Annotated in this window: 46 protein-coding genes and 1 tRNA gene (1 of these 47 running past the window's edge); 11 read left to right on the top strand and 36 right to left on the bottom strand. The window is 64.6% G+C overall.

Features of this window, described 5'->3' with window-relative positions; all coding sequences use genetic code 11:
* Positions 1-1,157, top strand: the 3' portion of a protein-coding gene (locus HB724_RS11545) for an MFS transporter (RefSeq protein WP_213981096.1). The gene continues 43 nt to the left of window position 1, outside the view; only the last 1,157 of its 1,200 coding nucleotides appear in the window; the start codon falls outside the window, past its left edge; the stop codon is at positions 1,155-1,157.
* Between the two features lie 6 nt (positions 1,158-1,163).
* Here HB724_RS11545 and HB724_RS11540 read toward each other — a convergent pair whose 3' ends face one another.
* The gene (locus tag HB724_RS11540; protein WP_213981089.1) at positions 1,164-2,735 is read right to left on the bottom strand and encodes a peptide chain release factor 3; all 1,572 of its coding nucleotides are present in this window, start codon (positions 2,733-2,735) and stop codon (positions 1,164-1,166) included.
* Between the two features lie 74 nt (positions 2,736-2,809).
* Positions 2,810-3,676, bottom strand: coding sequence for an aldose 1-epimerase family protein (locus tag HB724_RS11535; protein ID WP_213981088.1), 867 nt, complete (start codon positions 3,674-3,676; stop codon positions 2,810-2,812).
* Positions 3,677-3,792: 116 nt separating this feature from the next.
* On the opposite strand from HB724_RS11535, the gene HB724_RS11530 reads away from it, so the two are divergent.
* The gene (locus HB724_RS11530; RefSeq protein ID WP_213981087.1) at positions 3,793-5,085 is read left to right on the top strand and encodes an acetamidase/formamidase family protein; all 1,293 of its coding nucleotides are present in this window, start codon (positions 3,793-3,795) and stop codon (positions 5,083-5,085) included.
* A gap of 4 nt (positions 5,086-5,089) precedes the next feature.
* Here the strand turns inward: HB724_RS11530 and HB724_RS11525 are convergent, their stop codons facing one another.
* A complete protein-coding gene (locus HB724_RS11525; RefSeq protein ID WP_213981086.1) occupies positions 5,090-5,824 on the bottom strand; it encodes an SDR family NAD(P)-dependent oxidoreductase in 735 nt (244 codons plus the stop codon).
* A gap of 107 nt (positions 5,825-5,931) precedes the next feature.
* Between HB724_RS11525 and HB724_RS11520 the strand changes: the two genes are divergently transcribed.
* Entirely contained in the window at positions 5,932-6,429 is a 498-nt protein-coding gene (locus tag HB724_RS11520) for a hypothetical protein (RefSeq protein WP_213981085.1), read from the top strand.
* Here the strand turns inward: HB724_RS11520 and pheT are convergent.
* The 5 genes from pheT to rpmI all read right to left on the bottom strand — a co-directional run bounded on the left by pheT (position 6,413) and on the right by rpmI (position 11,216).
* Positions 6,413-8,791 (bottom strand): phenylalanine--tRNA ligase subunit beta, encoded by a 2,379-nt coding sequence (gene pheT, locus HB724_RS11515; protein ID WP_213981084.1) that lies wholly within the window; start codon positions 8,789-8,791, stop codon positions 6,413-6,415. The two genes, HB724_RS11520 and pheT, sit on opposite strands and share 17 nt — an antisense overlap.
* Complete coding sequence (gene pheS / locus HB724_RS11510) at positions 8,788-9,870, bottom strand: phenylalanine--tRNA ligase subunit alpha (protein WP_213981083.1); 1,083 nt, start codon at positions 9,868-9,870, stop codon at positions 8,788-8,790. The genes pheT and pheS overlap by 4 nt, the downstream gene beginning before the upstream one ends.
* A gap of 58 nt (positions 9,871-9,928) precedes the next feature.
* Complete coding sequence (locus tag HB724_RS11505; protein ID WP_213981082.1) at positions 9,929-10,549, bottom strand: LysE family translocator; 621 nt, start codon at positions 10,547-10,549, stop codon at positions 9,929-9,931.
* An 83-nt stretch (positions 10,550-10,632) separates the two neighbouring features.
* Positions 10,633-10,998, bottom strand: a complete 366-nt coding sequence (gene rplT, locus HB724_RS11500; RefSeq protein ID WP_213981080.1) for a 50S ribosomal protein L20 — start codon at positions 10,996-10,998, stop codon at positions 10,633-10,635.
* Between the two features lie 14 nt (positions 10,999-11,012).
* Positions 11,013-11,216 (bottom strand): 50S ribosomal protein L35, encoded by a 204-nt coding sequence (gene rpmI, locus HB724_RS11495; protein WP_097062249.1) that lies wholly within the window; start codon positions 11,214-11,216, stop codon positions 11,013-11,015.
* Between the two features lie 186 nt (positions 11,217-11,402).
* Between rpmI and HB724_RS11490 the strand changes: the two genes are divergently transcribed.
* A complete protein-coding gene (locus tag HB724_RS11490) occupies positions 11,403-12,533 on the top strand; it encodes an acetylxylan esterase (RefSeq protein ID WP_213981079.1) in 1,131 nt (376 codons plus the stop codon).
* Positions 12,534-12,549: 16 nt separating this feature from the next.
* Here HB724_RS11490 and HB724_RS11485 read toward each other — a convergent pair whose 3' ends face one another.
* The 3 genes from HB724_RS11485 to hisN all read right to left on the bottom strand — a co-directional run bounded on the left by HB724_RS11485 (position 12,550) and on the right by hisN (position 15,321).
* Entirely contained in the window at positions 12,550-13,023 is a 474-nt protein-coding gene (locus HB724_RS11485) for a DUF2269 domain-containing protein (RefSeq protein WP_213981077.1), read from the bottom strand.
* Positions 13,023-14,303, bottom strand: a complete 1,281-nt coding sequence (locus tag HB724_RS11480) for an SDR family oxidoreductase (protein WP_213981076.1) — start codon at positions 14,301-14,303, stop codon at positions 13,023-13,025. Before HB724_RS11480 ends, HB724_RS11485 begins: the two co-directional genes overlap by 1 nt.
* Positions 14,304-14,538: 235 nt before the next feature.
* Positions 14,539-15,321, bottom strand: coding sequence for a histidinol-phosphatase (hisN, locus tag HB724_RS11475; protein ID WP_213981075.1), 783 nt, complete (start codon positions 15,319-15,321; stop codon positions 14,539-14,541).
* Positions 15,322-15,387: 66 nt separating this feature from the next.
* On the opposite strand from hisN, the gene HB724_RS11470 reads away from it, so the two are divergent.
* The 4 genes from HB724_RS11470 (at position 15,388) to HB724_RS11455 (ending at position 19,681) form a co-directional block, all read left to right on the top strand.
* A complete protein-coding gene (locus HB724_RS11470) occupies positions 15,388-16,446 on the top strand; it encodes a phospholipase A (RefSeq protein WP_213981074.1) in 1,059 nt (352 codons plus the stop codon).
* A 55-nt stretch (positions 16,447-16,501) separates the two neighbouring features.
* Positions 16,502-17,050, top strand: coding sequence for a redoxin domain-containing protein (locus HB724_RS11465; protein ID WP_213981073.1), 549 nt, complete (start codon positions 16,502-16,504; stop codon positions 17,048-17,050).
* Positions 17,051-17,306: 256 nt separating this feature from the next.
* Positions 17,307-18,335, top strand: a complete 1,029-nt coding sequence (locus tag HB724_RS11460) for a GGDEF domain-containing protein (protein ID WP_346344718.1) — start codon at positions 17,307-17,309, stop codon at positions 18,333-18,335.
* Between the two features lie 494 nt (positions 18,336-18,829).
* The gene (locus tag HB724_RS11455) at positions 18,830-19,681 is read left to right on the top strand and encodes an SDR family oxidoreductase (protein ID WP_213981071.1); all 852 of its coding nucleotides are present in this window, start codon (positions 18,830-18,832) and stop codon (positions 19,679-19,681) included.
* 39 nt (positions 19,682-19,720) lie between these two features.
* Here HB724_RS11455 and HB724_RS11450 read toward each other — a convergent pair whose 3' ends face one another.
* The 8 genes from HB724_RS11450 to HB724_RS11415 form a co-directional block, all read right to left on the bottom strand.
* A complete protein-coding gene (locus HB724_RS11450) occupies positions 19,721-20,335 on the bottom strand; it encodes a YbhB/YbcL family Raf kinase inhibitor-like protein (RefSeq protein ID WP_213981069.1) in 615 nt (204 codons plus the stop codon).
* A 46-nt stretch (positions 20,336-20,381) separates the two neighbouring features.
* Complete coding sequence (locus tag HB724_RS11445; RefSeq protein ID WP_213981068.1) at positions 20,382-21,053, bottom strand: glutathione S-transferase family protein; 672 nt, start codon at positions 21,051-21,053, stop codon at positions 20,382-20,384.
* Positions 21,054-21,094: 41 nt separating this feature from the next.
* The gene (locus tag HB724_RS11440) at positions 21,095-21,526 is read right to left on the bottom strand and encodes a hypothetical protein (RefSeq protein WP_213981067.1); all 432 of its coding nucleotides are present in this window, start codon (positions 21,524-21,526) and stop codon (positions 21,095-21,097) included.
* Between the two features lie 68 nt (positions 21,527-21,594).
* Positions 21,595-26,112, bottom strand: a complete 4,518-nt coding sequence (gltB, locus tag HB724_RS11435; protein WP_213981066.1) for a glutamate synthase large subunit — start codon at positions 26,110-26,112, stop codon at positions 21,595-21,597.
* Between the two features lie 88 nt (positions 26,113-26,200).
* Positions 26,201-26,890, bottom strand: coding sequence for a DUF2059 domain-containing protein (locus HB724_RS11430; RefSeq protein ID WP_213981064.1), 690 nt, complete (start codon positions 26,888-26,890; stop codon positions 26,201-26,203).
* A 14-nt stretch (positions 26,891-26,904) separates the two neighbouring features.
* Positions 26,905-28,347: an NAD(P)-dependent oxidoreductase gene (locus HB724_RS11425; RefSeq protein WP_213981063.1), complete on the bottom strand. Its 1,443-nt coding sequence runs from the start codon at positions 28,345-28,347 to the stop codon at positions 26,905-26,907.
* Between the two features lie 122 nt (positions 28,348-28,469).
* On the bottom strand, positions 28,470-29,276 hold the full coding sequence (locus HB724_RS11420; RefSeq protein WP_213981062.1) for an undecaprenyl-diphosphate phosphatase: 807 nt from the start codon (positions 29,274-29,276) through the stop codon (positions 28,470-28,472).
* 64 nt (positions 29,277-29,340) lie between these two features.
* A complete protein-coding gene (locus HB724_RS11415) occupies positions 29,341-30,279 on the bottom strand; it encodes a complex I NDUFA9 subunit family protein (protein WP_213981061.1) in 939 nt (312 codons plus the stop codon).
* 145 nt (positions 30,280-30,424) lie between these two features.
* Here HB724_RS11415 and HB724_RS11410 point away from each other — a divergent pair.
* Positions 30,425-30,511, top strand: a tRNA-Leu gene (locus HB724_RS11410).
* Positions 30,512-30,953: 442 nt separating this feature from the next.
* Positions 30,954-32,162: a site-specific integrase gene (locus tag HB724_RS11405; protein ID WP_213981060.1), complete on the top strand. Its 1,209-nt coding sequence runs from the start codon at positions 30,954-30,956 to the stop codon at positions 32,160-32,162.
* A gap of 125 nt (positions 32,163-32,287) precedes the next feature.
* On the opposite strand, the gene HB724_RS11400 is transcribed toward HB724_RS11405, so the two are convergent.
* The 7 genes from HB724_RS11400 to HB724_RS11370 form a co-directional block, all read right to left on the bottom strand.
* A complete protein-coding gene (locus HB724_RS11400; protein ID WP_213981059.1) occupies positions 32,288-33,121 on the bottom strand; it encodes a hypothetical protein in 834 nt (277 codons plus the stop codon).
* Positions 33,118-33,678 (bottom strand): hypothetical protein, encoded by a 561-nt coding sequence (locus HB724_RS11395; RefSeq protein ID WP_213981058.1) that lies wholly within the window; start codon positions 33,676-33,678, stop codon positions 33,118-33,120. The genes HB724_RS11400 and HB724_RS11395 overlap by 4 nt, the downstream gene beginning before the upstream one ends.
* Positions 33,678-34,187: a hypothetical protein gene (locus HB724_RS11390; RefSeq protein WP_213981057.1), complete on the bottom strand. Its 510-nt coding sequence runs from the start codon at positions 34,185-34,187 to the stop codon at positions 33,678-33,680. Before HB724_RS11390 ends, HB724_RS11395 begins: the two co-directional genes overlap by 1 nt.
* A 27-nt stretch (positions 34,188-34,214) precedes the next feature.
* The gene (locus tag HB724_RS11385; protein WP_213981056.1) at positions 34,215-34,478 is read right to left on the bottom strand and encodes a hypothetical protein; all 264 of its coding nucleotides are present in this window, start codon (positions 34,476-34,478) and stop codon (positions 34,215-34,217) included.
* A gap of 822 nt (positions 34,479-35,300) precedes the next feature.
* Positions 35,301-35,969, bottom strand: a complete 669-nt coding sequence (locus tag HB724_RS11380) for a recombinase family protein (protein WP_213981055.1) — start codon at positions 35,967-35,969, stop codon at positions 35,301-35,303.
* Between the two features lie 278 nt (positions 35,970-36,247).
* On the bottom strand, positions 36,248-36,871 hold the full coding sequence (locus HB724_RS11375) for a hypothetical protein (protein WP_213981054.1): 624 nt from the start codon (positions 36,869-36,871) through the stop codon (positions 36,248-36,250).
* 59 nt (positions 36,872-36,930) lie between these two features.
* The gene (locus HB724_RS11370; RefSeq protein ID WP_213981053.1) at positions 36,931-37,692 is read right to left on the bottom strand and encodes a hypothetical protein; all 762 of its coding nucleotides are present in this window, start codon (positions 37,690-37,692) and stop codon (positions 36,931-36,933) included.
* 301 nt (positions 37,693-37,993) lie between these two features.
* On the opposite strand from HB724_RS11370, the gene HB724_RS11365 reads away from it, so the two are divergent.
* Positions 37,994-39,211 carry an integrase arm-type DNA-binding domain-containing protein gene (locus HB724_RS11365; protein ID WP_213981052.1) on the top strand — a complete coding sequence of 406 codons (1,218 nt, stop codon included), beginning with the start codon at positions 37,994-37,996 and terminating at the stop codon, positions 39,209-39,211.
* Between the two features lie 9 nt (positions 39,212-39,220).
* Here HB724_RS11365 and HB724_RS11360 read toward each other — a convergent pair whose 3' ends face one another.
* From HB724_RS11360 to HB724_RS11315, 10 genes are all read right to left on the bottom strand, one after another.
* A complete protein-coding gene (locus HB724_RS11360) occupies positions 39,221-39,427 on the bottom strand; it encodes an AlpA family phage regulatory protein (RefSeq protein WP_213981051.1) in 207 nt (68 codons plus the stop codon).
* Positions 39,428-40,024: 597 nt separating this feature from the next.
* Positions 40,025-41,437 carry a DNA phosphorothioation-associated putative methyltransferase gene (locus HB724_RS11355; protein WP_213981050.1) on the bottom strand — a complete coding sequence of 471 codons (1,413 nt, stop codon included), beginning with the start codon at positions 41,435-41,437 and terminating at the stop codon, positions 40,025-40,027.
* The gene (locus HB724_RS11350; protein ID WP_213981049.1) at positions 41,434-41,886 is read right to left on the bottom strand and encodes a hypothetical protein; all 453 of its coding nucleotides are present in this window, start codon (positions 41,884-41,886) and stop codon (positions 41,434-41,436) included. Before HB724_RS11350 ends, HB724_RS11355 begins: the two co-directional genes overlap by 4 nt.
* 5 nt (positions 41,887-41,891) lie before the next feature.
* On the bottom strand, positions 41,892-47,300 hold the full coding sequence (locus tag HB724_RS11345; protein WP_213981048.1) for an FtsK/SpoIIIE domain-containing protein: 5,409 nt from the start codon (positions 47,298-47,300) through the stop codon (positions 41,892-41,894).
* A gap of 9 nt (positions 47,301-47,309) precedes the next feature.
* The gene (locus tag HB724_RS11340; RefSeq protein ID WP_213981047.1) at positions 47,310-48,860 is read right to left on the bottom strand and encodes a hypothetical protein; all 1,551 of its coding nucleotides are present in this window, start codon (positions 48,858-48,860) and stop codon (positions 47,310-47,312) included.
* On the bottom strand, positions 48,857-50,659 hold the full coding sequence (locus tag HB724_RS11335; RefSeq protein ID WP_213981046.1) for a hypothetical protein: 1,803 nt from the start codon (positions 50,657-50,659) through the stop codon (positions 48,857-48,859). Before HB724_RS11335 ends, HB724_RS11340 begins: the two co-directional genes overlap by 4 nt.
* The gene (locus tag HB724_RS11330) at positions 50,659-51,483 is read right to left on the bottom strand and encodes a phosphoadenosine phosphosulfate reductase family protein (RefSeq protein ID WP_213981045.1); all 825 of its coding nucleotides are present in this window, start codon (positions 51,481-51,483) and stop codon (positions 50,659-50,661) included. Before HB724_RS11330 ends, HB724_RS11335 begins: the two co-directional genes overlap by 1 nt.
* Complete coding sequence (locus HB724_RS11325) at positions 51,480-54,650, bottom strand: hypothetical protein (RefSeq protein WP_213981044.1); 3,171 nt, start codon at positions 54,648-54,650, stop codon at positions 51,480-51,482. The genes HB724_RS11330 and HB724_RS11325 overlap by 4 nt, the downstream gene beginning before the upstream one ends.
* Entirely contained in the window at positions 54,647-55,555 is a 909-nt protein-coding gene (locus HB724_RS11320) for a DUF4007 family protein (RefSeq protein WP_213981043.1), read from the bottom strand. The genes HB724_RS11325 and HB724_RS11320 overlap by 4 nt, the downstream gene beginning before the upstream one ends.
* Entirely contained in the window at positions 55,552-56,751 is a 1,200-nt protein-coding gene (locus tag HB724_RS11315) for a cysteine desulfurase family protein (RefSeq protein WP_213981042.1), read from the bottom strand. The genes HB724_RS11320 and HB724_RS11315 overlap by 4 nt, the downstream gene beginning before the upstream one ends.
* Positions 56,752-57,671: the final 920 nt, after the last annotated feature.

Raw genomic sequence — 57,671 nt, 5'->3', positions numbered from 1 at the left:
TCCTGAGCATCCTCGCCCAGCCGGTAAAGGCGAGCCTCCACCTCACCGACACCCAGCTCGGCATGCTGGGCGGCCTTGCCTTCGCCGCGCTCTATTCGACGCTGGCGATCCCGCTCGCGCTGCTGGCCGACAAGACCAGCCGAAGCTGGGTCATCACGATCTCGCTCGGCGTGTGGAGCGCGTTCACCGCGCTATGCGGCGTCGCGCAGAACTTCACCCAGATGTTCCTGTTCCGCCTGGGCGTCGGCGTGGGCGAGGCGGGCGGCGTCGCACCCAGCTATGCCCTCATCAGCGATGCCTATCCGGCGGAGAAGCGCGCCCGCGCCCTCTCGATCTATTCGCTCGGCATCCCGGTGGGCGCCGCCGCGGGTGCGCTGCTCGGCGGCTATATCGCGCAGAATGTCGAGTGGCGGACGGCCTTCCTCATCGTCGGCCTGCTCGGCCTGGTCATCGCCCCCGCCTTCAAGCTGATCGTCCGCGATCCGCCGCGCCCGGCCGCCACCGCCGGCCAGATGCCGCTCGGCCGCGTCTTCGGCATCCTCGCCGCCAAGCCGAGCTTCTGGCTGCTCGCCTTCGGCGCGGCGGCGGGATCGATGTGCGGCTATGGCGTGGCCTTCTGGCTGCCCAGCCTCATCATGCGCAATTTCGGCCTCACCATCGGCCAGACCGGCCAGTTCTTCGGCGCCTTGCTGCTCACCGGCGGCGTCGCGGGCATATTGCTCGGCGGCTGGCTCGGCGACCGGCTGGGCGCGCGCGACCGCCGCTGGTACGCGCTCGCCCCGGCGATCTGCTATGTCGCGGGCACGCCCTTGTTCATCGTCGGCGTGCTCTCGGGATCGTGGCAGGCCGCCTTCGCGCTGTTCCTGCTGCCCCAGGCGCTGGTCTATGTCTGGCTCGGCCCGGTGCTCACCGCCGTCCAGCATCTCGTCCCCGCCCATATGCGCGCCACCGCCTCGGCGAGCTTCCTGCTCATCAACAATTTGATCGGCCTGGGGCTGGGCTCCTGGGTGATCGGCGCGCTCTCCGACCATCTCGCCCCCAGCTATGGCGACCAGGCGCTGCGCTACGCCATCGCGGCGGGACTGTGCCTCTATCTGGTCGCCGGTGCGCTGATGGCGCTGGCGAGCCGGCGGCTGGCGAAGGACTGGGTGGCCTAGCCGCCCTTACCGCTCCCGCGTCGCCGCGAACTTCACCTTGGCATAGCGATCGGCGATATAGCCGACTTCCCAGGCCGATTTCGCCATGAACACCGGGTTGCCGTCGCGGTCCTTGGCCATGGCGCCGCGGTTGAGCTCCATGAACGCCTTCAGCTCCGCCGGATCCTCGGCCGACACCCAGCGCGCCGTCTCGAACGGCGCGACCTCCAGCCCCGCCGCAACCTTGTACTCCGCATCCAGCCGTGAGAGCAGCACGTCGAGCTGGAGCTGCCCCACCACGCCGATGATCCAGTTCGATCCGATGTCGGGATAGAAGACCTGGGTCACCCCCTCCTCGGCCATGTCGTCCAGCGCCTTGCGGAGCTGCTTGGTCTTGGTCGGATCCTTCAGCACCACACGGCGCAGGATCTCGGGCGCGAAATTGGGCAGGCCCGTGAAGCGCACGTCCGCCCGCTCGGACAGCGTGTCCCCCACCCTGAGCGTGCCGTGATTGGGAATGCCGATGATGTCGCCGGGAAACGCCTCGTCCGCCAGCTCGCGTTCGCGCGCGAAGAACAGGATCGGCGAGTGGATCGCGATCGGCTTGCCATGACCCGTCGGCGTCAGCTTCATGCCGCGCTTGAAGGTACCCGAGCAGAGCCGCATGAACGCGATCCGGTCGCGGTGATTGGGATCCATGTTCGCCTGGACCTTGAAGATGAAGCCCGTCACCTCATCGCGGCTCGGCTCGACCGGCGCCGGCTCGGCCGGCTGCGCGCGCGGCGATGGGGCGAATTCGGCGATCGCGTTGATAAGCGAATCGACGCCGAACTCCTTGAGCGCCGATCCGAAATAGACCGGCGTCAGGTCGCCATGCCGATAGGCGACCGGATCGAACTCGGGATAGCCGGCCTGCGCCAGCTCGACATCCTCGCGCAGCTTGGCGAGATTCTCGGCCGAGACGATCGCATCGAGCTGCGGATCGTCGAGGCCGGAGGTCTGCACCACCTTGCCATGAAACTCGCGGCTGTCGCCCTCGGGCAGCAGCAGGCGTTTGTTGGCAAGGTCGTAGATCCCCTCGAATGTGCCCCCCATGCCCACCGGCCAGGTCATCGGCGTCACGTCGAGCGCAAGCAGGTCCGCCACTTCGTCCAAAGTCGCGAACACCTCGCGCCCCTCGCGATCGACCTTGTTGACGAAGGTGATAATCGGCACGTTCCGCAGCCGGCAGACTTCGAACAGCTTGCGCGTCTGGCTCTCGATGCCCTTGGCGACGTCGATCACCATCACCGCCGAGTCCACCGCGGTCAGCGTGCGATAGGTGTCCTCGCTGAAATCCTCATGGCCCGGCGTGTCGAGCAGGTTGAAGGTGATCCCCTCGCGCTCGAACGTCATCACCGAGCTGGTCACCGAGATCCCGCGCTGCTGCTCGATCTTCATCCAGTCCGAACGCGCGCGCCGGGCGGCACCGCGCGCCTTCACTTCGCCGGCAAGATGGATCGCGCCGCCGAACAGCAGCAGCTTTTCTGTCAGCGTGGTCTTGCCAGCATCGGGGTGCGAGATGATCGCGAAGGTACGGCGGTCGGAAACAATCGGCATCGCGGCCCTCTAGAGCATCGCAGCGAAAAGTGGGAACCGGTTTTCGCGCCCGCGATGCGACAGCAGGACGCGGGTCACGGCTCCAACGTCACCTGCATGCTGAAGGTCCGGCACTGGCCGGGTTCGAAGCGCAGCATCCCGGGCTTGTCCCAGATCTCGCCGGCGAAGCCCTGTCGGTCCGCGATGCCATGCCACGGCTCGATGCACACGAAGCGCGCGCCCGGCTTGGTCCAGATGCCGAGGCTCGGCGTATCGGGGAAATCGATCCGCAGCCCCGGCCCTTCGCCGCCGTCATAGCGCACCGAGCGGCTCTCCACCTGCGCCCAGACCAGCGCATCGCGCTCGAACAGCGCATCGGCCAGCTTCAGCGCGCGCCCGTCGAGCGGGCTCGGCCAGCCATGGTCGTCGATCCACCCGCCCGGCACGATCGCGGAGAGATCGGACGGCTCCTCCTGCTCGAACAGGATGCGATGCTCCCCGCGCGGCTGGCCATAGGGCAGCGGCCAGGCGAAGGCCGGATGGAAGCCGAAGCTCGCCGGCATGTCCCGGTCGCCGCTGTTGGTGACGGTCACGTCGATCGACAGCGTCGCCCCCGCCAGCGCGAACGCCGCGTCGAGCGTGAAGGCGAAGGGATAGACCGCCCGCGTCGTGTCATTGTCGGCCAGCCGGAACACGACGCGATCCGCCGCCTGCTCGATCACCTCGAACCCCTGCCGCCGTGCGAAGCCGTGCTGCGGCAACGGATATTCGCTGCCGTCCAGCCGATACCTGTCGTCCACCAGCCGCCCGACGATCGGAAAGAGCAACGGCGCCCGCCCGGCCCAGAAGGCGGGATCGGCATCGGTCATCAGCTCGCGCTCCTCGCCATCCCTGAGCGACGAAAGCTCCGCGCCAAGCGGATCGATCGCGGCCGACAGCTTGTCTGAGGCGATTTCGATCATCTGCCGCTCCCTGATTGCAAGCGCTGCTTAGGCGCAAACGCCGCTGCCCGACAATGCGCGGTTCACATCCGCCTATTATCGACTACAGATGTAATCGAATCTGCCGAGGAGCCCTTATGCGCCTGTCCGTCCTGCTGCCCCTGCTGTTCGCAACGCCCGCCCTCGCCCAGGCGGACCGCACCGAGCACTGGATCGTCGTCACCGACATGTGGGGCAACGCCGCCTATTCGACGCTCGACATGACGCGCGACGGCGAGCGCCTGAACGGCACGCTCGACGGCGACCCGATCGAAGGCACGGTGAAGGGCCGGGCGATCCGCTTCTCGGCGAAGGACCGCAAGGGCACGATCTATGCCTATGCCGGCACGCTGGGGCAGGCCGGCATGGCGGGCGACGCCGACATGCCCGATTCGAACCATCCGGGCGTGCGCATCCCGCATCGCTTCACCGCGCGCCGCCTGCCCGATCGCCCCGCCGGGCCGCCGCGCGTCCATGATTACAAGCCCGCCGACTATTCGAACCTCTTTACCGCCGATCGCCTTCCCGTGCTCACGCTCTGGCCCGGCGACGGGGTGCGCACGACCACGATCGATTCGGGCGGCGTGGACGAGAAGGGCGTCACCCGCGCGCTGTTCGGCAATCCGCAGACCGGCCCCTTCTTCATCGCCGGCGCCGAACCGGGCGACACGATCGCCGTGCATATCCGCAAGCTCACCCCGAACCGCGACTGGGCGGACAGCCTCGACACGATCGTCGGCCGCGCATTGGGCGCCAGCCTGATCGCCAAGGCGGGCGAGCTCGGCAAGCCGGTGCGCTGGCGGTTCGATCGCGCTGCCGGCCTTGCCCGTCCCGAAGGCGCGAGCGGCGCGCTCAAGGACTATGCCGTGCCGCTGCGTCCCATGCTCGGCGGCCTCGCCGTGGCGCCGGGCTTCGGATCGGCGCCGCTATCGACCGGAGACACCGCGCGCACCGGCGGCAACATGGACTTTCCCGAAGTCGCGGAAGGCGCGACCGTCTATCTTCCCGTCCAGCAGCCCGGCGCCTTGCTCTATCTGGGCGACGCGCATGCGCTCCAAGGCGACGGCGAGACGTCGCAATATGCGCTGGAAACTTCGATGGAGGTCGAGTTCAGCGTTGATCTCATCAAGCGCCGCACCGTTTCGATGCCGCGCGTCGAGAATGACCGCGAAATCATGGTGCTCGGCCAGGCCGGCTCGCTCGACGAGGCATTGAAGGCCGCGAGCACCGGCATGATCCAGTGGCTCCAGCAGGATTACGGCCTCACTCTGTCCGAAGCGGCGCAGGTGCTCGGCACCGCGATGCGCTACGGCGTGCCCAATCTGGCCGGGCGCGGCGTCGGCGTGGCGGCGCGGCTGGACAAGAAGCTGCTGCCGCCGCGCCGTCCCTGAACGCTCAGTCCTCGCGGTGGACCGCGAAACCCTGCCACGACTGGTTGACCGGCATCAGTTCGAGCGCATTGATGTTGAGATGCGGCGGCAGCGTCGCGACCCATAGCAACGTCTCGGCGATGTCCTCGCCGGTCATCGGGTTCGCGCCGCCATAGAGCTTGTCCGAGGTTTCCTGGCTTCCGGTGCGGACCAGCGTGAACTCGGTCTCGACCATGCCCGGCTCGATCGAGGTGACGCGAACGCCGGTGCCGTGCAGGTCGGCGCGCAGGTCGAGGCTGAACTGGCGCACGAACGCCTTGGTGCCTGCATACACATTGCCGCCCGGATAGGGATAGCTGGCCGCCACCGACGACAAGTTGATGATCGCGCCCTTGCGCTCGACCAGGCCCGGCAGCAGCTTGTGCGTGATCGAGACCAGCGCGGTGACGTTGGTGTCGATCATCGTCTTCCAGTTGGAAAGCGACGCCTTCTGCGCAGGTTCCAGCCCGAGCGCGAGCCCGGCATTGTTGATGAGCAGGTCGATCCCGGAAAAGGGCGCCGGCAGGCTGTCGAGCGCCGCGTCGCGCGCTGCTTCGTCGCGGATATCGAAGGCGAGGGTATGGACGCGCTCGCCCGCCAGCTTCTCCAGCCGATCGGCGCGACGGCCGGTGGCGACGACATGCCAACCGGCATCTGCAAAACTGCGAACCGCAGCTTCGCCGATCCCTGCGGTGGCTCCGGTGATGAGGGCGGTGGGCATCGCATACTCCCTTTCTGGCTGCGAGATGGCCTATGGCGCTTCGTCGCATAGCCTGCAATCGTGGAGCCGACCGATCGAGGGGGTGGGGCTTGGAAGCATTCAAAATCGTGCTGTTCGCGACCTTGGCCGCGATCACCTATGGCATCCTTCACGATCAGGTCACTGCGCACCTTTGCGTGGAATATTTCTCGATCGCGCATCCGCCGGTCTTTCCAACCGAGTCGCCGTTCCTGCTCGCGTTGGGCTGGGGGATCATTGCAACCTGGTGGGTGGGGCTTCCACTCGGGATTGGTCTCGCCGCAGCAGCCCGGCTGGGCAAAAGGCCGAAGCTGGGCATCAAGGCACTATGGAAACCGATCGTCCTGCTGATGCTCGGTTCAGCTGCCGCCGCCACGCTTAGCGGCGTCACCGGCGCGGTACTGTTCGCCAATGGCCTGACACCCGTGCCGGGCGGTTGGGACACGGTAATCCCGCCCGCAAAGCATGTCGCCTTCACCGCCGATGCCTGGGCGCATTCGGCAAGCTACGGCTTCGGACTGATCGGCGGCCTGTTCCTGATCGTTCAGACTTTCCACCGACGGCGCGCGCTCACCCCCTCAGCGTAGCGCCGAACTTCGCCGCCGCGGCGACCACCTTGTCGGCGACCGCCTTCAGGTCGGCATCAGTGAAGCTCTTCTCGCCCGGCTGGAGCGTGACTTCCACCGCGAGGCTCTTCTGCCCCTCGGGCACGCCCTGGCCGACGAACAGGTCGAACAGCCGCGCATCGACGATCAAAGCCTTGTCGGCACCCTTCACCGCGCGGACCAGATCACCCGCCGCCAGCCCGGCCGGAACCAGGAAGGCGAAGTCGCGCGTCACCGCCTGTAGCGCGGGCGGCGTATAGGCGGTGCGCATGAAGCCGCTGCCGCGCTTGGCCGGCAGCGCATCGAGATAGATCTCCACCGCCGCGACATCGCCGTCCAGGTCGAATGCCTTGAGCACGCTGGGATGCACCATGCCGAACGCCGCCAGCACGCTCTTCGGCCCCAGCCGCAGCGTCGCCGACTGGCCGGGATGATAGACCTCCCCGGCCTCGCCCATCACTTGCAGGTTGCCCACCGGAGCACCGACGGCCTCCAGCAGCGCCAGCGCCTCGGCCTTGGCATCGAACGCGCCAAAACCCTGCGCCTTGCCCGCCTGCCAGCCGCGCGGCGACTTGGCGCCCGCCAGCACCACGCCCAGCGTCAGCCGCTCCTTGTCGGCCAGATAGCGCCGGCCGATCTCGAACAGCCGCACGCTCGGCGCACCGCGCTTCAGGTTGCGCTCCGCCGCCGCGAGCAGGCCGGGCAGCAGCGACGGCCGCATGACCTTCATGTCCTCGCTGATCGGATTGGCGAGCGCCCACGCCCCGCCGCCGAACGGCGCGGCCTCGGCTTCGGAGATGAAGCTCCAGGTGACGGCCTCGTTCAGCCCGCGCGCGGCGGCGGTGCGGCGCGCCTTGCGCTCCAGCTTCTGCTCGGGCGTCGCAGTCGGACGCGCCACGCCGGGCGCGCGGATCAGCGGCACTGGTGGCACATTGTCGATGCCCTCGATGCGGATCACTTCCTCGACCAGATCGGCCGGCCCGTCCACGTCGCGGCGCCAGCTCGGCACGGTGACGTTCCACTCGACATCCACGGTGAAGCCCAAACTCTCCAGGATCGCCTTCTGCCGCGCGTCCGCCACCGCGAGTCCGCCCAGCGTCTCGGCGCGCTTCGTATCATAGCGATAGCTGCGCGGCGCCAGCGGCGGTTCGCCCGCACGCGTCACGCCGCTGGCCTTGCCGCCGCACAGCGCCAGCACCAGCCGCGTCGCGATCTCCAGCCCCTCGTCGAGAAACGCCGGATCGACGCCCCGCTCGAAGCGCGAGCGCGCGTCGCTGGTCAGCGCCAGCTTCTGGCCGGTCTTGGCGATGTGATCGGGATCGAAATAGGCGCATTCGATCAGCACGTCGGTGGTGGTGTCGCTCACCCCCGAATGCTCGCCGCCCATGATGCCGCCGATATCGTGCGCGGCCGTATCGTCGGCGATCACCGTCATCGATTCGTCGAGCGCATAAGTCTTGCCGTTGAGCGCCAGCACCTGCTCGCCCGCCCGCGCCCGGCGCGCTACCAGCGGCCCATTCAGCTTGGCGCGATCATAGACATGGAGCGGCCGCCCCAGCCCGAGCATCACGAAATTGGTGATGTCGACCAGCGCCGAAATCGGCTTCTGCCCCACCGCCTGCAGGCGCCGCTGGAGCCATTCGGGCGAAGGACCGTTGGCGACGCCCGACACCGTCTGGGCATAGAAGGCCGGGCAGCCCTCGGGGTCATCGATGCGCACATCCGGCCCCGCGCCTTCGCCCGCCACGGGCGGAAGCTGGCCGACGATCGCCTCCAGCGGCCGCAGCGTCCCCAGCCCCGCCGCCGCCAGATCGCGCGCGATGCCGCGCACGCCCATGCAATCCTGCCGGTTGGGCGTGATCGACACATCGATCACCGGATCGTTGAGCCCGGCATAGTCGGAGAAGGGCGTGCCGATCGGCGCATCGGCGGGCAGCTCGATGATCCCGTCATGATCCTCGCCCAGCTCCAGCTCGCGCGTCGAGCACATCATGCCGTTCGATTCGACGCCACGGATCGCCGAGACCTTGAGCACCATGCCGTTGGCGGGAACCGTCGCCCCCGGCAGGCCGAGCACGCCGACCAGCCCCGCGCGCGCATTGGGCGCGCCGCACACGACCTGAAGCACGCTCTCGCCGGTATCGACGCTCAGCACCTGCAGCTTGTCGGCCTGCGGATGCGGCGCCGCGGTCAGCACCTTCGCCACGCGGAAGCCGGCGAGCTTCTCGCCGGGATTCTCCACGCCCTCCACTTCCAGCCCGATGCGCGTCAGCGCCTCGACCACGGCGTCGAGCCCGGCCTCGGTCTCCAGATGCTCCTTGAGCCAGCCCAGGGTGAACTTCATGCGCCCACTCCCCCGCTCAGCGTGGGCACGTCGAGCGCCGAGAAGCCGTAATGCCGAAGCCAGCGGATATCGCCGTCGAAGAACGCGCGCAGATCGTCCATCCCATATTTGAGCATCGCCAGCCGATCGATGCCGCAGCCGAACGCGAAGCCCTGCCATTCCTCGGGATCGAGGCCGCACGCAGCGATCACCTTGGGATGCACCATCCCGGAGCCGAGCACTTCCATCCAGCCGTCACTGCCGCCGATCACCCGCTTGCCGTTCTGCACGGTGTAGCCCACGTCCACCTCGGCCGAAGGCTCGGTGAAGGGGAAATAGCTGGGGCGCAGGCGCAGCACGATATCGTCGCGCTCGAAGAACGCCTTGAGGAATGTCTCCAGCGTCCATTTCAGGTGACCGAGCGTGATCCCCTTGTCGATCACCAACCCTTCGACCTGATGAAACATCGGCGTGTGGGTCGCATCGCTGTCCGAGCGATAGGTGCGACCCGGCGCAATGATCCGGATCGGCGGCTTCTGCGTCACCATGGTCCGGATCTGGACCGGCGAGGTATGGGTGCGCAGCAGCATCTTGCGCGCGCCGCCTTCTTCTTCCGGGAAATAGAAGGTGTCGTGCATTGCCCGCGCCGGATGGCTCTCGGGGATGTTGAGCGCGGTGAAATTATGCCAGTCGTCCTCGATCTCGGGACCGGTCGCGACGGCAAAGCCCAGATCGGCGAAGATCTCCGCCAGCTCGTCCATCACCTGGCTCACCGGATGCACGCTCCCCGGCGCCGCGGCATCGACCGGCAGCGTCATGTCGAGCGTCTCGCTCGCCAGTCGCGCGTCGAGCGCCTGGCGCTCCAGCGCCTCCTTGCGTCCGGCCAGCGCCGCGGTCACCGCCTCGCGCAGCCCATGGATGCGCGGCCCCTGCACCTGGCGCTCCTCGGGGCTCATGCCGCCCAGCGTCTTGAGCAGGCCGGTGATCGCCCCCGCCTTGCCCAGCGCACGGACGCGCAACGCCTCCACGGCGTCGAGTCCTGCGGCGGCTTCGATGGCGCCGAGCAGGTCGGCGCGAAGCTGGTCGAGATCGGTAGTCATGAATTTCCGTTCGCTGTGCAGGATGGCCCGAACCCCAGTCGCGGCTTCAGGTCAAGCGTCATACGCGGCTTCCGAGCAGCAGGCCGCCGAAGCCAATGAACATCACGCCCGTCGCGCGATTGAAGAGCCGCTGGCGATTGGCCGGCGCCAGCCACCGCGCGAGCGAACGCCCGCCCAGCGCATAGCAGCCGTACCAGAACGCCTCGATCACCACGAAGCTCGCCACCAAGATCGCAAGCTGCGGCGCGAAGGGACGCGCGGGATCGAGGAATTGCGGGAAGAGCGCGGCGCAGAAGATGATGAGCTTGGGATTGGAAAGCCCGGTCCCCAGCCCGACCGCATACAGCGCGGGCAGGGAACGCCGCGCCTGCGGCAAAGCCGCCGCCGCACCGCCCGCCGGCGCGCGCCAAGCTTTCACGCCCAGCCACACCAGATAGGCGACGCCCGCATAGCGCAGCACGTCATAGAGTCCCGGCGACGCCTTGAGCAGCGCGCCCAGCCCGGCGGCGGAGGCGAGCAGGCACAGCAGCACCGCGCTCATCAGCCCCGCCATCGATGCGAGCGCGCGGCGCGGCCCGTGATGGATGCTCTGCACCATCACGTGGAGCATGTTCGGCCCCGGAGTCGCGGAGATCAGGAATACGGCGGTGACATAGAGCCACCAGGTCTTCATCGCCATTGCTCGTCCTCGAAGAGCGCGGAATGAAAAAGGGCGCCGGTGTCACCACCAGCGCCCCTCTTGTCTCGGTCGCATCAGGCCGTTCAGGCGGCCTGGGGCAGAGCCGCCTTCGCCTGCGCGACGATGGCGGTAAACGCCTCGCCTTCGTGCATCGCGATGTCGGCCAGCACCTTCCGGTCCAGTTCGACGCCGGCGAGCTTCAGCCCGTGCATGAACTGCGAATAGGTCAGGCCCTCGGCGCGGACGCCGGCGTTGATGCGCTGGATCCAGAGAGCCCGGAAGCTGCGCTTCTTAACCTTGCGGTCGCGATAGGCATACTGGCCGGCCTTCTCGACCGCCTGGCGCGCGATGCGGATCGTGTTCTTGCGACGGCCATAATAGCCCTTCGCCTGATCCAGAATGCGCTTGTGCTTCGCCTTGGTGGTCGTGCCACGCTTTACTCGTGCCATGTCTTAGGCCCTCCTTACTTCAGACCGTAGGGCGCCCACGCCTTGACGTGAGCCACGTCGGCGTCGGCGAGCACGGAGGTGCCGCGGTTCTGGCGGATATATTTCGCGTTGTGCGAAATCAGGCGGTGGCGCTTGCCGGCGACTCCATGCTTCACCTTGCCGGTGGCGGTGAACTTGAAGCGCTTCTTGACGCCGCTCTTCGTCTTGAGCTTGGGCATTTTCGTCTCCTTATGGTTCGACGACTGCGGACAGACACGGCAGCCCTATTGGCCGGACGGTCCCTCGATCGCGGAAAGCGGGGCGCTTAGCCGAAGCGTCACGGCAATGCAACCTGAGTCGGAAACCCGGCCGAACGGCGCGGCAAAAGCTCGCATCCCGCGGCCGATGCGCTACCATCCCGCCCGATGCCGCGCCATCTCGCCCTCCTGCTCTGGCTGACCGCCGCCACCGACAGCGTGGCCCCGCAGACCGTCACCATCGATCGCGAGAGCCGCAGCGTCACGGCCGGCATGCAGCCACTGCCGGTCCATGTCAGCGGCCGGGTGGAGGTGCGCGGGCAGGATTACCGCCATCAATGGCCCGGCGTCTATTTCGAAGGCGCGTTCAGGGGCGATCGCGTGATCCTGCGCTTCGACGATGCCCGCAACGAATATCGCCTCCGGATCGACGATCTCCCGTCGGTCACGCTCGCCCAGCCGGGCAGGAGCGACGTGACGATCTCCACCCTGTCCACCGGCGCGCACCGCATCCGCCTCGACAAGGTAACCGAGAGCGCCGGCGTCACCACGATGTTCGGCGGCTTCTACGTGCCCGCCGGCAAGGCGCTCCTCGCGCCGCCGGCCCGCAGGCGCCAGATCGAGTTCATCGGCGATTCCTCGATGACCGGCTATGGCGCGCGCTCGACCAGGCGCGAATGCACCGGGGAGGAGGTGCGGCGGCTCACCGACACGCCCGACGCCTTCGCCGCGCTCACCGCGCGCCATTACGACGCCGACTATCAGGTCAACGCCATTTCCGGCCGGGGGCTGATCCGCAACTATGGCGGCGCGGCGCCCGATATCGCGATGATGCAGGTCTATCCCCGCCTGTTCCCCGATCGCCCCGCACCCGTCTATTCAGATAGCAACTGGCGGCCGCAAATCGTCATGATAAAGCTCCAGGCCGATTTCCTGGGCTTCAAGCCGGAAGCGCGCTGGAAGGATTTCGACGCGCTGGCCGCCGACTATATCGACAGCTTCGGACGGTTCGTGACCGATCTCCACAAGCGCGCGCCCGAAGCCGCGATCCTGGTCTGGTGGTTCGACACCAGCCACGCCTCCCCACCCGAACAGGCGACGATGGCCGCAGCCGAATCCCGCATCAGCGCGGCGGCGCGCAAGGCGAACGTGCCCGACATCGCCTTCCTGCCCTTCAGCGGCGCAGGCTACCGTAACGCCGGCTGCCACTTCCATTTCGACATCGAGGAGCAGCGCAAGGTCGCCGACTGGCTGATCCTCCAGATCGACGCGCATCCCGAATATTGGCGCGGGCGATAGACGGCGGGCGTCCGCGTCACCAAAGCTGCGGCTTGGCGATCATCAGCCAGAACACCCCCAGCAGGCTGAGAAAGGCAGGCCAGCCGAGCGCGAACCAGAGCCGCATCGCTCGATGGTAATCGGCCCCGAGCGGTTCCCCGTTCTCCATCGCCGCCTGCGCCAGGCGCTGCGCCTTGATCTGCAGCCAGACGACCGGCGCCCAGCAGGCGAAGGTGGCGACATAGAGGAGACAGGTGACGATCAGCCACGGCTCCCGAAGCGAATAGCCGGCGAGGTGGACGAGCATCAGGCCGCTCGCCGGCTGTACCACGCCGCTCGTGCCGGTGAAGATCCAGTCCGCCCGCACGACCATCCGCCCCACACCGGCGATGGTCGCCGGGTCACGTGTCAGATGCGCGTTCCACAGATACCAGGCGGTGCCCGCGCCGAAGCCGAACAATATCGTGCTGCTCAGCACATGCGCCCATTTGACGAGGAGATAGAGATCCATCAGCGCTTGTCCGCAACTGCGCCATGGACGGCGATGGCGAGCAGGATCGGCAGGTTCTTGAGCAGCGGCCCGAGCGGATCGAGCCAGAGTCCGGGCAGGGCGATGCCGATCACCAGGGTATAGCCCGCCACCACGAGAAGCTGCACGGGCGTTGCCCAGCGCGCGCGCCGATCGAGGATCAGCAGCGCCGCGATGCCGATATCCAGCACGCTGCCGCCGATCCGGAGCGGAGCCGCCCAGCCGCCGGGCAAGCCGAGGCCCTGCAACACTGCCCCGGTCCGCGCCGCGCCATAGGCCAGTCCCAGTGCCGCCGATGCGATCCACATCAGGACGAGCACCGCTTTCAACAGGGGCGCGAGGAAGAACAGCCGCGCATGCCATCGGTCCTGGACCTGCGCCGGCCGGTCGCGAAGGGCTTCGTTCAGGCTGCGGGACACGAATCCGATCGCCTCGGCAAATGCAGCGCTGTCGCCGCTGTTGCCCGCGACCATCTGGATCAGGCTGTTGGAGGCGATCGGGCCATCCCCCGCAATGTCTCCGATGCGGCCCAGCAGCGTCATCAAGGGCATCGGAATCGAAAGGAAGCGCGCCCGGCCAAAACCGAGCCAGGCACGATAGGCAGCGAGGAGCGTCCGCAAGTCGAACATATCCGGCCCGACGGGTTCGAGCGTCCGCCCCGCATATTCGGGCTTCTCGCAGACCAGGCGGATTGCCCGGGCAAGATCGGCCACATGGATCGGCGTGAAGCGGAAATCGCCGCTGCCGGGCAATGGCGTGATCCAGGGCAGGCCGGCCATGCCGCGCATCAGCGAGGTGCCGCCATAGCTGCCGTCGCCATAGACCAGCGAGGGGCGAAGCACCGTCCATGCGATGCCGGACGATCGCAGGGCCGCTTCGCCGGCCAATTTGGATCGGGCATAATCCGTCGCGACATCAGGACGGGCGCTGATCGCGGAGATCAAGACCACCCGCTTCACGCCGGCCGCCAACGCGGCTCGCTGAAGGGCCTCCGGCATCCGGACATGGACGGCGTCCATATCCCGTCCCCGCAGGATGCCGGCCGCGTTGATGACGATGTCGATCCCCGCCAGATGGTCTCGCCAGGCCTCGGCGCTCGTCGCCTGCGCAAGGTCCATCGCGATACATTCGGCCTGGGGAAAGGCGGCGGAAAGCGTTCCGATCGAGCGGGCCACGCCGACCACATCATGCCCGCCCGCCAACAGCTCGGCCATGACATGCCGGCCGATGAAGCCGCCGGCTCCGATCAACATGATACGCATTTGCACCCCCTGCCGAACCCATAGCAGCAGGGCCGGCGCGGTTCAGCAGGATAGTTCGGATCGAATGCCTGCCGAACCGCGCCGCCGCGGGGCCATCCCGCCTGTTTACTTGTAGGATTTCCTCGGCTTCAGCAGCGGCATGACCCATCCGCCTCTTCCGCCATCGATTCGGGGCGCGGGGGCGACAGGGCAAAGTGCACGAATGGACCGCGACTCCGCGCACTTTGGAAAGGGCTCAATGCCCCCGGCAGGTGAGCGCTTCGAGGATATCGTCGATCCGCGCCGGGTCGCCCGCCGCGATCACTTCGCCGTTGCTGCCGGCATGGAGCGGATCGCCCTGCCAGTCGCACATCCGCCCGCCCGCGCCCTCGACGATCGGCACCAGAGCGGCGAAATCATGGAGCTTGAGCCCCGCCTCGACCACCACGTCCATCCAGCCGCTCGCGACGCAGCCGTAATTATAGCAGTCGCCCCCCAGCACCGTGCTCATCACCGCGGCGTCGATATGCTCGAAGGCGTGGAGCTGGTCGTCGTCGAACAAAGCCGGCGAGGTGGTGGCCAGGATCGCGCCCTTCAGCTCGCGGCAGATGCGCGTTTCCGCCGGCTTGCCGTTGAACAGGGTGGTGCGCCCCGCCACGCCCAGCCAGCGCTCGCGGGTGATCGGCTGGTCGAGGATGCCCAGCATCGGCCATCCGTCCTCGATCAGCGCGATCAGCGTGCCGAAGATCGGCCGGCCGGCGATGAAGGCGCGGGTGCCGTCGATCGGATCGAGCACCCATTGCCGCCCGCTCGTGCCTTCGCGCACGCCGAATTCCTCGCCGATGATGCCGTCCATCGGCCGTTCGGCGACGATCAGCCGGCGCATCGCCTCCTCCGCCTCGCGATCGGCGCGGGTGACGGGAGAAAGATCCTCCTTCGCCTCCAGCCCATGCTCCTTGCGGAAATAGGGGCGGATCGCCGCGCCGGCCGCATCGGCAAGGCGCTGGGCGAGCGCGACATCTGTTTCGGAAACGGGCATGAAGCCAGCCCTACCCGCCCAATTTTGACTCGCCAAGGTCACAAACGCCTGCCACTTCCCCCGGCGATGCGTCCGCTCCTTCTCGCGATCGGCCTGACCGCCGCTTTGCCCGCCGCGGCACAGGTCCGCGCAGTCCCGGCCCAGCCCGAATCCGAACAGGCCGCGCTGCGCGGCGTCGAGGTGTTCCTGGTCAACGAAGGCACCGCTCCCGTCGCCGATGCCGGCCCCCGCCAGATCGAGATCACCGCGACCGACGGCACCCGGCTGGTCCTCGAACGCACCCCCGGTCCGACGCCCACCATATCCCCGGGCGGCTTCGCCAAGGCGCGCTACGTGCCCGTCGGCGTCGCCGGCACCGCGATCCCTCCCGGCGAGCAGCACGCCGCCGCCGAGATCCCGCCCGGCGAGACGATCGTGCAGAGCTCGACCGGCAGTTCCTCCGCCTTTCTCGACCGGTTCGAGCCGCACGAGCCGATCTATGGCGCGTTCGGGCTGGGCGATTCGGGCGGCAAGCTCCAGGTCAGCTTCGCCGTCCGCCCCTTTGCGGAGGATGCGCCGCTCAAGCTCGGCAATCTGCGCTTCGCCTATACCCAGACGATGTTCTGGGCGATCAACGAGCCTTCGGGCCCGTTCCGCTCGACCATCTACAGCCCCGAGATCTATGCCGATGTGCCCGTGGACGAGACGACGCGCGTCGCGGTCGGCTGGCGGCATGATTCGAACGGACGGGGCGATCTGGATTCGGTCGATATCAACCGCGTCTTCGCGCGCGTCGAGAAGACGTTCGACCTGGGCGATGACTGGCGGATCGACGTCGCGCCCCAGGCCTGGTTCTATGTCGGGCACAGCGGCGCCGTCCACGACATGCCCGCTTATTACGGCTACACTTCGCTCACCGCCGCGATCCAGCGCAAGGACGGGCTGAAGCTCTCGCTCACCGGCCGCGGCAATTTCGAGACCGGGCACGGCGCGGCCGAACTGTTCGCCTCCTATCCGCTCGCGCCGATCGGCGGCGGGATCGGCGCCTATCTGTTCGGCCAGGTCTTCACCGGCGACGGCGAGGATCTGGACGATTACCGCAGGAACGATAGCCATGCCCGGCTGGGCATCGCCTTCACCCGCTAGCCAGGGCGGGCGCATGGGCGTAGAAGTTCAGCCGAACATTTCCCGGAGTCCTGTCATGCGGTTGAAGCTTCTCCTCGCGGCGCTGATCCTTCCCTTCGCGGTGCCCGCCGGCGCGGCGCTCGCGCCCGGCGCCAAGGCCCCGGACTTCACCGCCCAGGGCGCCTCCGCCGGCCAGCCCTTCACCGTCAAGCTCAGCACCGCGCTCAAGAAGGGGCCGGTGGTGCTCTATTTCTTCCCTGCCGCCTTCACCGCCGGCTGCAATGCCGAAGCGCATGCCTTCGCCGAGGCGCTGCCCGATTTCACCAAGGCCGGCGCCACCGTGATCGGCATGACCGCGGGCAATGTCGACCAGCTCGCCAAATTCTCCAGCGAGCATTGCGCGGGCAAGTTCGCCGTCGCCGCCGCGAGCCCCGAAGTCATCAAGGGCTATGACGTGCTGCTCAAGAAGCCCGACGGCACGGCGACGGCGATCACCAGCCGCACCAGCTTCGTGATCGCGCCCAATGGCCGCGTGCTCTTCGCCCATACCGATATGAGCCCGGCCGATCATGTCCGCATGACGCTGGAGGCGGTGCAGAAGTACAATCATTCGAAGCATCATTGAGGGGCGCTTCGCCGCCGATGCATCCGAAACGGCGGCATCCCTGAAAGAAGCCGGAAATATGTTCGCAACCGCCTGTTTCCCCTAGGGAAAGCAGGCGGCTCGTACCAAATTCTTTACGCCTTCGAAACCTTTACTCACCAGATTTTAGCTTTCTCGCCCTAGCTTCATCTCCAGCATCGCAATCCAGGGAAAGCGCTGCGGGATTGTGGGGAAATTGGAATCTATGTCGGTGGCGCGGGCAGTCCGGGCAGCTAGCGTGAACGGGGCGTCTCGCGACCTGTACGATCGGATCGGCGATTTCCTGTTCGACCAGCGGCTGGAGCCCGATCCGGCGAATTTCGCCTTCGCCTATCACCTGCTCGCCGATCCCGAAGGCTCGCTGGCACGCGCGGTCCATGCCCTCACCGATGGCGGCGTCCGCCTCACCCAGCGCGACATCGAGAGCCTCAACATCGATGTGAAGCCCAATCACGACGTCCATGCGAAGGAGCATGCCGAGGGCCTGGTCGCCCAGACCCAGATGCAGGTCGAAGGCTTTGCCGACATGGTCACCGCGATCCGCGCCGAGACCGCCGATTTCGGCCGCAACCTGGCCGCCAGCGCCGAGGCGATCTCGCGCTCGGCCGAGATCCGGGATCAGCACGGCGTCGCCCTTGATGAAGTCGCGCGGATCACCGCCGCGATGCTCGCCCGGGTACGCAGCGCCGAGGAGCGGCTGGAAAACGCCACCCGCGAGGCCAGCGACCTGCGCGAGAAGCTGGAGGAAGCGCGCGACAATGCCCGCCGCGATCCGCTGACCCAGCTCCCCAATCGCCGCGCGTTCGAGGAAGCCTTCGCCAGCAAGCGGACCGCGGGCGCCGCGATGTGCATCGCGGTGTGCGACGTCGATCACTTCAAGGCAGTCAACGATCGCTTCGGCCATGCGGTGGGCGATCGCGTGCTCAAGGCGATCGCCGAGGCGCTGTCGGAATCCTGCCAGGGCCATCTCGTCACCCGCTATGGCGGCGAGGAATTCGCGATCCTGTTCTCCGGCGCGACGCTGGAAGAAGCGCGCGAGATAATCGAGGCCGCGCGCCTGTTCGTCCAGGCCAAGCGCTACAAGCTGCGCGACTCCGACGAGCCACTGGGCGAGATCACCTTCTCCGCCGGCCTCACCCCCGTCGCCGACAACGAGATGCACCAGACCGCGTTCCACCGCGCCGATCGGCTGCTCTATCAGGCCAAGAGCGGCGGCCGGAACTGCGTGCAGATCGGCCTCGCCCCGGATCGCCCGTCACGCCGATAATTGGTATTTTCCGCCAATCGCACGCGGCAATTTCTCCCAATCCTCGCCGGGCACCATCACCACATCACGTATTTTCAATGACTTATGAAACTGGCACGCCCTCTGCATTACTTCTGGCATCGGCGGCCGGATGGTCCGGAAGCCGAAAATATCAGGGAGTAAATGCAATGACTGCTCATCTCGACTCGCTTCAGCGCACTGCCGCGGTGTTCGGCGCCGTTCTGTTCACCGTCGCGCTCGTGGTCTTCTCCACCCCCATCGTGCCGATCGCGTGATGACGGACAAGCAGGAGAGGATTTCCATGGCACGCAGCATCCTTGTCGGGTTCGCGTCCTTCGCGTTCACCGTCGTCCTCATCGCCGGCAGCGGCATGCAGGGTTCCGGCCTGATCGGCTGAGCCCTGCCCCCGCTCCGGCGGGCGGAACCAGCGGAACCACGGGCGTCCCGCACCGGTTTTCCCCGGCACGTCCCCTTCCCATCAGGAGGTCAGTGCCGTGAGCGACACCGTAGAAATGATCCACGAAGACGCGCTGCCCGGGCAGGAAAGCGCGCTCGAACCCAAGCCGGACTGGGAGCCGCGTTACCCCGGCTCCGGACGCCTCCAGGGCAAGGTCGCCGTCATCACCGGCGCCGACAGCGGCATCGGCCGCGCGGTCGCCGCGCTCTACGCGCGCGAGGGCGCCGATATCGCGATCGTCTATCTGTGCGAGCATGACGATGCGGAGAAGACCGCCGGGATCGTGCGCGGCGAAGGCCGGCGCGCGCTCACCATCGCCGGCGACGTGGGCGACAAGGCCTTCTGCGAGTCCGCGATCGAACAGGTTTTGTCCGAATTCGGACAGATCGACGTGCTGGTGAACAATGCCGGCGAACAGCATCCGGACAAGGACGTCACCGAGATCACCGAGCAGCAGCTCCGGCGTACCTTCCAGACCAACATCTTCGGCATGTTCTTCCTGGTCCAGGCCGCGGCGCCGCACCTGAAGCCGGGGGCCGCGATCGTGAACACCACCTCCGTCACCATGTACCAGGGATCGAAGGAACTGCTCGACTATTCGAGCACCAAGGGCGCGATCACTGCCTTCACGCGCAGCCTGTCCGAGAATTTGATCGGGAAGGGCATAAGGGTAAACGCCGTCGCGCCCGGGCCGATCTGGACTCCGCTCAATCCCAGCGGCGGCGCAAGCCCGGAGAAGCTGGAGAGCTTCGGAAAGGACACCCCGATAGGGCGGCCGGGCCAGCCCAATGAAGTGGCGCCCGCCTTCCTGTTCCTGGCCTGCGAGGATGCGAGCTACATGTCCGGGCAGGTGCTGCATCCCAATGGCGGGACGATCGTCAATGGCTGAGCAGCCTCGCGCATTGGTCCTCCCCGGCAAGGGGAGTATCTAGATGGCCGCCCCCGCGCCCACCGGGCCGACCGGCGATTCCTCGCCCCGCGAATAGGTGCCCGTCAGCAGACCCGCCGCGAGCACACGCCCGGCCATCGCCTTGACGATCGCGCTCCGCCCGGGGCTGTCGCCCGGATCGGGGCCAGGCCCGAGCGCGAAGAGCTGGAAGGCATAATGATGCGGGCCATGCCCGGTCGGCGGATCGGGCGGCAGCCAACCCTCGCCGAAATAGCTGTTGCGGCCGACATCCCTGCCATCGGCATCGCCCACCCCGTCGGCCCGGATCGCGCCTTCCTTCAGGTCGCCATCGGCCGGCAAGCCCCAGACCACGGCATGGACCAGAGGCTGCGGCGCGGGGGCGTCGGGATCCTCGACGATCAGCACCAGCCGCTCAGTGGCTTCGGGCACCCCGGTCCAGAACAAGGGCGGCGACACGCCCTCGCCGTCCGCCGTGAAACGCTCCGGCAGCCGCGCGCCATCGGCGAAGGCAGGGCTGACCAAGCGCAGCGATCCGAAGCTGCCGAGCTCGGGCTGGACGATCGCCAGCTTGTCCGCCCCCGCACGCAATCCCTTCAGCGCGCTTCCCAGCCAGTGCGGCACATGTTCGAGCATCGCCTTCTCCTCGCTCCGCTCAACCCGCCAGGCGCTTCCGGGGCTCCTACAGGTCGAGCTTTTCGTAATCGGCCGGCGGCGGGATCCCTTCCATCCGCTCGGTCAGCAGCGGGCGGAAGCTCGGGCGGCTCTTCATGCCGATATACCAGCGCTTGGCCTGTTCGTGGCTCTTCCAGTCGATCCCGCCCAGATAGTCGGCGATCGAGATCTGCGCGGCGGCCGCCAGATCGGCTAGGCTCATCGTCGGACCCGCCAGCCAGGTGCGGTGATCGAGCAGGTAATCGATGTAATCGAGATGGCCGACCGCAGCCCGCATCGCCTCGCGCAGCGCCTTGGCATCGGGCGCCACCTTGTGGACGACGCGCTTTATCATCCGCTCGTGGAGCAGGGGCGCGGTGATGTCGCCATAGAAATGGGTATCGAACCACACGGCCAGCCGGCGCTGCTCGGCGCGATCGAGCGCGGTGCCGTTGAGCATCGCGCTCTTGCTCACCGTCTCCTCGAAGAATTCGCAGATCACGGTCGAATCGATCAGCGTCGCGCCGCGCTCGGTATCGACCATCACCGGCACCTGGCCGGTGGGGTTCAGGTCTAGGAACTCGTCCCGCCGCAGCCAGGGCGATTCGCGCACCGGCTCATAGCCCACGCCCTTCTCACCGAGCAGGAGCCGGACCTTCCGCGAGAAGGGGCAAAGCGGGAATTGGTAAAGCTGCCACATGCCCGACCCTTAAGCGCGCGGGCGGCCCGCCGTAAAGCCGATCACTTGCTGCCGGACGGGCCCTGAAGCGCCTCGCGCAGCGGCGCCAGCGCGGTGCGAAGGCGCCCGGCCGTCTCGCCCAGCGAATCGCGCATCGCGAGCACGTCGTTGGCGGCGGTCGCCGTGGCGGCGACGGCGCCGCGGGCATGGTCGTGCAAGTGCTTCTCGAACTGCGGATCGCGGCGGCGCTCGATGCTGCGGAGCGTATCGTCCGGGCGGATATCGTCGCGCGGATCGGCATAATGGGCGAGCGGGCCGACCTTGGTATCGAGCACGATGCCGGCAAGGTTGCTCAGCGTGCCGGCCAGCGCTTCCTGCACCATCGGATTCTTGAGCGCATGCGCCACGGCCTCGGCCCGGTCCTGCGACTGGGCCTGCGCCATGGCCGGCGAGCCGATGAGGCAGAGAGCGAAAGCAGCGGATACGAGACGCATGATACTCTCCCGAGTCGTCAGGATGCAGGCTCGCTTATATCACAATCGCTTAGCCGGGGCTGAACGATTCACTCCGCCGCCACGGCCTCGACGCTGTCGTCGAGCGGATAGGACAGGCGGGTCAGCATCTCCTTCGGCACCACCTGCCAGAAACTGCCGAGCGCGCGGTCCCAATCCTCGAGCAGCCCCTTCGCCCATTTGCTGTCGGTCGCTTCGGCATGGGCCTCGACCAGCGCGCGCAGCCTGCCCTCCCAATGTGCGGAGGCGAGGCGCTGCCAGACGATGCTCTCGGGATTGGCGCGGCGATCGAAGCTGCCCTCCGCGTCATAGACGAAGGCCATCCCGCCGGTCATGCCCGCGCCGAAGTTCATCCCCACGCCGCCCAGCACGACCGCGGTGCCGCCGGTCATATATTCGCAGCCGTTCGCACCGCAGCCCTCGACCACCACATCGGCGCCCGAATTGCGCACCGCGAAGCGCTCGCCCGCCTGGCCGGCGGCATAGAGCCGGCCCGAGGTCGCGCCATAGAGCACGGTGTTGCCGATGATCGTGTTGTTCCAGCTTTCCAGCGGCGAGTTCACATAGGGCCGCACGACGATCACGCCGCCCGAAAGCCCCTTGCCGACATAATCGTTGGCGTCGCCGAACACCTCCAGCGTGATGCCCTTGCACAGGAAGGCGCCGAGCGACTGGCCGGCCGAGCCGCGCAGCCGCACCTGGACGTGGTGGTCGTTCAGGCTCGACATGCCGAATTTCCGGGTCACTTCGCTCGACAGGCGCGTGCCCACTGCACGATGCGTATTCCGCACCGAATAGGTGAGCTGCATCTTCTCACCGCGCGCGAAGACCGGCGCGGCGTCCTTTATCATCTGCGCATCGAGGCTGTCGGGCACTTCGTTGCGGAAGGTCGACAGGCTGAAGCGCCGCTCGGCATCGTCGGCATCGACCTTGGCGAGCACCGGGTTGAGGTCGAGATCGTCGAGATGCTCGGCCCCACGGCTAACCTGGCGAAGCAGCTCGGTGCGGCCGACGATCTCATCGAGGCTGCGGAAGCCGAGCTTGGCGAGGATCTCACGCACTTCCTCGGCGATGAAGGTCATCAGGTTGATGACCTTTTCCGGATTGCCGGTGAACTTGGCGCGCAGCCGCTCGTCCTGGGTGCAGACGCCGACCGGGCAGGTGTTCGAATGGCACTGACGGACCATGATGCAGCCCATCGCCACCAGCGAAAGCGTGCCGATGCCGAATTCCTCGGCGCCCAGGATCGCGGCGATGACGATGTCGCGCCCGGTCTTGAGCCCGCCGTCGGTGCGCAGCTTCACCCGGCCGCGCAAGCCGTTGAGGGTGAGCGTCTGGTTGACCTCGCTGAGTCCCATTTCCCAGGGTGTGCCTGCATATTTGACCGAAGTGACCGGCGAGGCGCCGGTGCCGCCGACATGGCCCGCGACCAGGATCACGTCGGCATGGGCTTTCGCGACGCCCGCCGCCACCGTGCCGATGCCGGCCGAGCTGACCAGCTTGACGCACACCCGCGCACGCGGATTTATCATCTTCAGGTCGTAGATGAGCTGCGCCAGATCCTCGATCGAATAGATGTCGTGGTGCGGCGGCGGCGAGATGAGCGTCACGCCGGGGGTCGCATGGCGCAGCTTCGCGATGAACTCGGTCACCTTGAAGCCGGGGAGCTGGCCGCCCTCGCCGGGCTTGGCGCCTTGCGCGACCTTGATCTCGATCTCATCGCAGGCGTTGAGATATTCCGCGGTCACGCCGAAGCGGCCCGAGGCGACCTGCTTGATGACCGAGTTGGCGTTGTCGCCATTCTCATAGGGCGTGTAGCGGACCTTGTCCTCGCCGCCCTCGCCCGAGACGGCCTTGGCGCCGATCCGGTTCATCGCGATCGCCAGCGTCTCGTGCGCCTCGGGGCTCAAGGCGCCTAGCGACATGCCCGGGGTGACGAAGCGCTTGCGGATCTCGGTGATCGCCTCGACCTGGTCGATCGGCATCGCTTCCGCGGGGAAATTGAATTCGAGCAGGTCGCGCAGATAGACCGGCGGCATGTCGCGCACGCCGCGCGAGAATTGCAGATAGCTCGAATAGCTGTCGGTCGCGACCGCGGTCTGGAGCAGGTGCATGAGCTGCGCCGAATAGGCATGGGTCTCGCCGCCATGGCGCTGGCGATAGAAGCCGCCGACCGGCAGCGTCGCGACCTCGGGATCGAACGCGGCCTCGTGGCGCATCATCGCGGAGAGGTGCAGCGAGGCATAGCCTTCACCGGAGATCTTGGCCGGCATGCCCGGGAAGAAATCATTGACCAGCGCGCGGCTGAGCCCGACCGCCTCGAAATTATAGCCGCCGCGATAGGAGGAGATCACCGCGATCCCCATCTTGGAGAGGATCTTGAGCAACCCCTCGTCGATCGCCTTGCGGTGGCGCTTGAGGCATTCTTCCAGGGTCAGGTCGCCGAACAGGCCGCGCGCCTGGCGATCGGCGATCGTGGCCTCGGCGAGATAGGCGTTCACCGTCGTCGCGCCGACGCCGATCAGCACCGCATAATAATGGGTGTCGAGGCATTCGGCGGTGCGGATATTGACGCTGGCATAGGAGCGCAGGCCGCGCCGCACGAGGTGCGTATGCACCGCCGCCGCCGCGAGCACGCCCGCGATCGCCACCTTGTCCGCCCCCAGATGCTCGTCGGTGAGGAACAGTTCGGTGCAGCCGGCGCGCACGGCCTGCTCGGCCTCGTAGCGGACGCGGCGGATCGCCTCACGCAGCGCCTCCGGACCGCCCGAGACGGGGAAGGTGCAGTCGATCTCGGCCTGCTGGCTGCCGAAATGGGCGCGCAGCCGCTCCCAGTCGGCATTGGTCAGCACCGGGCTTTCGAGCACGAGCACGCGGCTGCCTCCGCCCTCGGCATCGAGGATGTTCGCGAGATTGCCGAAGCGCGTCTTCAGCGACATCACGTGCCGCTCGCGCAGGGGATCGATCGGCGGATTGGTGACCTGGCTGAAATTCTGGCGAAAGAACTGGCTGATGAGGCGCGGCTTGTCCGAGATGACGGCGAGCGGGGTATCGTCGCCCATCGATCCGATCGCTTCCTTGGCGGTCTCGACCATCGGGGCCAGGATCAGCTCCATGTCCTCCAGCGTCTGCCCCGCCGCGACCTGGCGGCGGGTGAGCTCGGCGCGCTCGAAGCGGAGCGGCTCGACGGCCGATGCCGGCAGATCGTCCACCGTCAGGAATTCGCCGATCATGCCGGCATAATCGGCCTCGCCGGCGATGCGGTCCTTGATCGCGCCGTCGTGGAGCAGCACGCCTTCCTGGAGATCGACGGCGATCATCTGCCCTGGCCCGAGCCGGCCCTTGGCGAGCACGTTGCTCTCGGAGACCTGGACCATGCCGGTCTCCGATCCGACGATCAGCAGGCCGTCGGCAGTCTGGGTATAGCGCAGCGGGCGCAGCGCGTTGCGGTCCATGCCGGCGACCGCCCAGCGGCCGTCGGTCATCGCCAGCGCGGCGGGGCCGTCCCACGGCTCCATCACCGAGGCGAGATACTGGTACATCGCCATATGCGTGTCGGGGATGTCGTCGCCCATCGCCTCGGGCACCAGCATCAGCTTGGCGGTGGGCGCGTCGCGGCCCGAACGGCAGATCGCCTCGAACACCGCGTCGAGCGCGGCCGTGTCCGACGCGCCGGCCGGGATCACCGGCTTGATGTCCTCCGATTGCTCACCGAACGCGATGCTCGCCATCTTGATCTCGTGGCTGAGCATCCAGTTCTTGTTGCCGCGGATCGTGTTGACCTCACCGTTATGCGCCAGGCAGCGGAAGGGCTGCGCCAGCCACCATTGCGGGAAGGTGTTGGTCGAATAGCGCTGGTGGAAGATCGCGACGCGGCTCTCGAAGCGCTGGTCCTTGAGGTCCGGGTAGAAGTCCGACAGCGATTCGGCGAGGAACAGCCCCTTGTAGATGATCGAGCGGCACGACAGCGAACAGATGTAGAAGCCGCTGATCTGCGCGGCGATCACGCGCTTCTCGATCCGGCGGCGTACCAGATACAGGTTCTTCTCGAACTCGGCGGCGTCGACATCGCCCGGCAGCGGGCCGGCGATCATGATCTGCTCGATCTCGGGGCGGGTCGCCTGGGCCTTGAGGCCGATGACGGAGACGTCGACCGGCACCTGGCGCCAGCCATAGATGGTGTAGCCCGCCTCGATGATCTCGCTCTCGACGATCGTGCGGCACGTCTCCTGCGCCGCCAGGTCGGTGCGCGGCAGGAAGACCATGCCCACGGCGAGCCGGTTGCGGCGCACGCGGTGGCCGCCCGCGGCGATCGCATCGTCGAAGAAGCGCGCGGGCAGGTCGACATGGATGCCGGCGCCGTCGCCGGTCTTGCCGTCGGCATCGACCGCGCCGCGATGCCACACCGCCTTCAGCGCATCGATCGCCGACTGGACGACGCGGCGGCTCGCCTGGCCGTCGGTGGCCGCCACGAGCCCCACGCCGCAGGCATCGCCCTCGAACTCGGGACGATACATGCCTTCGCGCGCCATGCGCTCGCGTTCGGACTGGTCGATCTGCTTGGTCATCACGTCATTTCCCTGCCGCACCCATGCGGTCAATCGATCTTCACCCCGGCGCGGGCCGGGTCGGCATTGGCGGCGGCAACGGCGCCGATCACTTGCTCTTCGCCAGGAACTCGGCCTGCGCATTCACGGCGATCTGCCGCAGCCGCGCCTGATTTGCGGAGACCATCCGCGCCGCCCATTCCTGGCTGGCGACGGAGATCTTCTGGTTCACCACCGCCTGCATCTTCTGCGCGGCGGTGGTGGCGCCGAACGCCATCAGCGCGGGGTAATCGTCGGGCGTGAGGTTCGCGATCGCCGCCGCCGTGGCGCTCTCCTGGATCTCGGCCTGCGGCCGATCGGGCCTGTCGCCGATCGACTGATAGACCTGCGCCTTTATCTTGATGCCGGTCGGGCTGGCGAAGAAGGCAAGCGCGTCGGCGATCTCGGCGGGCGTCATTTCCGCGATCAGGATCGTGCCCAGATCCTGTCGCAGCCTGGGCAGCTCGCGCAGCATGATCGTCTGGAATTCGGGACGGACCTTGCCGGCGACATATTCCTTCATGCCGGGATGGGCGTCGTAGAGCTTGCGCTCCTGCGGGTCGGTGGCATTGCCCTGATCGACGCCATAATCGAACGCCCGCCCGCCCAGCGCCAGGATCGCGTCGCGCGGCAGCAGGACGCCGACCAGCTGCTCGGCATCCGCCCGCGCGTCCGGCATGGCGGCGCGCGGCCCCTCATGCGCGACGGCATGGCCCGGAAGCGCCAAGCCCAGCGCGAGGACCGCAACAAACGACTGCATCGCTTCGATTCCCCTCAAGCCGCCTGGGCGGAGGCGTCCGCATGGGCACGCATCCAGGCATGCATGTGCGCCGCCACGTCGCGGCCGTCGCGAATCGCCCAGACGACCAGACTCGCGCCGCGGACAATATCGCCCGCCGCGAACACGCCGTCGAGGCTCGTCATCATCGTCTTGCCGTCGGTGCGCACCGTACCCCAACGGGTGACGCCCAGGCCGTCGGCATTGAAGAGCTTCGGCAGATCCTCGGGCTCGAAGCCGAGCGCCTTGATGACCAGATCGGCCGGGAGCTGGAAGCCGGCGCCCGGATCGAGCTCCGGCGCGCGGCGGCCGCTGGCATCGGGCGCACCGAGCCGCATCCGCGTGGCGCGCACGCCCGTCACCTTTTCGCTGCCGTCGAACGCCTCGGGCGCGGAGAGCCAGACGAACTCGACGCCTTCCTCCTCGGCATTGGCCACCTCGCGCTGCGAGCCCGGCATGTTGGCGCGGTCCCGGCGATAAAGGCACTTCACCGACGCCGCGCCCTGGCGGACCGCGGTACGCACACAATCCATCGCGGTATCGCCGCCGCCGACCACCACGACATGCTTGCCGCGCGCATCCAGGGTGCCGTCGTCGAATTCGGGAACCGCGTCGCCGAATCCCTTGCGGTTCGACGCGGTCAGATAGTCGAGCGCCTCGACCACGCCGGCCGCGCCCACGCCCGGCGCCTTGATCGCCCGCGCCTTGTAGACGCCGGTCGCGATCAGGATCGTATCATGGCGCTCGCGCAGCTCGCCGAGCGTCGCGTCGCGGCCGACCTCGAAGCCGCGATGGAAGACGATGCCCGCCTCCTCCAGCCGCTCGACCCGGCGCTGGACGACATGCTTCTCCAGTTTGAAGCCGGGGATGCCATAGGTGAGCAGCCCGCCCGAGCGATCGTGGCGATCATAGACATGGACGTCATAGCCCATCTCGCGGAGATATTCGGCTGCGGCGAGCCCAGCGGGGCCGGCGCCGATCACGCCGACCGACTGGCCCTTGGCCCGCCCGACATGGACCGGCTCGACCCAGCCCTGTTCCCAGGCGGTGTCGGTGATGAACTTCTCGACCGATCCGATCGTGACCGCGCCGTGGCCGGAGAATTCGATGACGCAATTGCCCTCGCACAGCCGGTCCTGCGGGCAGATGCGGCCGCAGATCTCGGGCATGGTCGAAGTGCTGTTCGACAGCGCATAGGCTTCGCGCAGCCGGCCCTCGGCGGTCAATCGCAGCCAGTCCGGGATATGGTTGTGGAGCGGGCAATGGACCGAGCAATAGGGCACGCCGCATTGCGAGCAACGGCCGGCCTGCTGCTCGGCATCGGGCACAGCGTAGCGATTGGCGATCTCGCGAAAGTCCTCCGCGCGCAGCTGTGCCGCGCGCTTTTCCGGATAGACTTGCCCGGTGCCTACGAATTTGAGCATTGCATCGTCTGCCATGCACGCCGCCTATCGCAGGGGCAGGAGAAATAAAAGGCAGTCTTACTTACCTATATATCGATTCAAGCCAACGATCGATATATTTCCGGCCGATTTCCGAGTAAATAACGGCCGTATCGGTCCTATCTGAGAGTCAACCATACCAGCGCGGCAGCGCCGGCAATGATTCGATACCAGGCGAAGGGTGCGAAGCCGTGCTTGCTGACGATGCCGACGAACCATTTGATGACCAGGATCGCCACGACGAACGCGACCGCGAACCCGACGCCGATCTCGCTCCAACCCACCTTGCCCGAGGTGATCGAGTCGCCGTTCTTGGCCAGTTCGAGCACGGTCGCGCCCAGCATCGTCGGGATCGCGAGGAAGAAGCTGAATTCGGCCGCGGTGCGCCGCTCCACCCCCAGCGACAGCGCGCCCATGATCGTCGCGCCCGAACGGCTGACGCCCGGGATCATCGAGATGCACTGGATGAAACCGATGCCGATCACGCGCGCCAGCGGGATCTCGGCAATGCCGTGGATATCCGCGCGCTTGATCGTCCGCTCGATCGCCAGGATCGCCACGCCGCCCAGGATCAGCGCCCAGGCGACGACCTTGGGCGCGGCGAGCAGCGCCTCGATCTGCTTGTGCAGTGCCAGCCCGATCACCGCAGCCGGGATGAAGGCCACCACCAGGTTGCGCAGGAAGCGCCACGACACCGGATTGCCCTGAAGCAGCCCCAGCGCCACCGCCCAGAAGGTCCGCCAATAGAGCACCACCACCGCCAGGATCGCGCCGAGCTGGATGACGACGTTGAACATCGCCCATTGCGCGGCATCATAGCCCATCAGCTCGCTGGCGAGGATCAGATGGCCGGTCGACGAGACGGGCAGGAATTCGGTGACGCCCTCGACGATGCCGAGCAGGATCGCGACAAGAAGTTCGGTCATGGGCTAAGGGGCTCCCGTTGGGCGCGGATCGGCAGCCGGGGCGAGCCCCTGGCGGAATGGAGTGTCAGGCGGCCTCACCGATGCGGCCGAAACGCCCGTGACGGCGGAACCGGACAAGCCAGGCGGGTGCCACGCTGGCGAGCGGCGTCGGCGTGATGCCGAAGGCGGCGAAGCCCGCCGCGCCGGCGGGGACGACATTGTCGCTCTGGAGCATCCGCCACTGGTCGCGCGTGATCGGCGCGCCGGGAAAGGCGCCGAACGCGGCGATCACGCCGCCCAGCGCATCGGGCAGCTCGATAAAGCCCGGCTCGCGGCCGATCGCCCCGGCGATCCAACGGAACAGCTCGGACATGGTCAGCACATCGGGCCCGCCCAGCGCATAGGTCTTGCCGCCATGCGCCTCGGGATCGGCGAGCGCGGCCACCACCGCCTGGGCGACATCGGCGACATAGGCGGGCTGGAAGCGCACCGCGCCGCGCAGCACCGGCACCACCGGTGCCGAGCCGATCATCGCCGCGAATCGGTTCACGAACGAATCCTCGCGGCCGAACAGCAGCGAGGGACGGAGAATCGTCGCCTGCGGGAAGGCTGCGCGCACCGCTTCCTCGCCCGCGGCCTTCGAGCGGCCATAAGCGGAAGGCGAATCGGAATCGGCGCCGAGCGCGGAGACATGGACCAGTGCCTCGACGCCGGCGGCGCGGGCCGCCTCCGCCACGTTGCGGGCGCCATCGACATGGACGGCCTGGAAATCGCCGCTCAGGATGCCGGCCAGGTTCACCACGGCGTGCGAGCCCTGGAGTGCGCGCGTCAGCGTCTGGGGCTGGGTGATGTCGCCGGCGACGAACTGGGTCTGGCCCAGGCCGCCGAGCGGCTTCAGGAACCAGGCGTCGCGCGGGCGCCGTTCGATCACGCGCACGCGCGCACCGGTGCGCAGCAGCTCCTGCGTGACGTAACGGCCGAGAAAGCCTCCGCCGCCGATCAGGGTTACCAGCTTGTCCTTCATGCCTGCCTCGATGTGCGTGGTCGCGAGCCGCCTCCCATGCCGCGCGGCGCGGCAAACGGCAAGCCGTGGCGGCATCCTGGAATTAACGCGAGCGCGCGGTTGACAACCCGCCCGCCCCTTCCCTAAAGGCCGCCCCCTACCCCGTGCCCAGATGGCGGAATTGGTAGACGCACCAGCTTCAGGTGCTGGCGGTCGCAAGGCCGTGGAGGTTCGAGTCCTCTTCTGGGCACCATTTTACCTAAGCTATTGAAAAGCTTAGGAAATAGCTGAGAAATGACGGTTTTTACAGGCGGCTGTTACAGATGTAACAGGGGCTGAAAGCCATGTGTACCTATCTCGCTAAGCGCGGCTCTACCTACTATTTTCGACGGGCAATCCCTGTCGAGCTACGGCCTGCCTTTGGCGGTCGGGCTGAGTTCATGCTGTCGCTGCGGTCCAAGGATCGGGCAGAGGCCAAGCTCCGCATCCCTGCTCACACTGTCGAGACTGACAAGCTGCTAGCCGATGCTACCCGGTCCCTAGCTGGCAAGCCTGCCCCTAAGCCTAAAGCTCCCCGGTCCCCTGCTCAGTTAGAGCGGGAGCGGACACGATGGGAACAGGAGCAAGAGCAAGCGGACCATGTAGCCGACGAGCTATTCGCCACAGACATGGAGGCTGAGGCCCTATCCCCGATCATGGATGCCCTGAGCGCCGGTAAGGAGCCTGAGGGATCGCTAGCCGACATAGCTAGGGCTGGCAGGCTGCTAGTCGAGCATGAGCGGGAGACAGCCGGGGCAGACCGGGAAGCCCTGATAAACTCCCTTCATGCCCGGTTCGGCCAGAATGCCCACGCACCGGAAAGCCAAAATCAGGCCGTTGAGTACAGCGGCGATGCCAGCCACAACGAGGGCAAGGGCAAATACCTAGATACAGATATCCTCGATGGGTGGGCCGCTGAGCGTAAGCCATCGCCCCGTGGCAAGGATGCCTACTGGCGGGATGCCAAGCTGTTCAATTCCATGATGGGCCGTAAGTCCGTTGAGCTAATCACCAAGGCCGATGTGATGGCCTACAAGCGCAAGCTGATAGCGGACCCTGCCCGGTCACAGGTCAATGTGCGGGATCGGCTGGCCTATCTGCGGACCCTGCTAGAGTGGGCAGCACAAGAGGATATCGTCTCCGTCAACGTGGCCCGCGATGTGAAGATGGCCGTCACTGAGCGGGGAGAGAAGCGGAAAGACTTTTCTACCGATGACCTCAATGCGCTGTTCGCTGGTCCGGTTCATGCCAAGGGCGAACGGCCAAAGGGCGGATTTGGTGAAGCTGTCTATTGGCTGCCCCTGCTAGCCCTGTTCATGGGTGCGCGTCGGGAAGAGATAGGCCAGCTACGGGTGCAGGACGTGAAGCCCGTTGCCTACATAGACGATGATGATAACCGGCAAGAGGTATGGTGTATCGACATTACAGATACGCCGGATGACGATGCCTTGCCTAATCAGATCAAGAATGAGGCGAGCAATAGGCTTGTCCCGCTTCATCCTAAGCTAATCGAGCTAGGCTTTATCGATTATGTATTCAAGCTACCAGATCAGACAGGCCGCGTATTCCCCGGCTTGAAGGCTGTAGGCATTGGCAAGAAACTAACCGACAAGGTAGGTCAGTGGTTCAGCCGCTATAAGCAAAATTGCGGGATTGAGGATAAGGCCAAGGTCTTTCACTCATTCCGCCATACTTGGAAAACCCATGCAGTAGATGCCGGTATCCCTGAGCGGGTATGCCGACAGTTCCAAGGGCATGAAGGTAAGGATGCTGCCGACAAGTACGGGGCGGCTCCATCTATGCGCGTAATGGTAGCGGCCATTGCATCTTATCGGGTGCCGGGGCTGGTCATTCCCAAGCCTTGAACGAACCGGACATACAGATACCCGAAATCGCCCCGCTCAGCCCCGTCAGGAGTCAATCGGATGCGGTCGGGTATCTGTAGGCCGGGACGAGCTATCGCCTCCCAGCGACTCTCCTAGGGCAATTCTCAGGCATCCGGGCCGAGCGGTACGCCAGCCTCACGGCGGGCAGCTTCCCCGGTCGGGGTCACTCGGTATCCCGTGCCGGTCGCTGAATAGGCAATGTCGCCTACCGGGGTGCCATGCGAGCGGCGGGCAGCTTCCCCGGTCTGAGCTACCCGGATGCCGGTCGGGCTGCGGCTGGCCTGATAGGGATCATAGCCGGTCATGCTCTGCCCTACCTGCGGGCCGCTTGCGGGGGCCTGTGCGACGAGGCGGAAGCCGGTCGGGGTCTGTACCCACTGCGGTCCGCTTGCCGCCTGAGCGGGCGCTGACGGGGCCTGTGCGGCAGGGCTGGGAAGGCCATTGAACCCGAACGAGCTATTGGCCGTCTGACCCGGTGCCAGCGTGGTGGCGTCGGGAACATCGGGAGTATCGGCAAAGGCCTCCGCCGTGCTGCCTAGAGCATCATTGATAGTCCAATTGGCCGCATCAGCCTCGGTCACTTCACCCTTGCTGATAGCCAATGCTTTGGCATCCTCAAGGATCATAGGGGCAAGGCCATCAAGGCAACTGTCATCGCCGGTGTTATTGTACTCGGTAAGCGCCTTGTCATACAGCGCAACCGTAGCATCATCGCTATGGTGGATCAGATTAACGGCAGTATGCAGTGTGTTCCCCATAGCAGGGACGCGGGCAATGAAGCCGTCGATAGCATTCTTGTAGGCGACATTGGCGGGATAGCCCTTAGCCAATTCAGCCGTAGCGGCTTGCTGTACAGTGCGGGGATTGTGACCGTGTACAGCAATCAGGGATAGAGCCGCCTTGACCTTGATGGCTTGACGGGGAGTTAGAGCGGTCATGTGGTTTCCTTGAACATATCGAGAATGTGGGGCCTTGCCGGTTTGGCAGCGGGGATCGGGTCAGCATCGGCTATTGCGGCAACAGGCGGGATGATCCCCTTACGGATCGCGGCGGCGAGGTATTGGAAGGCGTACTTGAAATCGCTGGGACGAAGGTACGGACGGCCCGCATTCTTCCAGAGATCGTGAATGTCAGCAGCCATGCGACGGGCTATCTGTTGAGCATCGTCGGGAAGATCGTAGAGTTCAGGCGTTACGGGGGTGCCTGATAGGCATGGCCAACCCGTTTCTATGCGAACTGCTTCTCTAACGAGCACGATTGATAGGCTGGCAACTTCAATAGGAATGAAGGCGGACGCTAAAGCCTTGTCAGCATCCTTCATAAACCAAACAGTAACAGCGCCCCATTCGACGTAGGCTTTCGTTGCATCGGCATAGGGGCCTGCCCGGTTCATCAGATCATCCAGCGTCTGAGGAAAAAGCGCGACCTTTGGTACGTAATCTGGGCGGGGCGGCTTAGGTGCCTCTCCCGTTCCCCAGTCATGCAGATCGGACATTACGCCGCAAGGGCAGTCGTGAAGTACCCGCGCTGCTTACCCTGCAAATACAGAGTAAATGCCTCCCGTGGTTTACCCGGTGCCAGCGCCATAATGCAGGCAGGGATAGCATGAGGCTTTACCGTAACGAGATAGTCAAAGGCATCATCGTCCAGAGCGGAGAAGCCATTGCACTCATGCTCTTTGGGGACGCTGGCGTTAGCCATGATATCCCATGTATCCCGCGTGTACTTGATGAGGAAGCCAGTAGTATTCAGGTTATCACCGGGCTTTACCTCTACGCGGATATCGGATAAGCGGGCAAGCCGTTGAGTACGAACCTCTATCTGTTCGTCAGCGAGGGCAGTAGCAAAGCGATCCTTTGCATCCTTCAATGCCCTATCAATCTCATTAGCTTTATCGATGGCAGGCTTGCCAAGGATATCGATATAGTTGTTAACCTTGAGCAATTCTGCACTGAGCGTTTCAATCTCAATGGCAATAGAAGAAAGTGTATCTTTGTTGGTCATGGTTGTTTCCTGTTAGAATAGGGGCGATTAGAGCTTGGGAGCGGATGCCCCGATCTTCATCTTCTCATTGCGATAGGTGTAGATGGTCCCGCTATCTGCATCAGCAGCGGCCATCAGCTTGGCGATAGACGGGCGGCCAGCAGGCTTACGCTCGATATGCTTGGGCATAGGAATGCAGAGAACATCGAGAGCTAGGCGAAAGCCATTGATGATACGGCTATCGATGCCATCAAGATGGGCAATAATCCGGGGATCACTCAGGCGGCTGGTATCAACAGACATAATCGTCATGGGATATCCTTCATATTGTTGGAGGTAATTTGGCAAAACTTCAGACAGACCGGCCGCTTGCACATAAGCAAACGGGAACAGGGATATTGAAGCTATGGAAAGGGTGGCCTGCCAGCTACCAACAAGGGCAATGCACTAGCTGACAGGCCGTAGCATCAGCATTCATCACGGGCGCAACTCGACGGATTTGGATTTACTACCGGGAATGATGAATATGGATGCTGTAGGGAGAGGATGGCAGTCATTCCTCAGATAGGCTCAGGGTATGCATAGCGATTACCTCAACAGGAAAAGGTAATAACTATCTGAGCCTATCGGAAGAATGAGATTGTGTATGGCATCCACGGTATCAAGCCATAGAGTACCAATGATCTATACTGATATAGTATGATCGTTAGATTTGATAGTGATTGGCTGTATCCGGCGTCCCCCCGGGCCAGATAGATATCCGTATTTGTAAATACGTTCTGGCGCAATGGGAGAGCAAGACTAGCCGCATGATCGTTGAGTTTGATTAGCGTGGCTCGTATTGCCGGCGTCCGATACCCATGCGTCATTCAAATAGAATGGCACACCCCGTCGCTCTAAAGCTAGGCCGTAAGGCCGTCAGGTATCTACAGTTAAGCACTGTCAGGCGTTCCCCGGCTAAACGGGCGTGGCGGTGATGAATGGTTTCTTGCCTAACGGTACTGAATAGCTCCGGGCTTTCCTCCCGCATCTGAGCCGCGCCCCATACAGCCCCGTACAGAGTCGCCACGTTATCCCGGCTAGGTCGATACCCTGAGCCTCCCATATCGACTCCTGTGGCCGTCTCCGGGCGATCTAGCGGGCCTCCAATCGAGCAAGGGCCTTGTGCAGGCTGGCGGGATGCCACTTGCCCCCGGCAGGCGAAGGGATCGCACGGGTATTCAGGGCCTCAACCATCTTACGAACGGATAGCCCCTCAGCCTTCAATGCCAGGAGGTCAGCAGCGATAGGCTCTAACCGGTCCATAGCCTCAGCCTGATTACGGGCAGCTAGTACCTTGCCATGCTTGCCTAGCTCAGTCCCCCGATCCTTGGCAGCGGCTAGCGCGGCCTTGGTCCGTTGGCTGATTACCTCAGCCTCCTTCTCAGCCAGTGCGGCGAATAGGTGTAGCTGGAAGCGATCAGCGTTCGGCATATCCGCGACGGCGAATTCTACGCCTGTCTCCATCAGCCCGGATATGAAATGGACATTGCGGGCAAGCCTATCGAGCTTGGCGATAATCAGGCCAGCCTTCTCCCGCTTCGCTGTAGCGAGGGCAGCGACAAGCTCAGGCCGCTTGGACAGGGCATTAGCTCCCTTGCCTGTCTCAACCTCGATATGCTCCCCGATCAGTTCAACGCCATTGGCAGCGACATACCGTGCCACTGCCTCCCGTTGAGCCTCTAGCCCTAGGCCGCTCTTGCCCTGCTTATCCGTGCTAACGCGGAGGTAGGCGACGGCCTTGGTCATCTTGCGGAGGTTCATTTCAGCTAGTCCTGTTCACGGGTCAACGAACGTATACCCATGAACAGTTAGGAGGGCAAGCCGTTCCCGGTCCTGTCATCATCGATCTAGCTGGGATGGAGCTTGGCTGTAGTGACACGCCACGCAGGGATGGAGAACCATGCGCGATAATGCAGGTCGGGCAGGCGTGTCATATTCGCCAGCCGGGTGGGTGGGGATACGGGGGAAGGGCATTGCACGTTCTTGTCTGATTGCCCTCTCGCATATCTATGCCAAAATTAGGTCGTAGGCGGCTCCCTTTACATCGACAAACCGGGATGAACTCCGATCCATACGCATATGCCGCCGAACATGCCTTCATCCTTATAACGCGGATATTCTACAAAGCTTAGCCCGGCAGCGGTTAGCGCGGCCATGACAAGAGTCTTTTGTGGAGAAGTGTCGCCATTTACTTCGATGCCAACGGTAGAGTTGGTCATGCCGCCATAATACCCAACTTTGTAGCCACAATGCTCAAACAGGGCTGTTACCTGTTGATGTAGAGCGTAGGGCTCTGCTTCATGGTGGTTGCAGGCAACGACTATCTCGAATGGCTCGGCTCCCGCTAGAACACGGACAAATGCCTCTGCCTGATCCTGACTTATTTGCCGGGGTCGCAACTTATCGCGGGTGGCTTGCAACTCTGCTAGCGCTGCGTCTGCTTTCGCATAGGCAACTGCTATCTCTGCATCAGCCTCTAACTCGGCTTTACGGGCAAGTCTCTGGCTAGCATAGCGTCCAGCAATAGGGGCAGCGGCAGCTAAACAGCCCGCAACTACAGCGGTGATCGGCCAGCCGCTGCCGCCTGCAACCGCTCCCACAATGCCCGATACAACCGCCACTACGAACGATACGCGCTCTACATGGGTAGGGAATGAAGCCATCGTACCATCATGCATAATCGGGGCGTCTGGCATATCTCTAATGCAACAAGGCTTTGCCGCTAGCCGTCCGCTGGTCCGCCACCGTCAACCGGTGATGGTCGTTTCTTCGGATTTGGGTTCCAAGGATGCACAGTCTCTCGGTAAGTCCGTAAGACCTCTGCGTCAGGCATCGTGTGGAAGTCTCCCTCTACATGACCAAAAACCTTGAAGGTTGATACAAGGTCAGCAGTCAAATGCGATATGTCGTGGTAGAGCTTTACCAATGTGTCAGCATCGAAGGAAAACTCTTTTCCTGACTCTGTATCAGAAGCGCGACAGTTAGTAGCTAACGACGACTGAGGCGGTATCGTGTAGGCATATTGTCCGTGAGCGATCAGATTACGTTTCCAGCTTAAATCTCCGGCGATGTCCGCAATCTGGCATAAGCTTTTAGCTTCCTCAGGACGCCAGCCAGCGAGCCATCCGGTGCATATTTCTTTGAACAAGGCACGTCGCCTTTTGAACTGCCGCGAAAGCTGTACCTCTCGTGTACCCCCATCCGCAACTTCTCCAGCGATCAATGCTTGAAGACATATATCGAAGTGACGCTCGAAGTTGCCCCAGTGAGCGATGATTAGTCCGATAGGCGCATGGTACGGCTCAGGAAGAAATATGAGTGCGCTTTCCTTACCCTTCCGCATGAAGCGAATGTCGAAGCTCATAGAAGCGAACGGGGTCTTATCTGGCATCGGAGGCGTGATCCTAACGACAAAGCCGCAAACCCGACCAGCCTGCCCGTGAATGGCTTGCCACGCCAGCCCGAAACCTGTTACATCAGGCATTGCCAACATTGACAGCGACCTGAATAAATATCGTTGTTTCTCAATGCCTTAGGAGGGTGTCGGTAAAATCCTCTTCTGGGCACCATTTACCTATCCCAAGGCATCCCCGAAACCTCGACAAAATGGCGGAAATGCGCCATTTTGTAGCCTCAACGTTCCCGGAGCGTTCCAGGCGATTTCAGGCGATCCGGGGCCACGAGGTGCCATGAGCAGGGGGATATGGCCCCATGCAAAAATCCGATGGCACCATGGCCCCCGGCGCCGGCCCGGCACTCCCCGAACCAATCGAGGAGAATCGCCGATGGCGCTCAAGGAACTCCAGATCCGCAGCCTCCGGCCGACGGACAAGATCTATCAATGCACGGACGATCGAGGCCTCTACCTGGAGGTGCATCCGAACGGCTCAAAGCTGTGGCGCTACAAATATCGCCATATGGGGAAGCAGAAGCGGCTGGCGCTGGGCCGCTATCCGGACATTGGCCTCGCCGAAGCGCGGCGCCGGCGGGATGACGCTCGGCGAAAGCTGGAGGCGGGAAGTGATCCGCTCGCCGAGCGCAAGCACGACAAGCTGATCGCGGCCTTCAAGGCGGCCAACAGCTTCGGCGACGTCGCCAAGGAATATATCGACAAGATGGTCGCCGAGGGTCGCGCCGACACGACCACCACCAAGGCGAACTGGCTGCTGGAGCAACTGGCGCCGATCGCGTCGCGGCCGGTCGCCGACCTCAAACCGATTGATTTACTGGCAGCACTCAAGCGGCTGGAGGCCAAGGGCAAACACGAGACGGCACGGCGCTGCCGCTCCTTCGCCAGCCGCGTGTTTCGCTATGCCGTGGCGACCGGGCGTGGGGAAACCGACCCGACCTCCATCCTCCGCGGCGCGCTGATCGCACCCAAGGTGACGCACCACGCCGCGATCCTGGAGCCGGAGCAGGTCGGCGAATTGCTCCGGGCGATCGACGGCTATTCCGGCCATACGGTGACGCGGATTGCGATGCAGATCGCCCCGCATGTGATGGCCCGCCCCGGCGAGCTGCGGATGGCGCAATGGCCGGAGTTCGATCTTGATGGTGCAGTCTGGAAAATCCCGGCGGAGCGCATGAAGATGCGCCGTCCGCACGCCATTCCTCTGTCCCGGCAGGTGCTCGCCTATCTGGAGGAGCTGCACCCCCTCACCGGGCCGGAAGGCTTCGTCTTCCCCGCTTTCCACACCTCCCTGCGCCCGATGAGCGAGAACACGATCAACCAGGCGTTCCGCCGCATGGGCTATTCCGTTGGCGAGGTGACGCCGCACGGATTGCGGACCACCGCGTCGACCCTGCTCAACGAGAGCGGCCAATGGAGCCCTGATGCGATCGAGCGCTCGCTTGCCCATGCGGACGCGAACACCATTCGCGGTATCTACAACCGGGGCCGCTACTGGGAGGAGCGCGTCGCGATGCACCAATGGTGGAGCGATCACCTTGATGCGATGCGGGACACGGCCGTTCAGGAGGAGCCGAGGCGGGCACGCGCATAGCCTCGCTCCTCATGCCTGGCTGGTCTCCTCCCGATAGCCAACCGGATCGGCAATCCAGCGATCGACGGCGGATTCATGCCAACCGGCGCCGTGGATGCTGATCGGGATTTGCCGTGGGAACGTCCCGTCGCCGATCTTGCGGTAGAGAGTGGAACGCGAGAGCCCGGTGCGGGCGAGCACGGCCTTGAGGCGAATAATCCTGTCTTTGTCGAGCATGGGGTAAATCCGTTTCTGGAAGGTTGATGCCGGCTTCGGCGCGCTTGCCCCGCGCTGCGTGCGGGCAGCGGCAACGGGGCGCGAAGGGATGCTCCCAATCTCCAGGATAGCTGGAAAGGGCTGATGGGAGCTGGCGGTGCTCGGGAAAGACGACCACTTACATGCACTGGCGAACACTCCTCACAGAGGCGCTCAAGGCAGTGTCATGAAGCAGCCGTAGTTTACCGCAGGCGATAGCGCCTCACAAGGAGTTGCGCCGAGTTACAGGCAAATCATCCGTGTAGTACGCGTTGTACAAAAAATATAACGTGATTTCAGTTAGATATAGGCATGGCGCCCGCTCTCGTGTTCCGTGTATCACGCATATGCGGCATTCTGTAGTACATGGCACACACGATCATCACACTGATATAACAGGGAAATATTCCCGCAGCACCCGTGCGTAGGGTCCATTACACTACGCCCGTCGGGCGTGCGTCTGAACACCCGCATCCGCATCGCGGATGCGCTAGCGATTCGCACGAACTAGGGTGCTCATCTCGCTGCGGTTGAGGCGGCTGCCCCGAACAGCGGTGCTGGATGAACCGGCTCTGTTGGTCATGAGATCGTCTCGAATACCGCAGTTTCGGCGAGATCGTTGGCCTCTCGGTAGCGCTTCTCCGCGCCCCGTTGCTTCGTCTTGGGACCGAGACCGTAGAGATCCGCCTTCCTGAGCAGCCGCCGGCGTTTCTCCACCATCGACACGTCCTGCCGCTTGAGGTCGATGCGCACGTCGTGCGAGCTGGTCGGAAGTTCAGCGCCATCGTCATCGAGCACGATAAGCGTCGCGCACTTCCGAACCGGGTCGAGCCGGTAGATGAATTCGGCGGCGGGTTCGCCGGACAGGTGCGTAACGCAGCCGGCATAGCAGCGGAGCGCCCCGGGCAGGTTGTTGAGCGTCTCTGCGGTGAACACGAAGCGCCCGCGATCGTCGAGCACGCCCATCTTGGCCTTCACCGCTTTTTCCACTGCGCTGCGCATCCGGTCGGCGTCGGCTAACCCGAACAGATAGTCCTTCGCCTGGGTTGCGAGCTCGCCTTGGCTTCCGAAGAGCACACGGATGTCGCGGCTGATGCCTTGGCTGCTCGATCCATGGCCCGGGTTGAGCATTGAGAGCGCACGATGAACGATCAGGTCTTCTCGACGATGATCCTGTGCTTCCGTGAAATCCTCGTGCGAGATCGTGGAACGTGCGATGTCGAGCGCGCGCCCCAACGAGACGCGCTGCTCGGCCAGCCGATCGAGCAGTCTCGCAGGAAGCTCGTCGATCTGCGGCGGCCTGCCTCTCTCGAGAAGTAGTTCGATGAGCTCGCTGACCTCGTCGCTGATGCGTTCAGCGACGTCAGGTCTCGCGGCCCTGCTCGCGGTGCGCTCGCGACGTGACTGAAACCCGGTGGTGCTGGCATTTCGCCAACTCCGTCTCGATAGCAGGTATTCGGCTAGTTCCTCGTTGTTCCTAAATGCGAAAAAGATGCCGGGTGCCGCCGCGACCGGCTCGATCCCGAGCGTGTGCGAAATGAGATGCCTAAGCTCGGCGTGCTTGAAGTATTTCTGGAATGTTCCGCGCGAGGTGACATACCCATCACGGTAGGGGCTCAATCCGCTGACCGGAACCTGTCCCACTATCATCGTGGATATGGCCAGGACGGTTCGGGTCAGGTTCCAAGCCTCCTTCAGAGCCTCGACCCTCTCCTCAGGGCGCTCGATGACGTTCAGGACGAAGCCTAAGTTCACCACGTCGGCGGCCGTCTTCACCGCATCGGGCGCGAAGTGCGGGTCCCAGCCGGTTGCTTCAATGCCACCGCCGACAAGCACGCGGAGGTCGTCGCCCTGACCGCATCCGTAGTCGAAAATCGACACTCCAGCGCGAAGCAGTCCATGCCGCACGAGAAGCGATACGGGCTGCGACAGCGAATGCCGCACCATAGCGGTACGATGTCGCGCGACCGAGATTGGCACGTCAATGGTCACTGTCGGACCCTGCCAAATTCGTCGATTGACAGTTCCTCCAATCGCCGCCGCCATGCGTCCCGGGTGCCGATCCTATGGGGGTCGGAGAAAGCCCCGGCTTTCACCAGTCGAACCGTCGTCTCAGCCCAATCCGCGCGGAGTGGATGATCTTCGCCGACGAGCAGCTCCTTGCGGTGGAGGATCGGCGGATTAGAGCGCGCTGAATAGTCACGCGCGACGACGTGCCCGTCATCACGCACTAGCGCCGAGGCGTGAAGTGATGGGAACGGATCCTCGTCGAAATCAGCGTAATCGAGGAGCGAGATCTCTTCGCGAGCGACCCGCACCACGTTCCATGTGGCACCGGTCGCGCTTGCGGCTGCCTCTACGCGCGCTTGCTCGGTGGCGGGCAGGTCCTGCAGCGCGGACCTGTGCAGATAGGTCGCGCCTCGGATCCGCTTTCCCGCCATCACGGTCAGCCCTTGGAGATCGCCTGCGCGATCTGCGTGGCGTCGACGGGACTTAGGTAAGGCGCCTGCGCGTAAATCATCCCGCCTGGCTGATTCGCAAGCTTGGCGATCATATGACCGTGACCGAGAAGACCCTCGGCGCCAGGTTCATCGAGGATGATCTGCGAATTGAGCCGGTTAGAGACCTTGAGCGCGATCTTGTTGCCCATATTGGCTTTAATCAGCCCGGGGAGCGCGTCCTTGTCAGGGCGCTGTGTGATCAGGAAGAGGTGGATGCCGGCAGCCCGCGCCTTGCCGCTCAATCGCACCACGTAATCAGATACGGCGTCCCGGTATTGGTTGTCGGACTTGTCCGCCATCCAGTCGGCTAGCTCGTCATGGAAGAAGTAGATGCGCGGCAGCTTCTTCTGCTCGTCGACAGTCTCGTTATAGGCGTCAATGTTGGGCAGCTTAGTCGGGCCGAGGATTTCGGCGTAGCGCCGCTCCATTTCGTCCACGAGGTCTCTGAGCGCAACAACCGCGTCATCGGGTGTTGTGATGATCGGGCCGTCGAGATGCGGAACCTGCTCGACCCAGCCGTAATCGATGCCTGCCTTCGGATCGACCAGACGGACGCGCGCCGCGGTCGGCGAGTTGGTAGCGCAGATATCGAGGAGGAGATTGGCGGTGAAGATGCCCTTGCCGCCTCCGGTCTCGCCCGCGATCAACGTGTGCGGGCCGTGCTGGGGCTGTCCTGCAAAAGCCTCGCCAAGGTTGAGATAGAGGATCTCGCCGGTATCCTCGCGCTCGCCGAGCACGAAGCTGGTATTACGATACGGGGCCGTCGGCGGAAGCTGCCGTCGTTTCCACAGGTCAAGGGTGGGCAGGATCACGCGCCCGTCGCGCGCGACCATCACCACGACTTCGCCCTTGGCGGGCCTGACGGCCACAATATCGAGACCGTGCGAGGTCAAAAGGGTCGATCGGCGCTTCTGCACGAGTTCGGTGGTCATCTCGTCGTTGCCGCGGAAGCGGATCAGCGCCGAGTTGGGCGTCAACCTTGACCCGACCGTCTCGCAGGTCATGCCGTAGCCCTTAAGGGCGCCGCGCAGCTGCTTCTCTGTCGAAGCAAGCCATTCCTGGCCGGCGACCTCGGCCACGGGAATACCCCGTCCGGCGACGATTTCGGCCACACCTGGGCGGAAGCCGTTGACTTGATTGGCGGAAGAGGAACTAGGTGTGTCGGCCTCAGTCTCCGCTACCACCGGGACCTGAGCAGCAAGATCGACGACGTCCTCGTCGGGCTTTACACTGTCCGCCGTCCCTTGATCAGTTGTTTTTTCGCTACCTCCAGCGTCCTCAGTACCCGGCGCCCCCGTCTCTTCAACGACGTCACCACTATGCTGACCCTCGGTCGCGGCTTGAGCTGCCGGCAGGGACTTGGATGGCTGTCCCGCGCGCACATCCTCGAGCAGCGTGGCGATCCCCGGCCGTGAATGGAATATCTGGCGGAAGCCCTCGTCGACGATGGGGTTCGGGGGAGCATCGTCGTCGTCATGGACGTAGATCAGCGAGATACCCTCGACGTCGATCTTCGCCGTTCCAGACCGGATGTCCTCGACCCAGCGCAAGAGATCGTCCTCATTGTCACGTTCGTCGAATGAACCGTGCTCAACAAGCAGGTCGGCGAGTTGCGCAGCGTGGACGGGCGCGTTGAGCTTGTCGTTTGACTTGTATCGCTTGGTGATCCGGTCGACCGACGTTTCGGTCTGCAGGCGCGACTTCGACCTCGCATCGGGGCGGGCGGCCACCTCCACATATTTCGATTCGACCACCGTCATCGTCACAGTCGTCGCGCCGCCGTCGTCGCGCGCGCTCACCAGCAGCAAATCCGCCACGGGATCACCAGCGGCGTGGCCAAGCCGGGCCTTGAAGTCGTCCAAGAAGAACCAAGCGAGCTGAGCGGTGCCCAGCGGCAGCGATGACTGGACGAGTTGCTCGCTGAGACTGAGGCCGATGAGCTCGAGTGCCGCCTGGTCGCGGTTCGCCGCCCGCAGCACGATCTGGCCGGACAGGTCAGCTGACCTGTCGATCAGCTTGCGGGCCAGCTTCGCCTCGTCGGCCGGAACCGCCATCGTGATGTCGGACACCATGTCGGCGATGCGCATCGTCAGCGAGCGGCGGTGGGCCTTCGTCGAGACGACGAGGTTGTGCCGTGCCTCGTCGATCGGAACCGAGCGGATAACGCTGATGCCGTTCTGCCTGAACAGTCGCCGATCCGCGATGCCGTCGAAGGTGACGACCCAGTCGGCGATGTCGTGGGCGCGTCGGATAATCTCGGCGTTTTCCTCGTTGTCGAAAGAGATCTCCCGAAGCGGCTCCCAATGGTCGCGGAGGGTCGGATCCTCGACCTCGGTCTTCAGCGCCTCCATTGCGAGATCAAGGTAGCGTTGCAGCGCCAACGGTCGGGTCGGCGATACGAGGAGGATGCGCGTCCGGTTCTCGCCAGCCCGCTGGACCATACGTCGCGACGGCGCCGCCCGAGTCGATTGGTCGAAGTCCGGCCATCCGCCCGAAGGGGCGGTGGCTGGGCGCCACCTGTTCATCGCGTTCCGCGCGAACACGTCCTGGAGGAAGGCAACGTCGAGCGGCTTGTTGTCGCTGTCCGACGTCGCAAGCTTCTCGACGTCACCGATACCGACGCGGAGGTTGGAGAGGAATTCCTTGGTTAGGTCCGCGCCACCGCTCGATTCGAGTTCGCGACCGATGGCGACGTTCTGCTCGGCATAGACCTGGCGCAGGCGCCGGCGGTCGTCGCTGGCTATGACGAGATCGCAACGGAGCCGGGCGTCCTCGTCGACGCGGCGTGCAAGCCGCTCGGCGACCGCTGACGGCAGGTCACGGCTGTCGGAGTTGTAGAGGACAACCGAGAAGTTGGCGACATTGTGGGGATGGAGGTCGAGATGCTCAGCCAGCACCTTCATCAGGTTGTCGGCGGCCTGGCGGGTATAGGCGCCCTGCTCGTCGCCGGACGAACCGCGATCCGCGATTGGCTCGGCGTAGGAATAGTCGTCGAGTTCGCTGTTCTCGACCATCGCAACGACTTTGCGGTCGGCAGTCGAGCCGATGGCATAGTCGGTGAACCAGCTGCGCTGCAGGTCGTCCACCGCGCGGAGCATGAATGGCCGCAATTGCGCATCGTCGGCCGAGGTGCCCATCGTGACGAGCGTATCGCGCGCCATGCGTGCCCGCAGGCCGATCTCGGCCATGCGCAGCGGGAAGAACGGAGTGACAATGATCCCCGGCACGTTACGAGACATGGCAGTGCCGATGCGCATGATGGGCAGCCATAGCCCGCGCCGTGCGACATCGCCGCGAGCGTGTTGCCGCAACGCAGCCAACAGTTCTCCGAATAGTCGTCCCTGCTCAAGCACGGCGTCGTCAGTCGAGCCCTTGCCAGTCAGGAACGCGTCCACCGCCCCACGGTAGCTGGTGCGGAACGCCTCGAAAGCTTGAAGGATCGCGTCGCGACCCACATCTTTCACGATGTTGCGGTCCGCCAGGCGCCCGAGTTCAGCTAGGAAGCCGCTGCCCTCGTCCAGCTGCGGCACGTTGGGGTCGAAGAGCTGACCGTCCTCGTTGTCGTGGATGTCGTCGATGGACCGGCGGTCGGAAAGGCGAAGCGAGCGGGTCCCGGACGTGCTGTCCTTCGCAGTCCGCGAGAACACTCCCGAAAGCAGCATGGCCGATCCCTCACCCTGCGGCGCGATGGCGTGCAGGTGATCGGAGAAGTTCAGGCCGATGCCTCTAGGAACCGGTGACCACACCATCTGCGTCTTCACCGCGTGGCTCAACTTGGCGGGATCCACCGCGCCTTCGGCGTCGAACGCCGTCGTATCGACTAGGAACGCCTCGAACTTGAAGTCGGCCTCGCTGCCTTGGTGGCCGCTCTTGACGTCAATCTCGTCGGCCCAGTCCCGCGACCAGCAGATGCCGCAATCAATGCGGACGAACGCTGGCAGGAGCGCGGCGAGGCCGCGGTGCCGGTCACGTAGCGTTAGGCATGCCTCGAGCAGGTGCCGACGCCAGAAATCGAGTTCATTGGCCTTCGACAGCTGAATTAGGACGACCTTGCCCTCCATGTCGTCGTTGGAGGCCGTTATCAGGTCGAAGGCGGCGTGCACGATTCCCGAAAGCAAGTCGGAGTGGTTTCGCACTTCTCGGAAGACGAACTGCTCCCACCGGCGGAGCAGCTTGCGGTCCTTCTCGATCCGGGCGCGGTGACGGCCGAAGAGCTCGGCTTCGGCTGCGTCGGCACCGCGGCTCTCCTCCAGCCTGTCCAGCACGTCGCGATCGACATTATTGAGCGTCCCAGCGCTTTCCTTGTCGAGATATGCGATGGTCGCCGCACCGAGTGGCGCCTCGCGCACCGATTTCCGCGCCTTCACGACCTTCTGGATTAACGGCCAGCGCATCTTCACGAAGTCCTGCTGGCTCGCCCGCCATTCGCCAGGTTCAATGTCGGCGTCGTCGAGCAGCGCCAGCCAGGTCGCTAGGTCGTCGTCGTCGAGTTCACTTTCGTTATAAAGGGTCTGGACGCGGCCCTTAATCATCTCGCGGTCGAGCGGTCGCCCCTGGTCGTCGCGTAGGTAGGCGACATCGGACACGCGATTGTAGAGGTCCGTCAGCTGCGTCGCCCAGGACTCGGGTGAAGTGATCCGCCCTCGGTCGGCGGGCGGTGGGAAGTTGGCCGCCTCCGGCGGGATGCGGAAAACCGCTAGCGCGTGGTTCAGCGCCTTGTGCACGGCCTGCTTCCCAATACCGTCGTCGAGATCACTCATAAAGCGCGCGAACAGGGGCATGTTGGTCGGAATGTCGGTCCGCAGCAGGCCCGCGATAGCGTTGCGGACATAGGAGGCGTGGCGGGGCGTCAGCTCACCGAAATGCTTGGTTGCGGCAAACCAGGCGTCGATGTCCGCCTTGAGGTGATCGGGCGACAGGCGGTGGATCGTCGCCGCAGTCTCGCCGAGCCTGTTCAGCGCGTCAGTGGTCACCGCCGAGACAATTGCGCGGTCCGATTCCTCGCGCGCGACGTTGCGCCAATGGGTAAGTGGTTCGCTCGACAGCCATTCGGCTGGGACCGGTCCAGCGTTCACATCCGGATGGACCGCAATGCGCGCGGCCGGCTCCGCGGCGTGAATCTCTTCGAGGATGCGGCGAGTCTGGTGGCCATCGAAGTCGAACACCGCGAAGAGCGCGGGTTCATCGAGGCTGGCGTCAAGCGCCCGCCGAAGGCGTCGTACAGCCACTGCCGACACGAGCTGGCTGATGTCGCTGTCGACCACCGGATTTCCTTGCCCCGAAACTAGCCCTCCGGCGCCGGGAACAGGCGTAACATCTACGGATACATCGTCGGTGATGATCTGGGTGCTCATGGCGTCGCGTCAGTAATAGGGATTGCGCACGAAGGCGCAGTCGTCGGACAGGCGCTCGACGAAGCCGAGCATGCGGAGACGTTCTTCGTAGATGCGCTGGTTAGACCGCAGCTGTTCGAACGGGGCATCATCGCCCAGGACGCGCTGACCGACCAGAGGACCGACCACGAAGGAATAGCGGGACCAGAGGCGTTCGAGATGCTGCTCCAGTTCCACCGGGGCGGTTACGTTGGCAAGGACGATGGCCTCGAGAAAGCCGTTAGACGCGGCATACCAGCGTCCTTGGCCCGCTCTCGTGACGCCCAGTCCGATGCGGTCCGTCTGTGTCGCCAGCATCAGGCCGAGGTGGTTGGCGTGTTTGGCGAGCGCCTCGACGCGCATCTCCTCGATCATCGCATCCGCATCCGTCGTTTTCGGACCGACCTCGTGCGAGAAGACCTCCTTCAGCATCTTCTTGCGCATTGCTACCGGATCGCCGGCATCGGCGGCGGCCTTCCATTCATCGCTCTCTGCGAACTGATCGATGACCTTCGAGATGGCCAGGCGCGACATCTCGCGGTGGAGTTGGAAGCGCTCGCGCGACACGCGCCGCAGTCCGGCGGCGCTTTCCGTTGCCATGTCGAGAGGGATTGGTTGCTCCAGTTTGCGCCCGAGCACCTCCGCCGACCGTTCTATGAGGTAGCGGACAATGTGCAGTCCGGTGAGACGCATGAGCGGTTCGGCGAGTTGGTCGTCGGGCAGCTGCTCAAGCGACAGTAGCGCGATCCAGTCCTCCGCCATGCGGTCGTATGTCGGATGGCTTGGCAGCGGCAGGTAGCCGATCTTGTATTGCACCGGATCGGGATCGTGCGCGCTCGGTGGTTGGAGCAGGCGTGCGACCTTATTCCACCGGCTGCCGGCGGTCAGGAGCCGCTTGCGGACGAGTTCCTCCACCTTCGCAGCCTGCTTGCTGCGGTTGAGCATAAGAAATACGAGTTCGCCGCCGCGCGCGAAGAATTTGCGGTCGTTGTTGACCTTGTCGCCCGCCTTTAGGCCGTAGTCGGCCATCAGCATGTCAACGCCGCCCGGCACCAGGTGTCGCGAGGTTGGGCGACGGTCGCGTTCGGGTTCGACGACGGCGGCCCGCAGCAGATCCACGGCATCGTGGAAGGAGGAGAAGCGTTCGAAACGCTCACGCAGATGCGCTATATCCTTGGGGTTGCGGCCATCGAGCCATTTTTCCCACTTCGCGTCTTCCGAGAGCTCGTCACCGCTGCGAGCGATTGCGTCCAGCGCGTGATCCTGGAACAGAACCTGACGCAGGTGGCGACGCGTCGGCACCTGATACACGAACTCCTCGTGCGCGCCGTCGTTGCCCGCGAAGATCCTCTCGACGTTCTTATCGGCCGCGCGCGCCGACATGATCGCCAGCGCCTCGAGCAACAGCAGCCAGCTGGTCTGGTCGTTGATGAGCCGGTGCCCCCAGATCATCTGCTCGACGTTGACCTTCCACGAATCCGGCTGCGCCGTCTCGGGAACGTCGAAGGCCCCGTCGACCTTGAAACGTTTGGCCCGGCTCATGCGGCACCCAAGGGCAGAGCAGTTACCGCCAGCTTCCCGCTTTGGGGCAGGCGGACCAAGGTTACCTCGTGCGGATCCTGCGGCACTAGCCCAGCGGCAGCGAGTTTGGCGACAGAGCGCAGCCGGAACTGGCGGAGCTCCTCAAGGCACTGCCGCGAGAAGCTGGACGGCAGGCTGCCGTCCTTGATCCGTGTCAGGTATTCGAAGAGTAGCGGGGTGAGATCGATCGAGTTCACCACTTCGTCGTCGCTTGACAGCGTGAGCCGAGGTCGTCCGTTGAGACCCTTCGCGTCGAAGTCGACGCTAAGCCGTTCCATCGCGGACTTACCGAGACGGATCGGTGCGGCTGTGTCCAATACACGTCCCTGACGGCTCTGGGTGTTGCCGGCTGGTCCGGTGAGCCAGAGCTTGTCGTCATCGTCCGTCATGAGACCGGTGTAGACGCGGTTGAGGCCTACAATGAGGTGGCGTTTCGCTTTCGTTGCGTCCGATCCATCTCCGAGGTTCGCGGCGAACCGCAGATAGTCGCCCCCCCCAGTGAAGATGGTGAGCAGCCATGGATCGAGCCGCCCCTTCTCCTCGGGGAGGGTGAAAAACAGTCGCCTGCGCTGGTCGGCGAGGGCATCGTGCAGCGCAGGCATGTCAACGTCGGTCGGCGTCGCGCGGTACTGTGCGCGAGCCTTTGCCAACAGCGGATCGCCAAACTGCTCATCCGCTGCCATGAACTTCTCGAACGCGTCGACCGGCTCCCGCTCCAGCATCAACTCGTCGAAGGCGTTGAGCGTCTCGCGCCCGAGCCCGAAGCTGTCGAAGACGGTGAAGGCGCGGAACTGCCGCCGCTCGGTCGGTTCAAAGTTAAGGCCCGATACATTGCGGTAGGGGTTTACTCGGGCTGCCGCGTCGTCCTTCTGTGCGATGACGTGCGCATCGATGCACCTGATGAGGCCGCCACTCTTGCCGTCGCCGAGCAGGATGTTCGAGCAGAGGAGGAGCAACTGGCGGACGGGAAGATGGGTGCCGTTAAGCGCGGCGATGCGAATCAGCTGCGAGAGCCTCAGCCGCAAAGATGGGTCGTCCGCGTTCGCCAGGATCGCGAGGTTCCGGCGGATTGGGCACGTTCCCGCGATCAGCAGGGTGCATCCGTCGCAGCGGTTCCAGTCTGGATGGTCGACGATCGCGTCGACCACCTCACCAAACAATGCGTCGTGCGGCTGGCGGCTCAGGTTGTATAGCTTGAGCGACAGGGTGGCCGAGTCCTCTCTTTCCCCGACGAGCATCTTGCGGATCGTCTCGTCGATGGAGGCACCGTTTGGGTGTCGGTCGGCGAACTGACGGACGAAAGCAACGAGCTGTCCGTCGTTGGATGCGATGACGAGCGGGATTGCGTCTTCGGCGCCGGTCAAGGACGCGGCGAATGCGTCGTAGACCTCCGCCTTCTCGTCGTCGGTCAGTTCCGCGAGATCCTTCACGACCCTGACCGGTCCAGCCCCCGGCACCTCGACGTCCAGCACTTTCGCGGTCGCCCAGCCGGTCATATCCACGCCGGCTTCCTCGAGCGCGCGACGGCAGGTGTATGTCTTTCCGTCGCCGGCGGTGCCAGTCAGCACCACGCTGGGCCGGTCTGGTGACGCCCACGCCTTTTCCAGCGCATCTTTCTTGGCCGCCGTGACGTGCAGTGGCTGCACGTTCTTCCGCTTGGCGGTGCTCTGCACATGTTCGTCGAACTGGGCGTTCGACGACGGCAGCGGGCCATAGGATCGCAGGAAGTCGACGAGGGGGTTCTGCTTCAACTCAGGCATTACAGGTGGCAAACGGCGCAGCCGTCCTCTGACTTCGCCGACACAACGCGCCGCGGCATCCGCTCGACATCATCCAGCGACCGGCCGTCCACCCAGGTGTATTTCCGGCCGCGTTTCATCGTCTCGTAAGCCTTCGACTTCTCATATAGCTCGGGATGCCGCTCCTTCAGGCCCTGCCACTCGCCGATCTGCTGGTAAAAGCAGAAATAGCAGCCGGAGCGGCTACGCCACTCGTAATAATCGGGCAGGCCTAACCCGGCGCTGTCCAGGATGCGGCCGACCTCGGCGAGATCGATCCCGTCATCTCGATAGGGATAGACGGGCGTGATGTTGGGGCGCTCAGAAATGACGACTGGCTTCGCGCCAGCGGTGCCGCTGCCGAGATAGCCGGAGCGGTTCTCGTCCGCCCGGATGCCGATGTATGAATAGGCCCGATCGGTCCCGACGAACCGCTCGAATGGCGCGATCTTCATGATGCGCGTGCACCAGCGCGCGCGCGGACTTGGAAGGAAACCGGCGAAGTGCTCGTAGAGCGCGATGTCGAACGCGGTCCGTCCTGGCTTCTCGGCGACGTCGAACAGATCGAGCGCCGACACGCGGTTGATCTCGATCTCCAGCACGTTCTCAAGTCGATCAAGGTAATCGTATGTCTCTGGCAGCTCGACACCCGTATCGGAGAACACGTATTCGAAGCGGACCTCGGGATTGCGCTGGCGCAGGTAGACCGCGAGCGCCGACGAGTCTTTGCCGCCTGACACCGGCACGATGTGCCGGGCCTGCTTATCGGCTAATGCGTCGTCGATGTGTGCGACCGCTACAGTCATCCGCGTCCCCCGTTCTTCCTGATACCCGGACCAGAATGTGCAGGCAGATCATCAATTTGTGCAAGCAGGTTGGCGAGGTCGGCAAGCCGTGCCTCGATGATCGGCCTCAGTTCGGACCGCGGTCTGGTCGTGTCGATGGCGGCCGTCTCGAGTCGCTCCCGCACTTCGCGCAGCGCGGCGCGGAACTGCAGCGCCGTGCGGTCGTCCCACTTGTCCAAACCACGTTGTAGCAGGATGGAACTCATCGCGCCGGCGAAGGATTTCGGGGAGAAGCGCTCGTTCGCCGTCTCAACTGCCTTGCGCAAAACGGCCTTGTCGCTGATGCGAAGGTCTCCGCGCTGATCCATCTCGCGATGGTCGAAGCAGGCGGCCCAGCCCCTGACAGCGGACAGCAGGTCACGGTCGCTACCGTCGACGCGGAACGCTTCGGTCAACACCGCCATCGCCTCGGTGGCATACTGTTCCGACAGCCCGTCGACGCTCTTTCGGGCAAGTTCGATCATCGGAATGATCGATGTATCAGCCTTGTCGGAGCCGAAAGCTGCCGGGATGCGGGTAAAGAGTAGATCGACCGGATCCCCACCGGCGTCAATTGCCCTCAGCAGCGCCTTGGCGGGCGCGTCCAGCTTCTGAGTGCGCCGGGAACCCTCGGGCACACCCGCGCGCCATTGAGCGACGGCGTCATGCGCCGCTCGGATCAGTTCATCCTCAGCGCCGGGCTGCTCGTGGGTGAATGCATAGGACAGCTCGCGCAAGTAGTTTATCGTCTTTAAGTCGGCTGCCTGGACTCTGACCGTGACAGCGTCAGGGTTCATGATGAGCTGGTCGAACTGGAATCCCAGCACGTCGGGAAGATAGATTCCATCGACGTAGAGCGCGACGGTGCGGGCGAACGCGCGGTAGCCCGCCGCAATGAGCAGCGGCATGACCGCGCGGGGCACACCATGCGGTGTGCCCGCCAACCTGTAGATGAGTGCGGAAAGTGGTTTGCCGCGCGCGTCGGTCGGGTCGCGAAGGAACAAGGCTATCTCGGTCCATGCCTGTGCTAGGCCTTCGTCGCCGATCTCGTCCAGATGGGCAAACCCCCAGCCGTTGCCGTCGAACCGGTGCAGACCCGTGCGCTCGAGGACGGTGCGATAGATCGATGCCTCCGCCCCCTTGTCGTCGGCCGAATAGCCGAGCCCCTTACGTTCGGCGTGCTCAAGCACCGCGCCGACCACCCGAACGCGCGCCGTCTGCATGGTGCGCGACGCGACGTCCCGCATGAGCTGCTCGTTGGCGATGCGCGGGGTCAGGCGATACCAGCGGTCGAGCAGGGTCGATGCAGCCATCGATCCCGGGCGGTCGCCAGACACGTCGAGCCGGTCGCCTTCCGCCCACCATGTTGCGGCTGAGGCGCGCGGATCGAGGAGCGAACGCAACAGGGTCGCCAGGTGCTCGAAAGCCACTGACTGAAGTTCGTCCAACTCGGTGGTGACCATCGGGTCGCTGGCGATAAACTCGCGGTCCCCGCGCAGCGCCTCGAGCGCCATGATCTCGACCGCCGCGCTCTCCACGTCGACGGGGAGCGAGGGGATGACGAGAATGCGGCCCGCCTCGGTATCCGCCGCCGCGGCCGACGTCGCCGCCTCGATGTCGGATGCACTGCGGGCAAGCACATATTCGATACGGCAGGCATCACCGGGCCGTTCCGAAGCCCCGATCGACCTCAGCTCCACATATGCCCCTTCGAAGAAGCGGTTGACACCGCGACGGGCATTATGACCGGGCGCGCGCAGACTAGGCGCGGGGAAGCGGTCGTCGAGGAACTGCTTCAGGTTGAATCCGTATGCCTGCTTCTCCCGTTCCTCACGGACCCTAATGGCAACATCTATATCCGCGCCGTGCCAGACGGCGACGTCATCGTTGTGGCGCCGCCAAAGGAGCAGCTTCGCGTCGATGAGCGCGTCGACAGCGCCGGCGATCGCCGCCCGCTTGATGCTGGGCCGTGACACGGCCAGTTCGAGGACGTCGCGTGGCAGTCGTCGCCGTTCGCCGCTCGCGCCCAGCTGGAGCAGGCAGGCTGCGGCGAGCACTTCCCGCTGAAGCTCGTCAGACGCGCGAGAGCGCGCGCTCTCGGTCTCCACCCAACGCCGGTATGCGCCACCGATGCCGACGTCTCCGCGCAGCGCGTCGGCGAACGCCGTGTAGATTTGTTCGATGCCTACAGTCGACGACAGGTCGGCCTCGCGCAGGAAGCTGAACAGGCTCCGCTCGTGCTGCCCGACGCGCGCCGCCAGGATTGGAAGCACTTGCAGCGCGCCTGCGGTAAGGGGACGCGCGCCGCCGAGCATTTCGGCGATCGCGGTCTTGTCGGTCATGCCATCGAACCAACGCGCCTCGCGTGCTTGCTCGACCGTATCGGGCGTAATCTTTCCCTTGGGTTGCGTTGGACGCAAGTCGGCGACCACCTGACCGATCAGCCGGTAGATCTCCTGACTGTCCTCGACCATGCGTACGACAGCGAACCGGCCTTCGACTTTGCGCCACTCGCTGCGCGTCGTCTCGTTCAACCTGGATGCGTAGGACAGCAGGTTCTGGTGGAGCAGCAGGGTAAGGCTCATCGTCGGCCCGTTCGCGCGGGCGACGCGCTCGGCCAGCCGCTGCAGCGTGTCCAGCTCGTCTGGTCGGCCGCTGCCGACGATTCCCTCCAGGTGCCGGCCAAACTCATCCCAAATGATCGAGACATGGTCCCATCCACCCGCACGCAGAGCCTTCCCGAAGCCGTCAACCGTCATAGGGGGGGATGCCATGGCGAGCCCATCGGCGATCATTGCGAGTGGATCCGGAACATGGCCCGAGAGGGCGATGACGAGACCGTGACGCTTGGCCTCTAGCCGTTCGCCCATCGTGGCGTGCAGGCTGGCGTCGAGTGCATGGACGGCGGATAGCAATCTGGTCACGACGTCACGGTCCGCCGCCTCGTTGCGCACGGCGAGCGCGGCGACGCCCGCCGCCAGGCTCTTTCCGCTGCCGTATGGCGCGATGACCATCGTCGCAGCGCCAGGCGTAAGCACCGCTGACAGGATGGCCGTCGCGCGCCGCGTCGGTCGGTAGTGTGCGAACCGTTCGGGTTGGCCGAGATCCTCGGCAAGGCTCATCGACCGGAAGAAGTCGTCGCGGATCATGCCGCCGTCCTCTTCGTGCGGCTCGCGACGCGAGCGTAGAGCTCGGCGAGCCATGAGCCGTGATCGCGCGGGGAGACGACCAGGTGGCGTTCGCCGGCGGATGTCTCGACCCCGATCCCATCGGACCATCGTCCCCCTCCTATTTTCCCAATCATCTCCTCGATGGCGTCGAAGCCCATGCACAGTATTCGCCCGGGACCACCCCTGACGGACGTGAGCTCGCGCAGGGACAAGGCCGACTTGTCCAGATCGGCGGCGAGAGCCGAAGCGCTTGCGAGGAATGCCTCCACCGGCACCGCGTGCGGGTTGCGGGTGCGCTCGAACCGGTTGACCGCATCGTGGCGAATGATGAGGCCGAGCTCGCGCAATGGGCAGGCGCCCACGTCGATGGGGTCGACCACATCGACGCCCGGGCGGGCCGCATAGGAGCCAATCAGGCACGCAATCTCGCGCTGCGCTGCGCCAGGAGTGGCGGGTCTGATGGCGTGGCTGCGGGTGAACTGCAAGAATGAATCGGTGCACGCGATCCGGTCGAAGATCCGGTCCGTGTAGTCGTTGAAGAACCACGACCACACCGTGCCTTCACGGCGCGCGAGGGCGAGGTGGAGGAACCACCATGTTCCGGGCAGCTCGAAGTGGGGATCGTGCTGCAGGATCAGCTCGCTGAGGGGACTGGGTTCGATCGCGGAGCGTCCGCCTTCCCGCGGGGTTCCGATTCCGGTCATGTCGAGCCAGTAGCCGAGCGAGTCGACCATCTTGGACCCGAGGCCGAGATCGTCAGCCGTCGCCGCGTTCGCGATGAACCCACCCTTGTCCCGCAGGCGCGAGGCGCCCTTGGGCAACCACCCGTATCTCACCGGGAAAGTGGCGTGACCGCCGTATTGGAAGCGAATCAAACTGCTCATAGGAACGTGCCGCTCGTCTGGCATAGACGGGCCACGGCCGCGACGGCGGCGTCGACCTCGTCGACCGTGTTGAGGGGCGATACGGCGAAGCGGATCGTGGAGAACGCGTCCGCTTCGGTCGTCCCCATCGCGATCAGGACGTGCGACGGCGTCGGCCGCATGCTCGAGCAGGCGGACCCTTGCGAGACCATGATGCCCTCGGCGTCGAGCTGCGCGACGAGTGCCATACCGTCGACGCCAGCAAACGTGACGCTGCTCGTGTTGGGCAGGCGGTCGGCCGCTGCGCCGTTCACCCTGGCGGTGGGGATGTACTCGACGAGCGACCGTTCCAGGCGGTCACGTAACCTTCGCATCCGATCGACGTCCGCCAGCATGGTGGATGCGCGCGCCGAACAGGCGGCGGACAGGCCAGCGATCAACGCGACGGGTTCGGTGCCGGCACGACGTCCTCCCTGCTGATCGCCGCCATGGAGCAACGGGGCGATACGGTCCTCACCCGGTGCGGTGACGATCGCGCCGACGCCCATCGGGGCGTGCAGCTTGTGCCCGGAGATCGACACGACATCGGGTGCACCGCTTCCGACGCGCATGGGGATCTTCCCGAACGCCTGCGCGGCGTCGGAATGGAACAGGACGTCGCTCCGGCCTTTCAGCAAGGCAGCGATTTGGCTGATCGGCTGAATGATACCCGTCTCGCTGTTCGCGGATTGAACGGAGAGGAGGATCGATCCATCAACGTCGCGGAGCACCTGCTCCAAACGGTCCAAATCTAGGATCCCGTTTGCGTCGACCCCGATCAGCCGCACATCGACACCTTGGTGAGAAAGGGCTCTCGCGGCGGACAGCACCGATGGGTGTTCTACCTCCGTCGTTACGAGCGCGGCGCCCATCGTGATCGCCGCGTTGAGGACCGTGTTGTTTGCCTCGGTGCATCCGGACGTGAAGACCACCATCTCTTCCGACGCTCCGTGGATGAGCGAGCTCACTGCGTCGCGCGCGTTCGCCAGGATCGTCCTCGCGACCGCTCCGCCTTCGTGGGTGCTCGATGGATTGGCGGCATCGCGGAGCGCGGCGGTCACCGCCTCAACGACGGCAGCCGTGGCGGCCGTGTTGGCGTTGGCGTCGAGATTTACCGAGATAGCAGGCGCCATCTCTTCGATATTATTGCTCATCTCTGCCTTGAATCCAACGCGCATCGATTACTCCCGCCTCTAGGCGTTATCAGTTTATTGATTCGTGCCGCAACGAAAGTTTGATCCGCTGAGGCTTGCTTCGGAACTCGCGCCGCTCAGGAGAGCGTTCTAGGTATGTTCGCATTATTTCTTTGCGGGGACAATCCTGAAGCCTCGTCCCCGATGTCATACCGTGCTTGACGCGCGCCGGCGCGATCCTCCGCCTCCTCAAGGAGAGACCGAGGCGATCGTCACGTCCTGTGCCTCGACGAGGAATCGACGCGCCCGTGTGCCGTACGGCCAACTTCATCGCGATTTCGCGCAACCCCCGCCAGTCATCCAGCGACCTGGGTGCATCCTGCGCCGCTCGCCCGCAAGGACCACGCCACCACCTTCGACTTCGTCCTGGTGGTGCTGGACCACCGCGGGCGCATGGAGGCCCACGAAGCATGACTATCAATCCGACTAAATTTAGGGGCGGCTGATCGGAATTTGTTCGCGCCGTCGGAGCAGTTGCGTTCCCAATTTTGAAGATGTAGTCTCATGCCGTCCCAGAGTTATTTGGAACTCGAACCGCTTCATAAAATTTTTTTGATGCCATGGATTGTGCCATGAGCAATAATCAAATCAATATTATTGATTAATATCAAATAGTTACTTTAGAATTTCGAGTCCTTCTGAGACTCGAATTGACGTCCTCCCCCGTCCGCGGAACCCCATAGACATCCACTTCTTCTTCCATCTCAGCCGTAACTTAGGCATCGGCCTGTGTTTGGAAATAATACTTCTGATTACTATCAAGAATCTAGCCTCTATTCAGACAGCGGTGGACGCGCTCGGAAGATCGGGCAGAATTTTGCAAAGCCCTCCATGCACCTGAAGCCGTCCGCCTCGCGTCCCAGTATTCGCTGTTCCGGCCTCTGACCATTATTCCCAAAGCGGTC

This window comes from Sphingomonas sp. dw_22, from assembly GCF_018449795.1.
Lineage (GTDB): Bacteria > Pseudomonadota > Alphaproteobacteria > Sphingomonadales > Sphingomonadaceae > Sphingomonas.
Note: the sequence above shows the minus strand (reverse complement) of the source record. Positions and strands in the feature narration are given on the sequence as shown.

What these genes read in the sequence shown, in the direction of transcription:
- HB724_RS11490 (WP_213981079.1), top strand. Translation starts at nt 11,403, where the DNA reads ATGCCGCGCCATCTCGCCCTCCTGCTCTGGCTGACCGCCGCCACCGAC.
- rplT (WP_213981080.1), bottom strand. Translation starts at nt 10,998, where the DNA reads ATGGCACGAGTAAAGCGTGGCACGACCACCAAGGCGAAGCACAAGCGC.
- HB724_RS11380 (WP_213981055.1), bottom strand. Translation starts at nt 35,969, where the DNA reads ATGAACCTCCGCAAGATGACCAAGGCCGTCGCCTACCTCCGCGTTAGC.
- HB724_RS11525 (WP_213981086.1), bottom strand. Translation starts at nt 5,824, where the DNA reads ATGCCCACCGCCCTCATCACCGGAGCCACCGCAGGGATCGGCGAAGCT.
- HB724_RS11385 (WP_213981056.1), bottom strand. Translation starts at nt 34,478, where the DNA reads ATGACGATTATGTCTGTTGATACCAGCCGCCTGAGTGATCCCCGGATT.
- HB724_RS11375 (WP_213981054.1), bottom strand. Translation starts at nt 36,871, where the DNA reads ATGGCTTCATTCCCTACCCATGTAGAGCGCGTATCGTTCGTAGTGGCG.
- HB724_RS11535 (WP_213981088.1), bottom strand. Translation starts at nt 3,676, where the DNA reads ATGATCGAAATCGCCTCAGACAAGCTGTCGGCCGCGATCGATCCGCTT.
- HB724_RS11540 (WP_213981089.1), bottom strand. Translation starts at nt 2,735, where the DNA reads ATGCCGATTGTTTCCGACCGCCGTACCTTCGCGATCATCTCGCACCCC.
- HB724_RS11465 (WP_213981073.1), top strand. Translation starts at nt 16,502, where the DNA reads ATGCGGTTGAAGCTTCTCCTCGCGGCGCTGATCCTTCCCTTCGCGGTG.
- HB724_RS11480 (WP_213981076.1), bottom strand. Translation starts at nt 14,303, where the DNA reads ATGCGTATCATGTTGATCGGAGCCGGCGGCTTCATCGGCCGGCATGTC.
- rpmI (WP_097062249.1), bottom strand. Translation starts at nt 11,216, where the DNA reads ATGCCCAAGCTCAAGACGAAGAGCGGCGTCAAGAAGCGCTTCAAGTTC.
- pheS (WP_213981083.1), bottom strand. Translation starts at nt 9,870, where the DNA reads ATGACTACCGATCTCGACCAGCTTCGCGCCGACCTGCTCGGCGCCATC.
- HB724_RS11530 (WP_213981087.1), top strand. Translation starts at nt 3,793, where the DNA reads ATGCGCCTGTCCGTCCTGCTGCCCCTGCTGTTCGCAACGCCCGCCCTC.
- HB724_RS11440 (WP_213981067.1), bottom strand. Translation starts at nt 21,526, where the DNA reads ATGCGTCTCGTATCCGCTGCTTTCGCTCTCTGCCTCATCGGCTCGCCG.
- hisN (WP_213981075.1), bottom strand. Translation starts at nt 15,321, where the DNA reads ATGCCCGTTTCCGAAACAGATGTCGCGCTCGCCCAGCGCCTTGCCGAT.
- HB724_RS11445 (WP_213981068.1), bottom strand. Translation starts at nt 21,053, where the DNA reads ATGTGGCAGCTTTACCAATTCCCGCTTTGCCCCTTCTCGCGGAAGGTC.
- HB724_RS11485 (WP_213981077.1), bottom strand. Translation starts at nt 13,023, where the DNA reads ATGGATCTCTATCTCCTCGTCAAATGGGCGCATGTGCTGAGCAGCACG.
- HB724_RS11340 (WP_213981047.1), bottom strand. Translation starts at nt 48,860, where the DNA reads ATGAGCCGGGCCAAACGTTTCAAGGTCGACGGGGCCTTCGACGTTCCC.
- pheT (WP_213981084.1), bottom strand. Translation starts at nt 8,791, where the DNA reads ATGAAGTTCACCCTGGGCTGGCTCAAGGAGCATCTGGAGACCGAGGCC.
- HB724_RS11505 (WP_213981082.1), bottom strand. Translation starts at nt 10,549, where the DNA reads ATGGCGATGAAGACCTGGTGGCTCTATGTCACCGCCGTATTCCTGATC.
- HB724_RS11415 (WP_213981061.1), bottom strand. Translation starts at nt 30,279, where the DNA reads ATGAAGGACAAGCTGGTAACCCTGATCGGCGGCGGAGGCTTTCTCGGC.
- HB724_RS11365 (WP_213981052.1), top strand. Translation starts at nt 37,994, where the DNA reads ATGGCGCTCAAGGAACTCCAGATCCGCAGCCTCCGGCCGACGGACAAG.
- HB724_RS11420 (WP_213981062.1), bottom strand. Translation starts at nt 29,276, where the DNA reads ATGACCGAACTTCTTGTCGCGATCCTGCTCGGCATCGTCGAGGGCGTC.
- HB724_RS11335 (WP_213981046.1), bottom strand. Translation starts at nt 50,659, where the DNA reads ATGCCTGAGTTGAAGCAGAACCCCCTCGTCGACTTCCTGCGATCCTAT.
- HB724_RS11345 (WP_213981048.1), bottom strand. Translation starts at nt 47,300, where the DNA reads ATGAGCACCCAGATCATCACCGACGATGTATCCGTAGATGTTACGCCT.
- HB724_RS11395 (WP_213981058.1), bottom strand. Translation starts at nt 33,678, where the DNA reads ATGTCCGATCTGCATGACTGGGGAACGGGAGAGGCACCTAAGCCGCCC.
- HB724_RS11430 (WP_213981064.1), bottom strand. Translation starts at nt 26,890, where the DNA reads ATGCAGTCGTTTGTTGCGGTCCTCGCGCTGGGCTTGGCGCTTCCGGGC.
- HB724_RS11320 (WP_213981043.1), bottom strand. Translation starts at nt 55,555, where the DNA reads ATGAGCAGTTTGATTCGCTTCCAATACGGCGGTCACGCCACTTTCCCG.
- HB724_RS11390 (WP_213981057.1), bottom strand. Translation starts at nt 34,187, where the DNA reads ATGACCAACAAAGATACACTTTCTTCTATTGCCATTGAGATTGAAACG.
- HB724_RS11450 (WP_213981069.1), bottom strand. Translation starts at nt 20,335, where the DNA reads ATGCTCGAACATGTGCCGCACTGGCTGGGAAGCGCGCTGAAGGGATTG.
- HB724_RS11325 (WP_213981044.1), bottom strand. Translation starts at nt 54,650, where the DNA reads ATGATCCGCGACGACTTCTTCCGGTCGATGAGCCTTGCCGAGGATCTC.
- HB724_RS11370 (WP_213981053.1), bottom strand. Translation starts at nt 37,692, where the DNA reads ATGCCTGATGTAACAGGTTTCGGGCTGGCGTGGCAAGCCATTCACGGG.
- HB724_RS11350 (WP_213981049.1), bottom strand. Translation starts at nt 41,886, where the DNA reads ATGGCGGGAAAGCGGATCCGAGGCGCGACCTATCTGCACAGGTCCGCG.
- HB724_RS11360 (WP_213981051.1), bottom strand. Translation starts at nt 39,427, where the DNA reads ATGCTCGACAAAGACAGGATTATTCGCCTCAAGGCCGTGCTCGCCCGC.
- HB724_RS11425 (WP_213981063.1), bottom strand. Translation starts at nt 28,347, where the DNA reads ATGGCAGACGATGCAATGCTCAAATTCGTAGGCACCGGGCAAGTCTAT.
- HB724_RS11470 (WP_213981074.1), top strand. Translation starts at nt 15,388, where the DNA reads ATGCGTCCGCTCCTTCTCGCGATCGGCCTGACCGCCGCTTTGCCCGCC.
- HB724_RS11405 (WP_213981060.1), top strand. Translation starts at nt 30,954, where the DNA reads ATGGATGCCCTGAGCGCCGGTAAGGAGCCTGAGGGATCGCTAGCCGAC.
- HB724_RS11400 (WP_213981059.1), bottom strand. Translation starts at nt 33,121, where the DNA reads ATGACCGCTCTAACTCCCCGTCAAGCCATCAAGGTCAAGGCGGCTCTA.
- HB724_RS11330 (WP_213981045.1), bottom strand. Translation starts at nt 51,483, where the DNA reads ATGACTGTAGCGGTCGCACACATCGACGACGCATTAGCCGATAAGCAG.
- HB724_RS11315 (WP_213981042.1), bottom strand. Translation starts at nt 56,751, where the DNA reads ATGCGCGTTGGATTCAAGGCAGAGATGAGCAATAATATCGAAGAGATG.
- gltB (WP_213981066.1), bottom strand. Translation starts at nt 26,112, where the DNA reads ATGACCAAGCAGATCGACCAGTCCGAACGCGAGCGCATGGCGCGCGAA.